Source organism: Rhodococcus sp. IEGM 1241 (genome assembly GCF_033142365.1).
In the GTDB taxonomy this organism is placed as follows: Bacteria; Actinomycetota; Actinomycetes; order Mycobacteriales; family Mycobacteriaceae; genus Rhodococcus_F; species Rhodococcus_F erythropolis.
Map to the genome: position 1 here is coordinate 282,569 of NZ_JAWLSE010000005.1, position 56,697 is coordinate 339,265.

The following is a 56,697-nucleotide window of genomic DNA, read 5'->3' on the forward strand; positions in this document are numbered from 1 at the left end:
CGAAGCGTTCTCGATCTGGCGCGACGAGGTCGGTGTGCCCGAAGAGCGCATCCAGCGCCGCGGCATGAAGGACAACTACTGGTCCATGGGCATTCCCGGACCGTGCGGCCCCTGCTCCGAGATCTTCTACGACCGCGGCGCCGAGTACGGCGTCGAGGGTGGTCCGGAAGCCGACGAGGATCGCTACATCGAGATCTGGAACCTCGTGTTCATGCAGAACGAGCGCGGCGAGGGCACCAACAAGGGCGACTACCCGATCCTCGGACCGCTGCCGAAGAAGAACATCGACACGGGCATGGGCGTCGAGCGCGTTGCGTTCCTCCTGCAGGGCGTCGAAAACGTCTACGAGACAGACCTTCTCCGCCCCGTCATCGACAAGGCCGCCGAACTGACCGGCAGCGTGTACGGGACCGATCACACTTCTGACGTCCGTTTCCGCGTCATCGCCGACCACGCACGCACCGCCGCGATGTTGATCGCCGACGGTGTGAACCCCGGCAACTACGGCCGCGGATACGTCCTGCGCCGGTTGCTGCGTCGTATCGTGCGCTCGGCCAAACTGCTCGGCAGCGAGCAGCCCACCATGCGCGAGTTCATGATCGTCGTCCGCGACACGATGGCGCCGTCGTACCCGGTTCTGGAAACCGACTTCACGCGCATCGAGAACGTTGCCGTCGGTGAGGAGACCGCGTTCCTCAAGACGCTGGCGTCGGGTTCGGCCCTGTTCGAGAATGCTGCCGAGACGGTCAAGTCGTCCGGAAAGTCGGTCATCGCCGGCGATCAGGCGTTTGCACTGCACGACACCTACGGCTTCCCGATCGACCTCACGCTCGAAATGGCATCCGAGGCCGGTCTCACCGTCGACGAAGACGGCTTCCGCACGCTCATGGCCGAGCAGCGCAAGCGCGCCAAGGACGACGCTCAAGCGCGCAAGCACGCGCATGCGGACCTCACGGTCTACAAGGAACTGCTCGATCGAGGTGCCACCGAGTTCACCGGTTTCGACGAGCTCGTCTCCGAGGCTCACGTCCTCGCACTGATCGTCGACGGTGTCCGCGTGCCGGTCGCGAAGGCCGGTCAGGACGTCGAGGTCATCCTCGACCGCAGCCCGCTCTACGCAGAGTCCGGTGGACAGATCGCCGACATCGGTTCGCTCACCGCGCCGGGCCTCGAAGCCAAGGTCAACGACGTGCAGAAGATCGCCAAGAAGGTCTGGACGCACAAGGTGACGGTGCAGAAGGGCGAGATCACCGAGGGCGACGTCGTGCTCGCGCACGTCGACGCCGAGTGGCGCAAGGGTGCAACCCAGGGGCACTCCGGTACCCACATGGTGCACGCGGCGCTGCGTCAGGTGCTCGGCCCCAACGCCGTTCAGGCGGGTTCGCTCAACAAGCCGGGTTACCTCCGCTTCGACTTCTCCTGGCAGGGCGCGCTGTCCGACTCCCAGAAGCAGGACATCGAGGCACTCACCAACGAAGCCGTGGCGTCCAACTACGCGGTCAACACATTTGTCACGGATCTCGACAAGGCCAAGGCGATGGGTGCGATGGCACTCTTCGGTGAGAACTACGGCGACGAGGTTCGTGTCGTCGAAATCGGCGGTCCGTTCTCGATGGAACTGTGCGGCGGTACTCACGTCGGAAGCTCCGCCCAGATCGGTCAGGTGACGCTGCTCGGTGAGCAGTCGGTCGGCTCCGGAATCCGACGCGTCGAGGCGTACGTCGGTTTGGACTCGTACCGCTACCTCGCCAAGGAACGCGCTCTCCTCGCCGGACTCTCCTCCTCACTGAAGGTTCCTTCGGAAGAGGTACCCGCCCGCGTCGAGGCGCTCGTCGAGCGACTCAAGGTGGCCGAGAAGGAACTCGAGCAGACCAAGGCCAAGGCTGTGCTGGCGTCGGCAGGCGAGTACGTCGCCAAGGCCAAGCGCATCGGTAGCGTCCTGGTCATCGCCGAGCCTGCTCCCGCGGGAGTCGGCGGCAATGATCTGCGCAGCCTCGTCACGGACATCAAGGGCCGACTCGGCTCCGAACCCGCCGTCGTAGCTCTCCTCGGTGACGTCGACGGCAAGGTCCCGTTCGTGGTCGCCTCCAGCAAGGCAGCCCAGGGTCTCGGTGTGAAGGCCGGCGAGCTTGTCGCGTCCTTCGGTCCCAAGATCGGTGGCCGCGGCGGCGGAAAGCCCGACATGGCCCAGGGCTCGGGTTCGGACTCCGCCGGAATCCCGGCAGCGCTCGATGCGATCCGGGACAGAGTCGGAGAGCTGGCGGGCGGCAGCTGACGGTGGTGGCTACGCAGCAGGGTCCCGATCGCCCCGGCATCGACGACCCTGGTCGCGGGCGGCGCATCGCCATCGACGTCGGCAGTGTTCGCATCGGCGTCGCGTCAAGCGACCCCGACGGCATCCTCGCGACACCGGTGGAAACGGTTCCACGCTCGAAGGAGCGTGGGCCCGACGCGCCGGATATCCGGCGCATTATCGCCATCGTGTCCGAATACGAGGCCGTTGAGGTTATCGTCGGACTGCCACAGACGCTGCGCGGTGAGCAAGGTAAAGCCGCCGGTATCGCGACTGCATTCGCCAAACGACTGCAGCGGGCCGTCGAACCGATCCCGGTGAGATTGTCCGACGAACGACTGACGACCGTCACGGCTGCGCGCAACCTCCGCGAAAGTGGAGTCAAGGCTCGCGGCCAGCGGCCGATGATCGATCAGGCTGCGGCGGTGGAAATCCTGCAAGGCTGGCTGGACGAGCGGAGTAGAGCTGTGAAACCAGGGGAGTCGTCGAAGGACGCTGCACTGGAGGGCGATCTGTGAACGCGCGGTGGGATGAGGGCGGCGGAAGCCGGCCCACCAGTTCGTTCGACTTCGACAACGACGAGACCATGGTCATGCGTGCGTTGCCGCAAAACATCGATCCGCCACACATGTCGCGAGCGGAGGCACGCAAGCAACGCGAAGCGCGCAACAAGCGCGCCAAGCGAGGTAAGAAGGTTGGTGTTCTCGCTCTCCTGGTGTTGGTGATCGCGGTTCTCGGTGTCGGTGCCTACGGTGCCCTCTGGTACATGGATCGCAACAAGGCCGCGGAGGACTTCGCCGGCCCGGGCGGCGCACCCGTGGTCATCCAGATCAACAGTGGAGAAACCGCATCGGAGATCGGTGCGACGCTGGAGGCGAAGAACGTCGTCGCGAGTTCGGCTGCTTTCTACAACGCTGCGATCGCCAATCCGTCGGAGATCCAGAAGGTACAACCCGGCTTCTACCAGGTGCCGGTGCAGAGTAGTGCCGCGAGCGCACTCGACAGTTTGGTTGCCCCGGACTCCCGAGTCGGCAGTGTTGTCATCGCCGAAGGGCGTCAGCTGCACGACAGTTCGGACGCGCAGACGGGCTCGCTCAAGAAGGGCATATACAACCTCATTTCCGAGGCGAGTTGTGTCGGCCCGGTTTCTGCTCAGAAGTGCGTCTCGACGGACGAATTGAACACTGCGGGAGCGTCTTCCGATCTGGCTTCGCTCGGCGTGCCGGACTGGGCGATGTCGTCGGTCAAGAGCGTGCCGGACAAGGACCGTCAGCTCGAAGGCCTGATCGCCGCCAGCAGTTGGGATTTCGACCCCACTGCGACGCCGACCGAGATCCTGCGTTCGTTGGTCGAGGGCAGCGCCGCTAAGTACGAGGCCACCGGGATCCTGACAGCAGGCAGCGGAGTCGGAATGTCGCCGTACCAGTTGTTGGTGGCAGCGTCGCTGGTCGAGCGTGAGGCATTGCCTGGCGACATGGCCAAGGTCGCGCGGGTGATCGTCAACCGACTCGCAGTCGATCAGCCTTTGCAGTTCGACTCCACGGTCAACTACTCACTCGACACCACCGAGGTCGCCACGACCGATGCGGACCGTGAGCGCGTCACGCCCTGGAACACGTACGCAATGCCCGGTCTGCCTGCGACGCCTATTGCTTCACCGAGCATCGACGCGCTGAAGGCCGTGGAATCTCCGGCGGCCGGTGACTGGTTGTACTTCGTCACGATCAACAAGGAAGGCCAGACGCTCTTCACCAAGAGTTACGAGGAGCATCTGGCCAACATCGAACTGGCACAGCAAAGTGGGATTCTCGACAGTGGACGGTAGTACCGCGACTTCGCTCGCGACGCCGCGTAAGGCGGCAGTTCTCGGAAGCCCGATCGCTCACTCGAAGTCGCCGTTGCTGCACCTTGCTGCGTACGAGGCTTTGGGTCTGAGCGATTGGACTTACGAGCGGATCGAATGCACCGGCGAGCAGTTGCCTGCCCTCGTTGACTCACTCGGCCCCGAATGGGTCGGCCTCTCCGTGACGATGCCGGGCAAGATCGCAGCACTCGACTATGCCACCGAACGCACACCGCGAGCGGTGACCATAGGCTCGGCCAACACCTTGGTCCGCATCGAGGGCGGTTGGCGTGCCGACTGCACGGACGTCGACGGAGTCAGCGGTGCGTTGATCGCCGGCGGCGTCGGCGATCTCAGCGGCACTTCGGCGGTAGTCGTCGGCGCGGGCGGCACCGCGCGGCCGGCATTGGTCGCGTTGGCCGACATGGGAGTTCGGACAGTCACCGTGGTCGCGCGTGATCCGGGGCGAGCATCCGGTGCCATCGAATGCGGTAGTGCTGTCGGGTTGGGCATTGATCTGGTCTCTTTCGACGACGCACGACTCGGTGGGATCTGTGCCGAATCCTCGGTCTTGGTCAGCACCGTTCCCGCAGAAGCGGCCGCGCCTTTCGCCCAGCAACTGGGGAGGGCACGATTTGTCCTCGACGCGATCTACAACCCTTGGCCGACGCCACTCGCTTCGGTTGTCGAGGCGGCTGGTGGCACGGTGATCGGTGGCCTCGAGATGTTGCTCAATCAGGCCTTCGGGCAGGTAGAGCAGTTCACGGGCAAGCCCGCTCCGCGAGAGGCGATGGCAGCCGCTATCGCTTAGCTCTGTTCACAGTGTCGAGGTAGTCCACAAGACGATTCGTAGAGTGCCGCTGGTGAACGCCAGACACCAAGCTCGAACCATGTGGACGTTGGTGGTCTTGGCAGGCGCTGGGGTAGTCGGTGGTGTCGGTGCTCGGGCGATCGTCGACAGTTGGTTGCGACGACACGGTTATCGACCAGTCGTGGCTCTCTGTTGTGTGCCCCAGTGCGGTGTCGCCACAGGTTGGGTTGCCGTCGGCGCACTGAATACCTCGGTGGTGCAACTGATCTCAGGTCTTGCCGTGGTGTGGTGGTGCGTCGCAATCTCGACTGTCGACCTGGCCGTGCGCCGGCTGCCCAACAGTTTCACGCTGCCGGGTTACGTCGTCGTGATGGTCTACGCGGCGGCGTCGGGAACGGTGTGGGTTGCTGCAGTGGGATCGGCACTGCTCGCCGGAATCCACCTCCTGGCGCACGTGATGTCGCCTGGTTCCATGGGTCTCGGCGATGTGAAGCTCTCTCTTCCGTTGGGCGCTCTGACCGGATTGGTGGGCGCTGACGCCTGGCTGTGGTCGTTGGTGTCTGCATCGGTGCTCACCGCAACCCTGGGTGTCGTGATCGAACTGCGAAAACTGGGCCGGCGACAGTCGGGGCCGGTAGCCCACAATTCGCCCATCGCGCACGGTCCCTCGATGTGCCTGGCAGCCTGCGGTTCGATGGCGTTTGCCTGGTTGACGTGACGAGTGCAACATCCGCGGAAAACCTTGCGTTATTGACTATTCAACGACGGACCGTGATCTGCAGGAAAGACGTAACCGTCGGTTTCATAAAGGCGGGTATCGCAGGCGCGCAGTCCCAGCATGCGGCGAGTCGGACTTGCCGAATGTCCACTCCCTGACGTTGACTGAGGCTTCGGAAATGGGACAAAACGAATCTCGTTTCGCACTCGATTATCGGGGGAACCTATGCGCACAAGGCTTTTCGTCGCTGCGGCAGCCTGTTTGGCGGCTGTGGCTGCAGGGGCGGGCGTCGCCGGCGCCGCGCCTGCACCTTCGTCGGTGGCACTGGGCGGGGGCTCAGGAATCCTGCTGCCGGACGTGGATCATTCCGATCCGGAGCAAGTTGCGGCGTGCACGTTGACCGCGGTCGGATACGACAACGCCGGCTCGCTCGTGGCACTCACCGCCGGACACTGCGGAGTTGTCGGGGACCGGGTGTTCGCCGAATACCTGCCCGAAGCCGGCCCCATCGGTCGGTTCTCCTACTCGAGTCCGGTCTCGGATATCGCGGTGATCGATCTCGACGACGCGAAGGTAGCCCCGCTACGTACCGTCGGCGGCACGACGATCAACGGAATCGGCGCTCCGCCGGCACCGGGCACGATCGTGTGCAAGGAAGGCCGTTCGACCGGCAACACGTGCGGTATCACCTGGGGCTACGACTCCGTCTACGGTGAAATTGTCGAGCACACGTGCTCGATTCCCGGAGACTCCGGTGGACCACTCGTCGTCGGCGATCGCCTGGTGGGCTTGATCAGCAACGGCTTCGAACCGTACTGCTTCGAGCCGCTCCCGCCGCCGTTCCATGCTCCCGACAACTCGGCAGACATCAACATCGGTTTGGCTGACATCAATGCCAACGGTGGAGGATTCCGCCTGTTCTAGGCCCGCAGGAACCTCTGAGATGGCCCACACGCATCGTGCGTGTGGGCCATCTGCGTTCACCCGGAGGGCCACTGTGACAACTGAGGTCTGCGACGTGGAAAGATGGTCGGCGTGCTGCGTTGGATAACTGCCGGAGAATCCCATGGTCCCGCCCTCGTCGCGATGCTCGAGGGCATGGTCGCGGGGGTCGAAGTGACCTCTGAGGCCATCTCGTCCGAACTTGCCCGTCGTCGACTCGGTTACGGCCGTGGCGCGCGGATGAAGTTCGAGGCCGACAAGGTCACCATCATCGGTGGTGTCCGCCACGGATTTACGCTCGGTGGCCCCGTGGCCATCGAAATCGGCAACACCGAGTGGCCCAAGTGGGAAACCATCATGTCCGCCGACCCGGTCGACCCGGACCTGCTCGCCGATCAGGCTCGCAATGCCCCGCTGACGCGCCCGCGTCCCGGTCACGCCGATTACAGCGGCATGCTCAAGTACGGCTTCAACGACGCGCGTCCCGTCCTCGAGCGCGCCAGCGCTCGCGAGACCGCAGCCCGTGTAGCCGCCGGAACAGTCGCACGGTCGTTCCTGCGTCAGGTATTCGGTGCCGAGGTCGTTTCACACGTCATTTCCATCGGTGCTTCCGAGCCTTACGTCGGGCCCGTGCCGGAGGGCAAGGACCTGGACGCGATCGACGCGAGCCCGGTCCGCGCATTCGACAAGGCTGCAGAAGAGTCGATGATCGCCGAGATCGAATCGGCCAAGAAGGACGGCGACACCCTCGGTGGCGTCGTCGAGGTCGTCATCCACGGCCTGCCGGTCGGACTCGGCACTTTCGTCAGTGGCGCCGAGCGTCTCGATTCACGACTTGCCGCAGCTCTCATGGGAATTCAGGCCATCAAGGGTGTCGAGGTTGGTGACGGCTTCGAGACCGCGCGTCGTCGTGGCAGCGAGGCTCACGACGAAATCCGCCCGGGCCCGGACGGCATCGTGCGTTCCACGAACCGCGCAGGCGGTATCGAAGGTGGCATGACCAATGGTGAGGCCCTTCGAGTTCGCGCCGCGATGAAGCCGATCTCGACGGTTCCGCGCGCTCTGGCGACGGTCGACATGGAGAGCGGCGAGGAAGCGGTTGCCATCCACCAACGCAGCGATGTGTGCGCGGTTCCGGCCGCCGGCGTCGTCGCCGAGTCGATGGTTGCGCTTGTCGTGGCTCAGGCCGCACTCGAAAAGTTCGGTGGTGATTCCATTGCTGAAACCACTGCCAACTACCGTCGTTACGCCGAGGGCATCGCAGCCCGACCGCCTCGATAGGACTCACGTATCGATGAAGCCGAAGGCTGTACTCATCGGTCCGCCCGGTGCCGGCAAATCGACCATCGGTCGACGTCTCGCGCAGGCACTCGAACTCGAATTGGTCGATACCGACGCCGAGATCGAACGGACCACGGGTAGAACGATCCCGGAGATCTTCACCCATGACGGAGAGCCTCGGTTTCGTGAGATCGAGGAATCGGTGGTTCGCGACGCGTTGCAGGCCACCGACGGAATCGTCTCGCTCGGCGGTGGTGCGATCCTGTCCGATCGCACGCGCGAACTGCTCCAGGGTCACACGGTCATCTACCTGGAGATCAGTGTCGCCGAAGGGCTTCGCCGCACGGGGGCGAACAATCATCGTCCGCTGCTGGCCGGCGGAGATCCCAAGGTCAAATACCAGGAGCTGATGAGGCGTCGTCGTCCGCTGTACCGGCGTTCGGCCACGATTCGGATTCGGACCGACGGCCGAAGCCCGGCGCGTGTCGTCGGGCAATTGGTGTCGAAACTTCAAGACAAATGAACAACCGGAGCGGAGTAGTGGAGCAGTGACCGAACCCGTACGTGTAGAGGTGAAGACCGCAAGTCCCTACCCGGTCGTGATCGGCCGCGGCCTGCTCGGTGACCTTGTTGCCGAGTTCGACGGCGCGCGCACTGTCGCGATCTTCCATCAGCCGCCGCTGGCAGAGACCGCGGAGGCTGTACGGGCTGCGTTGGCAGAGAAGGGAATCGACGCTCACCGCATCGAAATCCCCGACGCCGAGGACGGTAAGGATCTTGCCGTCGCGGGCTTCTGCTGGGACGTGCTCGGCCGGATCGGCCTGACTCGCAGCGACGCGATCATGAGCTTGGGCGGGGGAGCGGCGACCGACCTCACCGGCTTCGTCGCTGCTACGTGGATGCGTGGTGTCAAGGTTGTTCACGTCCCCACCACTTTGCTCGCGATGGTCGACGCAGCAGTGGGCGGCAAGACCGGTATCAACACCGAAGCGGGCAAGAACCTCGTCGGTTCGTTCCACGAGCCGGGAGCGGTGTTCATCGATCTCGCGACGCTCGAGACTGTGCCGCACAACGAGATCGTTGCAGGCATGGCCGAGGTCATCAAGACCGGATTCATCGCCGACCCAATGATCCTGGACCTCATCGAAGCCGATCCCAAGGCTGCTCTCGATCCGTCGGGAACTGTTCTGCCCGAGCTGATTCGGCGCTCCGTCGAGGTCAAGGCCAAGGTCGTGGCCGCGGATCTGCGCGAGTCGGATCTGCGCGAAATCCTCAACTACGGCCACACCCTCGGCCACGCGATCGAACGTCGTGAGCGCTACAAGTGGCGCCACGGTGCCGCTGTCTCCGTCGGCCTGGTCTTCGCTGCCGAACTCGGACGGCTCGCGGGCCGACTCGACGACGCCACCGCCGATCGTCACAAGTCGATCCTCGATCTCGTCGGGCTGCCGACGTCGTACGACGGTGATGCGTTCGGCGATCTGATGAAGGGAATGCAGACCGACAAGAAGAACCGTGCCGGGTTACTCCGTTTCGTGGTCCTCGACGGCCTCGCCAAGCCGGGCCGCCTCGAAGGGCCGGATCCGAGCCTGCTGGTCGCGGCGTACTCCGCGATCGCCCGTGATCCCAGGCCGGCCGGCGGAACGGTCCTGCTGTGAGGATCAACGTCGTCAACGGACCCAATCTGGGGCGTCTGGGTAAGCGTCAGCCCGAGGTCTACGGCGCGACCACACACGACGATCTGATCGAATTGTGCGTCGCGGCAGGTAAGGACCTCGGCGTCGAGGTGATCGTCCGTCAGAGCGATCACGAAGGCGATCTGCTCGGTTGGATCCACGACGCGGCGGACGCGGGGGAACCGGTGATCCTCAATGCCGGTGGCTTGACGCACACGTCGGTGGTCCTGCGAGATGCATGCGCCGAACTGACCGCAGGTCTCGTCGAGGTGCACATCTCGAACGTTCATGCGCGAGAAGAGTTTCGGCACCATTCCTACCTGAGTCCGATTGCGACCGGCGTGATCGTCGGACTCGGCGTCGCCGCGTATCCGCTGGCGATCAGGTTCCTCGCCGAGCGAGGCTGAACGAGGGAAGTCGAAAGGCCGACCACACGAATGCGGCCCCGAGGAAAATTTCCTCGGGGCCGCATTCGGTTGTGTGGACGGCGGGCGTTACTGCTCGCGCTTGCCCAGATCGATCGCTGGGAAGACCGCGGTATCGGCGTCGGATTCCTCGACGGACATGGCGGCTCCGCTGTATGCGTGCTGCTCGGTGGGGGAGTCGTAGCCCTCGCTGACGGGCACCGGTTCGTGGTGACGCTCGTGGGACGGGGTCTGCGGAGCGGTTCCGTTCTTGCGCTGCTCACGACTGACGAAGAAACGTCCGACGGTGATGGCGATCATGGCAGGGACGAAGATGAGAAGGATCGTGAACGCCGCACCGGAGGTCACCTCGAAGAACAAGCCCTGCTGAGTGAGTTCGAGGGAGGGGACCAGGCTGAGTGCCCAGCTGGCAGCGCCGGCGACGAATCCGCCGACCAAAGCAGCTTTGAGCCACAGCATGGTCAGATCGGCGCCGTCCTCGGGTTCGGGGAAGTTTCGGCGGTCGCGAATGCCGTCGATACCACCCCAGATCGCGGCGAAGACGATGACGATCAACAGGGACAGCCAGCGCAGGGTGGACCCCTGAAGTGGCCACTGTGCGATTGCTGCACCGAGCAACGCACGAAACACAACATGTATCAGGGCCATGCCGAGGCCACGTACCAACCACGCATTCATGGGTACAGCCTAACTAGAACCCATTACACCTTGTGGCCTAACCCACACTTATTGCTGTAACCGTGAGTTTCGAGTTGATCGGCAGGTCTGCCAGGGCGGTAGGTTCGAGGGATGCCGGTCGACTTCAGAACACGCCGTGAATCCCTCAGACGCCTCCTCGCGGAGCGCGAACTCGACGCGATTCTCGTCACAGATCTCCTCAACATCAGGTACCTCACCGGTTTCACCGGTTCCAATGCGGCGCTCGTCGTCAGTGCGTCCGATTCGGCGTCCGACGAACGCGCGACGGTGATCTGCACCGACGGTCGTTACGTGACGCAGGTGGCGGAGCAGGTTCCGGACCTGCGCGCTGAAATCGCCCGTTCGAGTGCTGCGCACTTGATCGAGAAGTCGACGATGCCCGTTCTCGCGTTCGAGTCACACGTCGCGACGTTCGCCGAACATCGCGCATGGACCGAGGCAGCACCGAAGATCCGGTTCGAACCGGCGAGTGGACTCGTCGAACAGTTGCGCATGGTCAAGGACGAGCACGAGGTGGAGTTGTTGCGCGCCGCATGCACTTCAGCTGATGTCGCGTTGGCGCAGTTGATCGCTCGCGGCGGTCTGCGACCTGGCCGAACCGAACGAGAGGTCGGTCGTGAACTGGAAAACCTGATGCTCGACAACGGCGCAGACGGTATTTCCTTCGAGACGATCGTGGCGGCAGGCGTCAACTCGGCGATTCCGCATCACCGACCGACCGACGCGATCCTGGCGTCGGGTGACTTCGTGAAACTCGACTTCGGCGCACAGGTCGGTGGGTACCACTCGGACATGACCCGGACGTACGTGCTCGAGTCCGTTTCCGATTGGCAACGGGAGATTTACGAACTCGTCGCGCGGTCACAAGCTGCCGGTTGCGATGCCCTCGCTCCGGGTGTCGAATGTGCGGCCGTGGACGCCGCCGCCCGTTCGGTGATCGACGATGCAGGCTACGGCGAGTTGTTCCTGCACGGCCTCGGCCACGGTGTCGGCCTCGAAATCCACGAAGCACCGGGAATCGGCAAGCTCGGCACCGGTACACTTCTTTCCGGCGCGGCGGTGACCGTCGAGCCGGGCGTGTACTTCTCCGGGCGCGGAGGTGTACGGATCGAGGACACGCTCGTTGTTCGTGAGCAGGGGCCAGAGCTGCTCACACTGACCGCAAAAGACCTTACCGTCGTCTGAGACGGTTTCCCGACCCCTAGGAGACGCGAAGCAAGTGGCTTCCACCAGTGATTTCAAGAATGGTCTGGTTCTGCAGATCGAAGGCCAGCTGTGGACGATCATCGAGTTCCAGCATGTCAAGCCCGGCAAGGGCCCTGCCTTCGTGCGCACCAAGCTCAAGAACGTGCTCTCGGGCAAGGTAGTGGACAAGACGTTCAACGCCGGTGTGAAGGTCGAGACCGCCACGGTCGACCGTCGTGACATGACCTACCTGTACCACGACGGCAGCGACTACATCTTCATGGACGGCGACACCTACGACCAGGTGTCGATCAGTGAATCCACCGTCGGCGACCAGTCGCGTTTCCTGCTCGAGAACATGGCCGTCCAGGTCGCGACCCACGAAGACGTTCCCCTCTTCGTCGAGCTTCCGGTCACGGTCGAGCTCGTCGTCAAGCACACCGATCCGGGCCTGCAGGGCGACCGCTCCACCGGCGGCACCAAGCCTGCCACCCTCGAGACCGGTGCCGAGATCAACGTGCCGCTCTTCATCAACACCGGTGACAAGCTCAAGGTCGATTCCCGTGACGGCAACTACCTCGGGCGTGTGAATTCCTGAGTGTCCGGCACACATAAGAAACTCGGTGCACGCCACAAGGCGCGCAAGCGTGCCGTCGACTTCCTCTTCGAAGCCGAGGCACGTGACCTCGATCCGGTCGCGCTCGCATCGGAGCGTTCCGATCTGTCCGTCAAGGACGACGCGGTAGCACCCGTCGCGGCCTACACCGTCACGTTGGTGTCCGGCGTTGCGGAGAATCTGGACCGGATCGATCAGGTCATCTCCTCGCATCTGCAGGATTGGACGCTCGAGCGTCTGCCCGCCGTCGACCGTGCGATTCTGCGTATCGCCGTGTGGGAGCTCTTCCATGCGACGGACGTTCCGCCGGTTGTCGCCGTGGACGAGGCCGTCGAACTCGCGAAGCAGCTCTCGACGGACGACTCTCCGGGATTCGTCAACGGAATCCTCGGTCAGGTCGTTCTCGTTGCGCCGCAGGTTCGATCGGCTGCAGCTGCGACCTCGCAGCGCGCGCAGGAATCGGATTCGGGTACCGAGTAGCAAGTTCTGTTCCACCACCGCCGTGCGAGTGTCACCGTGCGCGTTGTGTGTCTGCACACAACCGGTCGAAGTCGCTGCTCGCACGGCGGGATCAGGTCTGTCGGCTGATAGGGTGGGGACCGTCAGACATCCTTTAACGATCCGTCCAGTGAGGCGGAGAAGGAGGTCGCTGTATGAGCGTGCCCGAAGGGTCTCGCCCATCCGATCTTGCAGGTCCAGGCAGCGCCAAGGCATCCGCTGGTGCCGAGGCAAGTAGTGAGACCCGTGAATTGTTGTCCGCCCAGGATGTGGGCCGGACCATCGCGCGGATCGCTCACGAGATCATCGAGAAAACCGCACTCGACGGACCCGAGGGAACAGCCCCTCGTGTGGTCCTGATCGGCATCCCGACGCGCGGAACCACCCTCGCCACGCGACTGCGCGCCAAGATCGAAGAATTCTCCGGTGTGCGTCTTCCCATCGGATCTCTCGACATCACGCTCTACCGTGATGATCTCCGCACCAAGCCGCATCGCCCGCTCGAGCGCACGTCCGTCCCCGAAGGTGGCGTCGACAATGCTCTGGTCGTCCTGGTGGACGATGTCCTCTTCTCCGGTCGCACCGTGCGCTCCGCCCTCGATGCGTTGCGCGATCTCGGTCGCCCCCGGGCCGTCCAACTCGCAGTGCTGGTCGATCGCGGTCATCGCGAACTGCCGCTGCGCGCCGACTACGTCGGCAAGAACGTCCCGACCGCGAGGTCAGAAGACGTCAAGGTTCTCCTCCAGGAACACGACGGCAGGGAAGCGGTAGTCATCTCCGGAGGTAAGAGCGCGTGAAGCACCTTCTTTCCATCGCGGACCTCGATCGTGAGTCCGCGGTAGAACTTCTCGACGAGGCAGAACGCTTCGAGCAGGCGCTGCTGGGCCGCGAAGTACGCAAACTCCCGACGCTGCGCGGACGCACGGTCATGACGGTGTTCTTCGAGAACTCGACGCGCACCCGGGTGTCCTTCGAGGTGGCCGGTAAGTGGATGAGCGCGGACGTCATCAACGTCAGCGCATCGAGTTCCTCGGTGTCCAAGGGCGAATCTCTGCGCGATACCGCGATGACCCTGCGCGCGGCCGGTGCTGACGCCCTCATCGTGCGGCATCCGGCTTCGGGTGCCGCCCATCAGATCGCCAAGTGGACCGGAGCGGCCGACGACGGTGGCCCGGCAGTCATCAACGCAGGTGACGGCACGCATGAGCATCCAACTCAGGCGCTTCTCGACGCTTTGACCCTTCGCCAGCGCCTCGGCGACATCGAGGGCAAGCGGATCGCGATCGTCGGCGACATTCTGCACAGCCGTGTGGCCCGGTCCAACGCGCTGCTGCTCTCGATGCTCGGCGCGGAGGTCGTCTTGGTGGCGCCTCCGACACTGCTGCCGGTCGGCGCGCACACGTGGCCGGTCACGGTCTCGCATTCGCTCGACGCCGAACTGCCCGGACTCGACGCGGTGCTGATGCTGCGGGTTCAGGCCGAACGCATGAACGGCGGCTTCTTCCCTTCGCAGCGCGAGTACTCGATCAACTACGGCCTGTCCGAGAAGCGACTGGCGATGCTGGCCGACCACGCGGTGGTCTTGCACCCCGGTCCGATGCTGCGCGGCATGGAGATCGCATCCGCCGTCGCCGATTCCTCGAAAACTGCTGTACTGCAACAGGTTACCAACGGCGTACACATGCGCATGGCTGTCTTGTTCCGACTGCTGGTCGGGTCGGAGGACGGTGCGCTGTGACCAGAAACGAGAACGGAGAATCACCCGTGAGTGTCCTGCTCCGCGGAGTCCTGATCTACGGAGAAGGTGAGCCCACCGACGTACTCGTCGGCGACGGCACGATCCTCGAGATCGGCGTGGACCTCGATCCGGCCACGGCATCCGAGGTGATCGATGCCGGCGGGCAGATCCTGCTTCCCGGCTTCGTGGACCTGCACACCCATCTACGTGAGCCTGGTCGCGAAGACACCGAGACCATCGAAACCGGAAGCTCCGCGGCCGCTCTGGGTGGATACACCGCGGTCTTCGCGATGGCGAACACGAGCCCCGTCGCCGATTCGGTGGTCATCACCGATCACGTCTGGCGACGCGGACAGGAAGTCGGCCTCGTCGACGTCCACCCCGTCGGCGCAGTCACCGCAGGCCTGGAAGGCAAGCAGCTCGCCGAGATGGCGACCATGGCCGCAGGCGTCGGCAAGGTCAAGATGTTCTCCGACGACGGTCACTGCGTCTACGACCCACTGATCATGCGTCGCGCGCTCGAATACTCCAGCTCACTGGGCGTCCTGATCGCGCAGCACGCGGAAGAACCGCGTTTGACGGTCGGTGCGGTCGCCCACGAGGGCCCCACGGCCGCGCGTCTCGGCCTGGCCGGATGGCCGCGAGCAGCCGAAGAATCGATCGTGGCCCGTGACGCACTGCTCGCGCGTGACGCCGGCGCCCGCGTTCACATCTGCCACGCATCCACCGCCGGAACCGTCGAACTCGTGAAGTGGGCTCGCAGCCAAGGGATTTCGATCACCGCCGAGGTCACCCCGCATCACCTGCTCCTCGATGATTCACGTCTCGAGACGTACGACGCCATCAACAAGGTCAACCCGCCACTTCGTGAGGCCAGCGATGTTGCTGCCCTGCGCAAGGGTCTGGCCGAGGGCATCATCGACTGCGTGGCCACCGATCACGCTCCGCACGCCGAGCAGGACAAGTGCTGCGAATTCGCGGCCGCCCGCCCCGGAATGCTCGGCCTCGAGACCGCGCTCTCGATCATCGTGCAGACGATGGTCCAGCCCGGCCTGTTGGACTGGCGCGGTGTTGCGCGGGTCATGAGCGAGCGCCCGGCGGCGATCGTCGGACTCGACGATCAAGGCCGTCCCATCGAGGTGGGGGAGCCCGCCAACCTGACATTGGTCGATCCGTCGGCCGAGTGGACGGTCCACGGCCCAGACCTGGCGAGTGTCGCGCATAACACTCCGTACGAGTCGATGACATTGCCCGCACGGGTCACGACCACACTGTTACGTGGCCGCATCACCGCACACGACGGGAATGTGCGGCTGCGGAGTAGCGAGGAGTAGCGCGTCATGGACAGAGCACTGTGGATCATCGGTCTGGCGATCTTCTGGGTCGCGATGATCGGCCTGATGTACGTCGGTTGGCGTGGACGCGCTCGACGGCAGAAAGACAAGATCGGCGAACTGCCGACGGTACCGGCAACCCTGGGTGAACTGCTCGTCCTGCCGACCACCGGCCTGTACGTCGGTAGCACCATCGCACCCAGTTGGCAGGACCGCATCGCCGTCGGCGACCTCGGTTTCCGCGCCACCTGCGAGATCAGCCGCTACAGCGGCGGAATTCTGGTCGAGCGTGACGGTGCGTCGGCCATCTGGATTCCGGAGAAGTCGATCCGTGCGATCCGCACGGAGAACGGTCTTGCCGGCAAGGTCATGAGCAAGGACGGCGTCCTGGTGATTCGCTGGGAATTGCCGAGCGGAACCGAGATCGACACGGGCGTGCGCGGTGACGACAAGACGGTTTATCCGGACTGGGTCAAGCCGGTAACTGCTTCGAACAAGACTGCCTCGAACAAGACGAATGACAACGAAGACGCAAGCTCTGGCGACATCGAGCAGAACGGAAAGAACGCATGAGCGGCTTTGGCAACAGCCCCGCAGTACTGGTCCTCGAAGACGGACGGGTGTTCCGCGGAACCACCTTCGGTGCGGTTGGACAGACCCTGGGCGAAGCGGTGTTCAGCACCGGCATGACCGGCTACCAGGAAACGCTCACCGATCCCAGCTACCACCGCCAGATCGTGGTCTCCACCGCGCCGCAGATCGGCAACACCGGCTGGAACGACGAAGACGACGAGTCGGTCGGACCGACCGGCGAGAGTGCCGGCGCCAAGATCTGGGTTGCCGGGTACGTCGTTCGTGACCCCTCGCGCGTCACCTCGAGCTGGCGTGCAACCGGTTCGCTGCAGGCCAAGCTCGAAGAGCAGGGCATCGTCGGAATCGCCGGGATCGACACTCGTGCCCTGGTTCGCCACCTGCGTACTCGCGGTTCGATGAAGGCAGGCGTCTTCTCCGGTGAAGCCATCGCCGCCGATGACGAACTGGTCCGACGGGTTCAGGATCAGCCGACCATGCTCGGCGCCGATCTTGCCGGTGAAGTCAGCACCACCAGCGGCTACGTCGTCGAGCCGAAGGGCGGGGAGGCGCTGTACACGGTTGCCGCGATCGACCTCGGTATCAAGACCAACACCCCGCGCATGTTCGCCGAGCGCGGTATCCGCGTCCACGTGTTGCCGTCCAATGCGAGTCTCGAACAGATCCTCGACCTGAAGGCCGACGGAGTGTTCCTCTCCAACGGTCCCGGTGACCCGGCCACCGCCGACGGCGCAGTGCACCTGACAAAAGAGGTCATCGGACAGGGCTTGCCGCTGTTCGGTATCTGCTTCGGCAACCAGATCCTGGGCCGCGCACTCGGCCTGAGCACGTACAAGATGAAGTTCGGCCACCGCGGCATCAACATCCCGGTGATCGAGCATCAGACGGGTCGCATCGCGATCACCGCGCAGAACCACGGCTTCGCACTCGAAGGTGAAGCCGGCCAGGAATTCGACACCCCGTTCGGTCGCGCCGTGGTAAGCCACACCTGCGCCAATGACGGAGCCGTCGAAGGTGTTCGCCTGCTGGACGATTCGGCCTTCTCGGTGCAGTACCACCCGGAGGCGGCAGCCGGCCCGCACGACGCTGCGTACCTCTTCGACCGCTTCACCAGCCTGCTCTCCGCACGGAAAGAAACCGGAGTCAAGAACTAATGCCACGCCGTACAGATCTCAAGCACATCCTGGTAATCGGCTCCGGTCCGATCGTCATCGGTCAGGCCTGTGAGTTCGACTACTCGGGCACCCAGGCTTGCCGCGTCCTCCAGGAGGAGGGCCTGCGCGTCAGCCTGGTCAACTCCAACCCGGCCACCATCATGACGGACCCCGAGTTCGCCGACGCCACGTACGTCGAGCCGATCACGGCCGAGTTCCTCGAGAAGGTCATCGCCAAGGAAGCGTTGCAGGGCAACAAGATCGACGCCGTCCTCGCGACGCTCGGCGGTCAGACCGCTCTCAACGCCGCAGTGGCGCTGCACGAGCAGGGCATCCTCGAGAAGTACGACGTCGAGCTGATCGGCGCCGACTTCGACGCCATCCAGCGCGGCGAGGATCGCCAGAAGTTCAAGGACATCGTCGCCAAGGTCGGTGGCGAATCCGCGAAGTCCGCAGTTTGCTACACGATGGACGAAGTACACGCCACGGTCGCCGAACTCGGTTACCCGGTTGTCGTGCGTCCGTCCTTCACCATGGGCGGCCTCGGTTCCGGCATGGCGTACGACGTCGACGATCTCAACCGCATCGCCGGTGGCGGTCTGGCCGCGTCGCCGACGGCGAACGTCCTGATCGAGGAATCCATCCTCGGCTGGAAGGAATACGAACTCGAGTTGATGCGCGACAGTCGCGACAACGTCGTGATCGTCTGCTCCATCGAGAACGTCGACCCGGTCGGTGTCCACACCGGAGACTCGGTCACCGTCGCTCCCGCGATGACGCTGACCGACCGCGAGTACCAGGCGATGCGCGACCTCTCCATCGATATTCTGCGTGAGGTGGGCGTCGACACCGGTGGCTGCAACATCCAGTTCGCGATGGACCCGAAGGACGGCCGCCTGGTTGTCATCGAGATGAACCCGCGCGTTTCCCGCTCGTCGGCGCTGGCGTCGAAGGCGACCGGTTACCCGATCGCCAAGATGGCCGCCAAGCTTGCCATCGGCTACACGCTCGACGAGATCGTCAACGACATCACCAAGGAAACCCCGGCTTGCTTCGAGCCGACACTCGACTACGTCGTCGTCAAGGCTCCGCGGTTCGCTTTCGAGAAGTTCCCCGGTGCCGACGGAACCTTGACCACCACGATGAAGTCGGTAGGCGAGGCCATGAGCATCGGCCGCAACTTCACCGAGGCTTTCGGCAAGGTCATGCGTTCACTCGAGACCAAGCGTGCGGGTTACTGGACCGGCGCCGACATCGAGACGGAGAGCCTGGACGCCCTGCTCGCCGATCTGAGCGTTCCGCAGGACGGCCGCATGTACGGCATCGAGAAGGCATTCGCCCTCGGCGCAACTGTCGAGCAGCTCTTCGACGCCACCAAGATCGATCCGTGGTTCCTCGACCAGTTCCAGCAGATTCACGAGCTCGGTGAAAAGCTTCGCGCTGCAGAGTCTTTCGACGAGGCTGCCCTGCGTCAGGCCAAGTACCACGGCATCTCGGACCGCCAGATCGCGGCTCTGCGCCCCGAACTCGGTGGTGACACGCACGCAGGTGAGGACGCCGTTCGCGCTCTGCGTGATCAGCTGGGCGTGCGCCCCGTCTACAAGACCGTCGACACCTGCGCCGCAGAGTTCGAGGCCAAGACGCCGTACCACTACTCGACCTACGAGCTTGATCCCGAGGCCGAGTCCGAAGTTGCTCCGCAGACCGAGCGACCCAAGGTTCTGATCCTCGGATCCGGCCCCAACCGCATCGGCCAGGGCATCGAGTTCGACTACTCGTGTGTCCACGCTGCCCAGACGCTGTCCGAGGCCGGGTACGAGACCGTCATGGTCAACTGCAACCCCGAGACCGTCTCCACGGACTACGACACCGCTGATCGCCTGTACTTCGAGCCGCTGACATTCGAGGACGTCTTCGAGGTCTACCGCGCGGAGGCGCAGTCGGGCACCGTTGCCGGCGTCATCGTCCAGCTCGGCGGCCAGACCCCGCTCGGATTGGCGAAGCGCCTCGAAGCTGCCGGCGTTCCCATCGTGGGAACCAGCCCCGCAGCCATCGACCTGGCGGAGGACCGCGGCGAATTCGGTCGCGTGCTCACCGAAGCCGGTCTGCCTGCACCGAAGTTCGGTACCGCCACCACGTTCGACGGCGCCCGCGAGATCGCAGCAGGCATCGGCTACCCGGTGCTGGTGCGTCCGTCGTACGTGCTCGGTGGGCGCGGCATGGAGATCGTCTACGACGAGGCTTCACTCGCCGACTACATCTCGCGTGCCACGGAGATCTCCGACGATCGTCCGGTCCTGGTCGACCGCTTCCTCGAAGACGCGGTCGAGATCGACGTCGACGCTCTGTGCGACGGCACCGAGGTGTATCTCGGCGGCGTCATGGAGCACATCGAGGAAGCCGGCATTCACTCCGGTGACTCGGCGTGCGCACTCCCGCCCATCACTCTGGGCCGTGCGGACCTCGAGAACGTCCGCCGCTCCACCGAGGCTCTCGCAAAGGGCATCGGCGTCAAGGGCCTGCTCAACGTCCAGTACGCCCTCAAGGACGACATCCTCTACGTGCTGGAAGCAAATCCCCGCGCCAGCCGTACGGTTCCGTTCGTCTCCAAGGCGACGGCCGTCCAGCTGGCCAAGGCATGCGCCCGCGTCATGCTCGGCGAATCCATCGCCGACCTGCGCGCAAGCGGCATCCTGCCGGCGACCGGCGACGGTGGAAACACCCCGGCCGGTGCACCGATCGCGGTCAAGGAAGCTGTGTTGCCGTTCAACCGCTTCCGCCGCGCCGACGGTACCGGCGTGGATACCTTGCTCAGCCCGGAAATGAAGTCCACCGGTGAAGTCATGGGTATCGACTTCGACTTCGGTACGGCTTTTGCCAAGTCGCAGACGGCCGCCTACGGGTCGTTGCCCACCACAGGCGCGGTGTTCGTCTCGGTCGCCAACAAGGACAAGCGTTCGCTGATCTTCCCGGTCAAGCGCCTGGCAGATCTCGGATTCACCATCCTTGCCACCGAAGGAACCGCAGATGTGTTGCGGCGCAACGGTATCGAGTGCAAGCAGGTGTACAAGCAGTCGGGTGAGAATGTTCCGGCCGGTGCCGAGACCATCGTCGACCAGATCCGCAGCGGTGAGGTCGCCATGGTCATCAACACCCCGTACGGCAACAACGGTCCGCGTGTCGACGGCTACGAGATCCGAAGCGCAGCAGTCGCGTCGAACATCCCGTGCATCACGACGGTCCAGGGCGCCTCGGCCGCCGTGCAGGGCATCGAAGCGGCCATCCGCGGCGACATCGGAGTTCACTCCCTGCAGGAACTGCACGCAGGTCTTCGTCAGCCGGCACAGCAGTCGTGAGTCACAGTTGGGGGCATCGTCTCCGGTCCGCGATCGCGGACCGGGGGCGGCTGTGCGTCGGTATCGACCCGCATCCCGCGCTTCTCGACGCGTGGGGACTGCCACGTACCGCCGAAGGTCTCGAGACTTTCGCCGAGATCTGCGTCGAGGCCTTCACCGGTGAGGTTGGACTCGTCAAACCTCAGGTTGCGTTCTTCGAGGCGTACGGAAGCGCCGGCTTCGCCGTGTTGGAGCGGACCATCTCGGTTCTTCGCGATGCTGGAACGCTTGTCGTCGCGGACGCCAAGCGCGGTGACATCGGTTCGACGATGGACGCGTACGCGCAAGCCTGGTTGGGTGATTCGCCGTTGGCCTCCGACTCGGTCACCGTTTCGCCGTACCTGGGATTCGGGGCGTTGGCTCCGACACTCGAACTGGCAAGGCAGAACGCACGCGGGATCTTCGTGCTGGCACGAACCTCCAATCCGGAAGGCGGCGTACTTCAACAGTCGTCGGCCCACGGTGTGAGCGTGGCTCAGTCGATCGTCAACGCTGCGGTCGACGCGAACGCCGACGGACGCGACACCGTCGGACTGGTGGTCGGTGCAACTCGGGACCACGGTCTGGACCTGTCGCAGTTCAACGGCCCGATTCTCGCTCCGGGGCTCGGCGCGCAGGGTGCGACGGCAGCGGATCTCGCAGACATCTTCGCGGGATCGACCGAGCTCCTGCTGCCGAACACTTCCCGTGGGGTGCTCAAGCATGGTCCTTCGGTATCGGCACTTCGGGAGGCAGCAATGCGTGACCGAGACGAGATCGAAGCCGCATTGGCGCACTGATCCGTGAGTGACCTCGAGGCTCGTTCGAGCGGTGGAACCCGGTGGTACCGTCCGTCGGTGAATCGTTGGTGGCAGATCGGACTTCTCGTCGCGGCGTGCGCGCTGCTCGCCACCGGGTTCCAATCCGTCACCGGCGTACACGGCGACGATCTCGCCGTGTACCGGACGGCGGGTCAAGCCGTCCTCGACGGCTCGAACCTGTACGACGAGTCGTTCAACGCGAGACTGCCGTTCACTTATCCGCCCTTCGCTGCGCTCGTCGCCGTTCCGGTCGCCTTGGGTTCCTGGGGTGCGGTCCAGTGGGGATGGAGTTTTGTCAGCCTCCTGATGCTGGCCGCGATCATCGTGCTCAGCTATCGCGAAGTCCCGTTCACACGTAGGCGGCCCGTCGTCGTCTACGTAGGTTTCCTGGTCCTGTGGACGGCGGCATCGCCGATCTCCGATCACCTCGGGTACGGGCAGGTCGGGTTGTTCCTGACACTCCTGTGCCTGATCGACGTGCTGGCTCGACCACGGTGGATTCCCGAGGGTGTGCTGGTGGGGATCGCCGGGGCCGTCAAACTGGTGCCTCTCGTCTACATCGGTTACTACGTGATCACCGGGCGCTGGAAAGCAGTTGCGGGCGGCCTCGCCGGCTTCCTCGGCGCCACGGCACTCGGCTTTGCCGTTCTCCCGCGACAGACGATCGACTACTTCGGTGACATCGCCTCACTCTCGGGGCGCGTCGCGGTCGGTGACCCGTCCGTGTTCGGTAACCAGTCCGTGCGTGGAATGGCCTTACGGCTACTCCCCGAGGGCCTGGTGGGTCCGGCATGGCTCGTCGCCTGTGCAGTGTTGGGTGTCCTCGGAATTGTCGCGACGCGGCGCGCTCAGCGCCTGCGAGGTGATCTTGCCGGTTTCACGGTGGTGGCTCTGCTGGCGGCAATCGTGACTCCCATTGCCTGGACCCACCACTTCGTGTGGTTGGTGCCGGCGGTGGGTGTGCTCCTCGTTCCGATCAAGTCGGGCGTGGGGGAGGACACCCGATCGGTACCCGCGTGGTCCTGGATCGCGATCGGCCTCACCGCTGCGGTCGTGCTGTTTCGGCTTCCTCGGGTCGGCGCGGACATGGATATCCCGGTCGTCGGATTCGTCCTGGAGAATTCATTGCTCTGGGCGAGCCTCGCGGTAGTACTCGCTCTGGCCGCCCCCGGCGTGAGCCGCACCGAACCGGACACGGTCGATGCCGACGATCCGAAATCGTCGCTGCCGACCTGAAAACAGGCCGCGACACGCGCATGGGCGTCGAAAATGCTCGAAATTTTTGGATGTGTCGGCGACCACGTTCATTCCCGCAGGTAACGATTTCGCACACACGCATGGGGACGTCGCATCTGATGTATCGAAATGCTTTGTGTTACAGTCTATTTCGGTACTGTACGCACGTTCGTGTTGCGTCGAATCCGTCTCGATCCAGCCGAAAACGGCGATGATGTGTGACATCGATTCGACGCGCATAACCCACCGCGATCTGCATCGGACCGCGGGGGGTGGGTTAGCAATTCGCGCCAGGCGTGAGTACGGTCGCTATCGCTGCTGGTTATCAGCGGAATAGACAAAATTTGCACACGACGAGACGGAGGAACCGTGGCCCTTCCCCAGTTGACTGATGAGCAGCGCGCTGCTGCTTTGGAGAAGGCAGCTGCTGCCCGCAAGGCCAGGGCTGAGCTCAAGGAGCGCCTGAAGCGTGGCGGCACCGACCTCAAGCAGGTCCTCAAGGACGCCGAAGACAACGAAATCTTGGGCAAGATGAAGGTTTCGGCACTGCTCGAGGCGCTGCCCAAGGTGGGCAAGGTCAAGGCTCAGGAGATCATGACCGAGCTGGAGATTGCACCGACCCGTCGCCTTCGTGGCCTCGGTGATCGGCAGCGCAAGGCTCTGCTCACCAAGTTTGACTTCGAGGCCTGAGCCGACAAGTGATGATTGCTGACGCGGCAGTGTCTGATGATTGCTGACGCAACAGTGTCAGAGAGCAAGACCGCAGTGCGGAGGGGTCGGCTGGTTGTACTGGCCGGCCCTTCGGCTGTCGGTAAGTCCAGCGTCGTTCGCGAGCTGAGAACTCGGTTGCCTGAACTCGTTTTCAGCGTTTCGGCGACCACTCGCGATCCCCGTCCCGGTGAAGTGGACGGCAAGGACTACCGATTCACCTCCCGTGAAGAATTTCAACGGATGATCGACTCCGGTGAACTTCTCGAATGGGCGGAAATCCACGGCGGTCTACAGCGCTCCGGCACCCCCGCAGCTCCGATCGAAGAAGCGCTCGAAGCTGGAAAGCCCGTACTCGTCGAGGTCGATCTCGCCGGAGCACGAGCTGTCCGCCGGGCGATGCCCGAAGCTCTGTTGGTGTTCATGGCTCCACCGAGCTGGGACGTTCTGGTGCAACGGCTGACCGGACGGGGAACCGAAACGGAAGACGTCGTGGCACGCCGACTCGAGACGGCCCGAGTGGAATTGGCCGCACAGGACGAGTTCGACACGGTCATCGTGAACGAGGATGTAAGCCGTGCTTGCGATGAGTTGGTATCCTTGTTGGTTGGGAACTGATTCCGCACCCTTCGGGAACCGATTTCCGCCCCGTTTCTCAGATATCCGGATCGATAAAACTAGTTCTTCAATGAAGATCTAATTCAGGAGACACAAGAGTGAGCAGCACTTCAGCCGCGTCCGCAGCAGGTCAGGGCGCTCTGCCTGCCTACGACACCCCGCTCGGCATCACCAACCCGCCGATCGACGAGTTGCTCGAACGCACCTCTTCCAAGTACGCCCTGGTCATCTACTCGGCCAAGCGTGCGCGCCAGATCAACGACTACTACAACCAGCTCGGTGACGGCATCCTCGAATACGTCGGACCTCTGGTCGAGCCCGGTCTGCAGGAAAAGCCGCTGTCCATCGCGTTGCGTGAAATCCACGCTGATCTCCTCGAGCACACCGAAGGCGAGTGAGCACCACGTCTGCCGCACCCGAACCTCGTTCGGGTGTCGGGGGAGTGTCCGACGCGCCCACATCGATACGTAAGCGCATTGTCGTCGGTGTCGGTGGGGGTATCGCCGCGTACAAAGCGTGCTCGATCATCCGCAGCTTCACCGAGAGCGGTCATCACGTCCGCGTGATTCCGACCGAATCCGCTCTGGAGTTCGTCGGCCGCGCCACGTTCGAAGCACTCTCCGGCAACCCGGTTCACACCGGCGTCTTCAACGACGTCCCGCAGGTTCCGCATGTCCGCCTCGGACAGGAAGCCGATCTCGTTGTCATCGCGCCGGCAACCGCTGATCTGATGGCGCGAGCTGTCATGGGCCGCGCAGACGACCTGTTGACAGCCACCTTGTTGACCGCACGCTGTCCGGTCGTCTTCGCCCCCGCAATGCACACCGAGATGTGGGAGCACCCCGCAACGGTGTCCAACGTGGCGACACTGCGCTCGCGCGGCGTCCACGTGATCGAACCTGCCTCCGGGCGTTTGACCGGAAAAGACACCGGGGCCGGTCGACTTCCCGAACCCGACGAGATCGTCGGGTTGGCATCGTTGCTCCTCGAGCGCTCGGACGCGTTGCCGCGCGACCTGGAAGGTCGCCGCATTCTGGTCACCGCCGGCGGTACTCGCGAGCCGCTCGATCCGGTGCGCTTTCTCGGTAATCGCAGCTCCGGCAAACAGGGCTACGCGCTCGCCCGTCTGGCCGCACAACGCGGCGCTCACGTCACGCTGATCGCCGGTTACACGGCCGATCTTGCCGACCCCGCCGCTGTCGACGTCGTGCACATCAAGACGGCCGAAGATCTCCGGTTGGCAGTGGAGAAGCACGCACCGGGACACGACGGAGTCGTCATGGCTGCAGCTGTCGCGGACTTCCGCCCCACCACCGTCGAAGGCAGCAAGATCAAGAAGGGCGCAAACGAACCCGACTCGATCAGCCTCACCAGAAACGCCGACATCCTCGCCGGTCTCGTCGAAGCGCGTCGTGACGGCGATCTGGACGCTCGAACGGTGATCGTCGGATTCGCCGCAGAGACCGGTGACGCCCATGGTGACGTTCTCAGTTACGCCCGCTCCAAGCTTGCCCGCAAAGGTTGCGACCTCCTCGTGGTCAATGCGGTCGGCGAGGGCAAGGCGTTCGAGGTCGATCACAACGACGGTTGGCTGCTCGGTTCCGACGGCTCGGAGTCCGCGCTCGAGCACGGATCCAAGGCTTTGATGGCCAGTCGAGTACTCGATGCCCTGGTCAAGCTCTTCCCCGAGTAGCGACACGCGCCCGGTGGTGAGAGTTACCCCACGATAATCGGGTGAGCACAAGGGTGTTGCGCAGGCGGTCCAACCGTTATCGTCGGCTCAGCCCCCAGCTAACAAAGCATGACAAAACGGTCACCGAACGGTGATTCGGATACTTCAATAAGCTGTAGTCAAGAACTCAGTCGTCGAGAGGGAGATCTGTGAGCAAGTCCGGCAGTCGGCTATTCACCAGCGAGTCCGTCACCGAGGGGCACCCGGACAAGATCTGTGACGCGATCAGCGACTCGATCCTCGACGCGCTGCTCACCCAGGACCCGCGCGCCCGCGTGGCCGTCGAAACTCTGGTCACCACCGGCCAGGTTCACGTAGCCGGCGAGGTCACGACCACTGCGTACGCAGACATTCCGAAGATCGTGCGCGACACGGTCCTCGAGATCGGCTACGACAGCTCGGCAAAGGGCTTCGACGGTAACTCCTGTGGCGTCAACGTCGCGATCGGCGCGCAGTCGCCCGAGATCGCGCAGGGTGTCGATCACTCGCACGAGGCTCGCGTCGACGGAATCAGCGACGACCAGATCGACCGTCAGGGTGCGGGCGACCAGGGCCTGATGTTCGGCTACGCCACCACCGACACGCCGGAACTGATGCCGCTGCCCATCGCGTTGGCTCATCGTCTCTCTCGCCGGTTGACCGAGGTCCGTAAGTCCGGCGTGCTGCCGTACCTGCGCCCGGACGGCAAGACCCAGGTCACCATCGAGTACGACGGTGACAAGGCTGTCCGTCTCGACACCGTGGTCATCTCCACCCAGCATGCCGCTGACATCGACCTCGACAACCTGTTGACGCCCGATCTTCGCGAGAAGGTGCTTCACTCGGTGCTGACCGACGTGAACCTCACCGATCTCGACACCTCCGATGTTCGTCTGCTGGTGAACCCGACGGGCAAGTTCGTCCTCGGTGGCCCGATGGGTGACGCCGGTTTGACCGGCCGCAAGATCATCGTCGACACCTACGGCGGAATGGCTCGCCACGGCGGCGGCGCGTTCTCCGGCAAGGACCCGTCAAAGGTCGACCGAAGCGCTGCCTACGCCATGCGTTGGGTGGCCAAGAACGCTGTTGCCGCAGGTCTGGCCGACCGCATCGAGGTTCAGGTCGCCTACGCCATCGGCAAGGCAGCTCCGGTCGGACTCTTCGTCGAAACCTTCGGCACCGAGAAGACCGATCCGGCACGGATCCAGAAGGCGATCACCGAGATCTTCGACCTGCGTCCGGGAGCGATCATCCGCGACCTCGACCTGCTGCGTCCGATCTACGCGCAGACGGCGGCATACGGTCACTTCGGTCGCACCGACATCGACCTCCCGTGGGAGAGCACCGATCGTGCCGACAAGCTGCGTAGCGCAGCTGGTCTCTGATCACTGACGTACAGACGGGGCGCGGGTGGGCGCGGAAAGAGTAGCGGCAGAAGTCGATCCGGTCGCCCGGGTACTGCCGATGCTCCCGCTCGCTCACCTCGACCGTGAATTCGACTACCTCGTTCCTCGTGAACTCGAAGCGGATGCGCAGCCCGGAGTCCGGGTGCGCATCCGCTTCGCTGGTCGTCTGGTGGACGGTTTCATCGTCTCGCGCGAGGCGACCAGTGACCATCAGGGGAAGTTCGGCTGGCTCGAACGCGTCATCTCGTCCGAGCGGGTCCTGACGGCCGAAATCGCGCAAGTCGTCGATCGTGTGGCGGAGCGTTATGCCGGAACCCGTGCTGACGTTCTCCGTTTGGCGGTACCGCCGCGCCACGCGAAGGTCGAGGCGGAACCGTGGGAGCCCGCCGAGCCGCCGTCCGCTCCTGAACCGATCGAAAATGGTTGGCATCTCTACAGATTCGGTGACGCCTTCCTGTCCGCGATTCGCGAGTCGAAAAGCCCGCGTGCGGTCTGGCAGGCGTTGCCTGGTGAAAACTGGCCACTGCGCCTGGCCGAATTGGCCGGGGCTGTAGCGGCAAGTGGTAAATCCGCGATTCTGGTTGTGCCCGATCAACGCGACCTGGACCGCGTCGTCGCCGCATGTACCGAACTCTCCGGAGCGGATGCAGTGGTGGGTCTGTCCGCAGGCCTGGGGCCGGCCATGCGATACCGAAGGTGGCTCGCTGCACTGCGCGGGACCGCCCGGATCGTCGTCGGCACGCGCAGTGCAGTTTTTGCGCCGACGCCCGAGACCGGTCTTGTCGTCGTCTGGGACGACGGCGACGACAACTTGTCCGAGCCGCGGTCGCCCTATCCACATGCCCGCGAAGTTGCCGTCCTGCGTGGCTACGTCGCCGGGTGCGCCGTCGTGATCGGTGGGTTCTCCCGTACGGCAGAAGCGCAGGTACTCGTCGACTCGGGATGGGCGCACGATCTGGTCGCTACGCGGGACGTCGTTCGTGCTCACGCACCCAAGATCACCGCGCTCGCCGACAGCGATCAAGCCTTGGCCCGCGATCCGGGAGCCAGAGCGGCTCGTTTGCCCGCTATTGCATTCGCGGCCGCCCGGCGCGCTCTGGGTGAGGGCAACGGAGTCCTGGTGCAGGTGCCTCGGCGGGGGTACGTACCGACCCTGGCCTGCGGAAAGTGCCGTGCCCCGGCACGGTGCCGTCGGTGCAACGGCCCACTGGCTCTTCCCGCTGCGGCAGGTCCCGACGGCGCCGGGAAACCGGCGTGCCGCTGGTGCGGGGTTGCCGATGCCGCCTACCGATGTCACGCGTGCGGGGCGAAAGCGTTGCGCGCGGTGGTGGTCGGTGCCGGCCGGACCGCCGAAGAACTCGGGCGGGCGTTTCCCGGTGTGAAAGTTGTTCTGTCCGGGGGCGGTGATGTGGTCAAGGAACTGCCACACGGGCCCGCGTTGGTGGTCTCGACAGTGGGTGCCGAGCCGGTGATGACCGGCGGCTACGGCGCCGCGCTCTTGCTCGACGGTTGGGCACTGCTCGGTCGGCCCGATCTTCGCGCCGCCGAGGAAACACTCAGACGCTGGATGTCGGCTGCTGCCATGGTGATTCCGCTGTCCGAAGGCGGTGAAGTTGTGGTTGTCGCAGACTCGGGTATCCCGACGGTGCAGGCGTTGGTCCGATGGGATCCAGTGGGGCACGCACAATCTCAATTCGAGGAACGGGACGAGGTCGGCTTTCCTCCGGCCGTTCACATGGCTGCGATCGACGGTGGATCCGCAGCAATTGCGGAGTTGGTGGACTCAGCTGATCTGCCGGCAAGTGCTGTACTACTCGGACCAGTGGAATTGCCTGCGGGGGAGAGGCTTCCGTATTCCGGTGAGGACGAGAGCGGTGTCGCGCCGGAGCGAATGCTGGTCCGCGTTCCACGCAAGGACGGTCGCGGCCTTGCGGACGCTCTGGCACATGCGAGGGCCGCGCGCAGTGCGCGGAAGTCATCGGGTCCGGTCCGCATTCAGATCGACCCACGCCGCATCGGCTGATTTTCGAGTTCTCCAAGGCATGCTTGTGTGCAGCAAAAATGTTGCGCAACCCGATATGGCGATATATCGTCGAACTATCAACGATAGTGATGGAGGTTCGACGATGGATGCAAGTTTCCCGAACGAGGGGATGTTCGGCCGACGCGGTTTCTTCGGCGGTTTCGGCCGTGAGCAACGGCCACCATTTGTGATGTGGGTGCCGACGGACGACGGCGCGCCGGGCGATGGTCCCGGCGATCGAGACGGTGGACGACGCGGTCGACCGCACGAGCGGCCGGGCTTCGGTGACATGCCACGCAGAGGCCATCGGCGGGGGCGTTTCGGTCCAGACGGCGGACCCGGCCCCGGCTTCGGTCCGGGCGCTCAGTTCGGTCGCGGGCGAGGACGTGGCGGACGCGGTCGTCGTGGAGATGTGCGCGCTGCGATTCTGTTGTTGATCGCGGAAGAGCCGATGCACGGCTACGAATTGATTCAGCAGATCGTCGAGCGCAGCGGCGGCGTCTGGAAACCGAGTCCGGGTTCCATTTATCCCGCGCTGTCCCAACTCGAGGACGAGGGACTCGTCATCATCGAAAAGGTCGCCGGCCGCAAGACCGCCAAGCTGACCGAGGAAGGCGTCGCGTACGTCGAGGAGCATCGCGCCGATCTCGGGGCACCGTGGGATGACGTTCGTCTCAGCGTAGGGGAGCCGGAGCAGGACCTTCGTGAACTGATCGGCCAGCTGATGGGCGCGGCCGGTCAAGTGGCTGCTGTAGGCACACCAGCGCAGGTCAAGGCCGCAGCCGACGTGCTTGTCGAGGCGCGCAAGTCGCTCTACCGAGTGCTTGCCGGTGATGACGCCGATGAAGGCGGCAATTGAGACGTCGGATACCTACTGTTCGGTAGGGTATGCGCCCCGAAGTTTCTGGTGTTACGGTCAGCTCCCTCGTAGGATCAGAGCAGGAGCAGGAACAATGGCTGGCGTCAAACGGTCTGTGGGACTGACATTTTCGGTAGCAGTGGCGCTGCTGATCGGAGCACCGCCGGCGATATCGGCTGCCGCACCGACACTCCCGTCTGCGAGTGCCGACGCGATGGACGTTCCTCTCGACATCGGTCCGGGTCAGGCGACTCGTTCCGTTGCCACGGCATATGCGCATGCTCATCCAGGATCCGCACCTGCCGGGTCGAACGATTTCGCCTGTGATCCTTCCGCCACGCATCCCCGACCAGTTGTACTCGCCCACGGAACCGACACCGAGGCGTACGCGGATTGGGCGGCCCTGTCGCCGGCACTGGCAGCTGACGGCTATTGCGTCTTCGCCCTCAATTACGGCGGTGCGATCGAAGAAGAAGACGGGGACGTCGCACACGAGACTTACGGCGTCGGCGACATAGTCGGTAGTGCCACAGCGTTCGGTTCTTTCGTCGATCAGGTGCTGACCGCGACCGGAGCGGACAAGGTCGACGTGATCGGCTACTCCCAAGGCGCGACGGTGACGCGGTACTACGTCAACAAAATGGGCGGCGACGCCTACGTCGATCATTGGGTCGGTTTGGCTTCGCCGACCTACGGCGGGGTGATGTTCGGGTTGGTTCCCATCGTCCGTGCGATCCCCGGCGGCGAAGACTTTGTCGAAGATGTCTTTTCGCGAGCTGTCCGCGAGCAGATGCAGGGGTCGGATACGTTGAACGCCCTCAACGACGGCGGTGACACCGTACCCGGAGTGCGCTACACGACTATCGGGTCCACTGTCGACGAGATGATCCAGCCGTCCTCGAACATCGCGCTCCGCGACGCCGGTGCAGAAAACATCGTCCTCCAGGATCTGTGCCCGTCGAACCTGACCGGCCACTTCCGCATGCCGTACGACCCCTACGTGATCGACGTCATCCGGACGGTCCTCGACCCCGATGCCGAGCGGCACGCTTCGTGCAGCGCGGTGCCGCTCGGCACGGATATTCCGCAAGTGGTCATCGACGCAAATTCGTGAGCTGCAAATTCGTGAGCTGCTAACTCGTGAGCACCGAGACCACGTGGGTCGGGATGTTTACTCGGCGAGCTTGGCAGTGGCCTGCGCCCACAGGAAGAACTTGTTCGTTCCGAGGTCGCGGACGGTCTTGATGTTGAACGCTGCCTTCAAATGTTCTGCGTCCGAATCGCTTACGCCGTTGAGTGCCGCGACCGGGGCGTCCGCCAATTCTTCGACGGACTTTCCTGCGTAGGCCTTGTCGAACTTACTGTCGATGCCTGCCATCTAAGTTCCTCCGTGTGATCCGTGTATCCCGTATCAGCCTCCGCCGAGTGGCGACGACAGAGACAGTCAATACCGAGGACCGGTGAATCTGCAGGGTTCTGATCAAAGAAATTGCTGAGAAAGTGGTTCGGTGTGGCGCGAGGTAGGTCGTAGCTCCCGCAGTCCTTAGACTGACAGTTCCACCCACCGACACATCCGGGAGCATTTTCGTGAGTTGCAGTCCACCGCGTTCGACAGGCCGATCGGCTGATCAGAGTCCGAAGAGCCCAACGAAACGGGAGAGCTGACATGCGCGTCGTGTTCGCCGGAACGCCCGAACCCGCGGTTCCTTCGCTGCGGCGTCTCATCGAGTCCGCCAACCACGAAGTGGTAGCCGTCGTCACGCGTCCGGACGCTGTGGCGGGCCGCGGTCGCAAAGTCACCCGCTCGCCGATCGGTCTGCTTGCCGACGAGCACGGCATCCCGGTCCTGACCCCGGTCAAGGCGTCCGATCCCGACTTCGCAGCCGAACTCGCCCGCCTCGAACCGGACTGCGCACCCGTCGTCGCCTACGGAAACCTGTTGCCGCAGAACGTCCTCGACATTCCGAAATACGGTTGGGTCAATCTGCATTTCTCGCTGCTTCCGGCGTGGCGCGGCGCCGCGCCGGTGCAGGCTGCGATCAGTGCCGGTGACGAGGTGACGGGCGCCAGTGCGTTCCGTTTGGAAGCCGGCATGGATACCGGCCCCGTGTACGGAGTGATGACCGAGCGGATTCGCGACACCGATACGGCAGGCGACCTGCTCGGGCGTCTGGCGGAAAACGGCGCTGCCCTGCTCGAATCGGTACTCGACGGCCTGGAGGCCGGAGAGATCAACGCGGTTCCGCAGTCTGCCGACGGCGTCTCGTACGCCCCCAAGGTGACTGTGGACGCGGCCCGCGTGCGGTGGGAATTGCCCGCTCGCACGGTGGACCGGCACATCCGAGCAGTCACACCCGCGCCTGGGGCATGGACGATGATCGGTGATCTTCGAGTCAAGGTCGGCCCGGTCACCGTTACGGACGAGACCCTGGCAGTCGGTGAGATCTCGGTACGCAAGGATGGTCTGTACATCGGTACCGCGACCACCGCGGTACGACTCGGGCAGATTCAGCCCCCGGGCAAGAAATTGATGTCGGCAGGGGACTGGGCACGCGGTGCCCGACTCGACGCGGAGGTACGAGCACAGTGACCGAATCACGACGACCGGCACGGCGGACACAGGGTCCCGGAGCCAAGAATGCAACCGGCGGCAAGAACACCAAGCCGAAGCAGGCCAAGCGGCCGGATCCGGCAACCGCCGGGCTCGATCAGCCGCGACTGGCTGCGCGCGACGTCCTGCGCGCGGTCCGTGAACGTGACGCATACGCGAACCTGGTTCTGCCAGGGCTCCTGCGCGACCGCAAACTCGACGCACGCGATGCGGCGCTGGCAACCGAACTCGCGTACGGCGCGGCACGTGCTCAGGGCCTCCTGGATGCGGTGATCGCGCATGCGGCGGGTCGGCCGATCGAAGAGATCGACGGAACCCTGCTCGATGTTCTTCGACTCGGCTCGTACCAACTGCTGCGTACTCGTGTCGCACCGCACGCTGCTGTTGCCACCTCGGTCGACCTCGTCCGCGCCGAAAACGGCCAGGGCCGAGCAGGATTCGTCAACGCGGTCCTGCGCCGTGTCTCCGAACGCACCCAGGACGAGTGGGTCGAGCTGCTAGCCCCGAAGGACCCGGTCGGCCGACTCGCCTTCGAGCACGCGCATCCCCTGTGGATCGCGCAGGTATTTGCCGACTCGCTCGGCGCCGCAGCCGGAGAGCTCGAAGACGTTCTGATCGCCGACGACGCCCGCCCCGCCGTGCACCTCGTCGCCCGCCCCGGTGAGATCTCCGCCGAGGAGCTCGCACTGGTGACCGGCGGCGAGATCGGGCCGTACTCGCCGTACGCCGTGCATCTCGACGGCGGTGACCCAGGACAACTCGAGGCGGTCCGCCAAGGCTTGGCAGGAGTGCAGGACGAGGGCAGTCAGCTGGTTGCCCGCGCCCTCAGCATTGCTCCTCTCGAAGGTGAAGACTCCGGACGCTGGCTCGACCTCTGTGCAGGTCCAGGAGGAAAAGCGGCACTTCTCGGTGCTCTTGCCGGCATCGAAGGTGGTCGACTCGACGCCGTCGAGCCGGTCGAACACCGTGCCGAGTTGATTCGCAAGACCACTCGCGAGCTTCCCGTGGACGTACACGTGGCGGACGGCCGCGAATCCGGGCTCGAACCCGGATACGACCGCATCCTCGTCGACGCTCCCTGCACTGGGTTGGGTGCGCTGCGTCGGCGCCCGGAGGCACGTTGGCGTCGCCAGCCGTCCGATGTGGCTCCGCTCGTGAAGTTGCAGCGTGAATTGCTTGCTGCCGCAATCGAACTGGTTCGCCCCGGCGGAGTGGTGCTGTACTCCACGTGCTCGCCACACTTGTCGGAAACGCTGGCAGTGGTCGCCGATGCGGTGCGGCGTCATGGCGTCGTGGAACTCGACACCAAGGAATTGGTGCCAGGTGTCCCGGACGTCGGCGACGGATCGTCGGTTCAGTTGTGGCCGCATCGACACGGCACGGACGCTATGTTCATGGCCGCTTTGCGCAAGCCGCTGGCCTGATCGGATGACTTCTGGGCATCGGTAGTCGTATGGTGCCTACATGGTTACGTGGGAACAGGTTGTAGTACTGGGTTCGGCTCTTCCCTCCGTGGAAGAGTCGACCTCGTACAACACCCCGGCACTCAAGGTGGCAGGTAAAACTTTTGCGCGGCTCCGCACCGAAGCGGAGGGCGCTTTGGTCGTGATGTGCGGTCTGGACGAGAAGGAGGCGCTACTCGCCAGTGGCGAGGCGGCTTTCTTCACCACAGATCACTATCACGGGCACGGATCGATCCTCGTGCACCTCGAACTGATCGACGAGGTGCAGTTGGGCGAGATGCTCGAAGATGCGTGGCGGATCAAGGCGCCCGCCAAGGTGCGAAAGCTCCGCACCGTCGTCAAGAACTGATCGGATTTCACCGGCTCCGATGTGCATGCACGGTCGGCGATGAAGCACAGCCGATGTGCATGCACGGTCGGCGATGAGTCACAGCCGATGTGCATGCACGGTCGGCGATGAGTCACAGCTAAACTCGGCGGCGTGGCTTCCCCGATGATTGCACCGTCCATTTTGTCCGCAGATTTTGCTCGACTCGCCGATGAAGCGACTGCCGTGTCCGGCTCCGACTGGCTTCACGTCGACGTGATGGACGCGCATTTTGTTCCCAATCTCACGCTGGGTCTGCCGGTGGTCGAGAGTCTGCTGAAGGCGACGGACATTCCTCTCGACTGCCATCTCATGATCGAGAATCCGGAGCGCTGGGCGCCGCCGTACGCCGAGGCCGGTGCGTACAACGTCACGTTCCACGCCGAGGCCACCGACGACCCGCGTTCGGTTGCCCGCGATATTCGTGCAGCTGGTGCCAAGGCGGGGCTGAGCATCAAGCCTGGAACCCCGATCGACGACTACCTGGAAATCCTCAAGGACTTCGACACCCTCTTGATCATGAGCGTCGAACCCGGATTCGGTGGTCAGTCCTTCATGCCTCAGGTGCTCGACAAGGCACGCGCAGTTCGCAAGCTCGTCGACTCGGGTGAGCTGACGCTCCTCGTCGAAATCGACGGCGGCATCAACGCTTCCACGATCGAGCAGGCCGCTGAAGCAGGGATCGACTGCTTCGTCGCCGGTTCGGCGGTGTACGGAGCGAGTGATCCCGGTGAGGCGGTGCGCAAGCTCCGCGCGCAGGCCGCCTCGGCGTCGCCGCACCTGACGCTGTCGGTCTGAGCCGCTCGATGGCAAAGGGTGGACAGGCGTCGACGGCTGATCTTGACGCCGCGATGCAGATTGCGCTGGCCGCAGCCGATTCTGCGCGCGGATTCACCAGCCCCAACCCGCCGGTCGGCGCTGTCATCCTCGCCGCCGACGGCACCATCGCTGGCGTCGGTATGACGCAACCGCCCGGTGGACCGCACGCGGAGGTCGTGGCTCTCGACGAGGCTGGCGATGCGGCACGTGGCGGTACGGCCGTGGTGACACTGGAACCGTGCAATCACCAGGGGCGAACCGGGCCCTGCTCGCAGGCATTGATCGACGCCGGAGTCTCGGCGGTTGTCTACGCAGTCGGTGATCCCAATCCCGAGGCTTCCGGCGGCGCAGCGACGCTCATGCGAGCTGGAATCAGCGTCACGGCCGGACTGAGAGCACCCGAGGTGGAAGCTGGTCCACTGCGAGCCTGGCTGCACAAACAGCGCACCGGTCGCCCGCACATCACGTGGAAGTACGCGGCCAGTCTGGACGGACGCAGCGCTGCCGAGGACGGAACGAGTCAGTGGATCACCGGTCCGCAGGCGAGGGCGCGCGTGCATGCTCAGCGGGCGCAGATCGATGCGATCGTGGTCGGCACCGGCACCGTGTTCGCCGATGATCCGTGGCTGACGGCGCGTCAGCCCACCGGTGAACTCGCGGCGCATCAGCCCGTACGCGTCGTCGTCGGAAAGCGTGAAATACCTTCGACGGCAAGCGTTCTGGATGACACCGCACCGACTCTGGTGCTCAACACCGACAACATCGACGAAGTAGTCGAGGCGTTGGGGGAGTACACAGACGTACTTCTCGAGGGTGGGCCCCGTCTGGCCGGAGCATTCCTCGCCGCCGGATATGTCGACGTCATCGAGGCGTACATCGCTCCGATACTGCTCGGCGCGGGCGCTTCCGCGCTCGTCGATGCCGGAGTGCACACCATCACCGACGCCCACCGATTCCGTTTGGAGTCCGCGGTAACGATCGGCCCCGATATTTTGTTGAGTCTGGTTCCGGAGAGTTCTGCTCCGGGGAACGAGGAGTAGGGCGCGTGTTCACAGGAATTGTGGAAGAACTCGGCGAAATTGTCGCCAAGGAAGAACTGGTCGATGCTGCACGCTTCACGGTGCGCGGGCCACTGGTCACCTCCGACGCCGGTCACGGCGATTCGATCGCGGTCAACGGCGTGTGCCTGACGGTCGTCGATGTGCTTGCCGACGGTTCGTTCACCGCAGACGTCATGCAGGAAACGCTGAACCGCTCGAGCCTGGCGAAGTTGGATGTCGGCTCTCGCGTCAACCTCGAGCGTGCCGCGGCGCTGAACAGTCGACTCGGCGGCCACCTGGTCCAAGGGCACGTCGACGGAACTGGCCACGTCATTTCCCGCTCGCCTTCCGAGAACTGGGAGGTAGTGCGGATCGCACTGCCGGACTCCATTTCCCGATACGTGGTGGAGAAGGGTTCGATCACTGTCGACGGAGTCTCGCTGACGGTCTCCGCGCTGGGAGGCGAGCGCGGGTTCGAGTACTTCGAGATCTCGCTGATCCCGACAACGCTCGAGTTGACGACGCTCGGAACCGCTGTGGTCGGTACGCCGGTCAACCTCGAGGTGGACGTGATCGCCAAGTACGTCGAGCGGCTTCACTCTGCCGGTCGGTAGGACCAGGCTGATCGGACCCGTCCGATTGGTCGTAGGGTTGTCAGTGCATCCGTCGGATGCACTTGTTGTATTCGATGATGTTAAAAGTCAAGACTTTGGAGTGCGAGCACGTGACCAGGTTCGACAGTATCGAGCGCGCAGTAGCAGATATCGCTGCAGGTAAAGCTGTTGTCGTCGTGGACGACGAGGATCGCGAGAACGAGGGCGACCTCATCTTCGCCGCCGAGAAAGCCACCCCGGAACTGGTGGCGTTCATGGTCAGGTACACCTCCGGCTACCTGTGCGTGCCGCTCGACGGTGACGATTGCGATCGGCTGGGCCTGCCCCCGATGTACGCCACCAACCAGGACAAGCACGGCACCGCCTACACCGTGACCGTCGACGCCCGTGAGGGAATCGGTACCGGCATCTCGGCATCGGACCGCGCTGCGACGATGCGTCTGCTCGCAAACCCCGAATCCGGTGCCAACGATTTCACTCGTCCCGGCCACGTCGTTCCGCTCCGCGCGAAGGAAGGCGGAGTGCTGCGTCGTCCGGGCCACACGGAAGCTGCAGTCGACCTCGCCCGCATGGCGGACCTGCGTCCCGCCGGCGTCATCTGCGAAATCGTCAGCCAGAAGGACGAAGGCGCGATGGCTCAGACCGACGAGTTGCGAGTCTTCGCCGACGAACACAACCTTGCTCTGATCTCGATCGCGGACCTCATCGCATGGCGTCGCAAGCACGAGAAGCACGTACTGCGCATCGCCGAGGCCCGCATCCCCACCCGCCACGGTGAGTTCACCGCTGTCGGCTACACCAGCATCTACGACGAGGTCGAGCACGTTGCGCTGGTGCGCGGCGACATCGCAGGCCCCGACGGAGACGGTAGCGACGTACTCGTCCGCGTTCACTCCGAGTGCCTCACCGGCGACGTCTTCGGTTCGCTGCGGTGCGATTGCGGCCCACAGCTCGACGCCGCACTGGACATGGTCGCCCAGGAAGGCCGCGGCGTTGTCCTGTACATGCGCGGACACGAGGGTCGTGGCATCGGCCTCATGCACAAGCTGCAGGCCTACCAGCTCCAGGACGCCGGTTCCGACACAGTCGACGCCAATCTCGAACTCGGGCTACCGGCGGACGCCCGCGACTACGGCATCGGTGCGCAGATCCTCGTCGATCTGGGGATCTCGTCGATGCGTCTGCTGACCAACAACCCGGCCAAGCGTGTGGGTCTGGACGGCTACGGCCTGCAGATCACCGATCGCGTTCCGATGCCGCTGCGCGCGAATGCGGAGAACCTCACCTACCTGCGCACCAAGCGAGATCGGATGGGTCACGATCTGATCGGACTGGACGAGTACGAGGCGAACCAGAACACCGCACAGCCGGGAACCGCACTGTGAGCGGCGAAGGTCAGCCGCAGCTCGCGATCGCCGAGGCCAAGGATCTGAAGCTGGCGATCGTTGCCGGGCAGTGGCACGCGACGATCTCCGAGGCTCTGATCGCCGGCGCGCAGCGCGTCGCGCAGGAGGCACAGATCAAGGACGTGACACTGGTCCGTGTCGCCGGTGCGATCGAACTGCCGGTCGTTGCGCAGGCATTGGCGCGCACGCACGACGCCGTCGTCGCACTCGGTGTTGTCATCCGCGGCGGCACGCCGCACTTCGAGTACGTGTGCGACGCGGTCACCGCGGGCCTTACACGCGTCTCACTCGACGAAAGCACTCCCGTGGGGAACGGTGTCCTGACCACCGACACCGAGCAGCAGGCTCTTGACCGTTCGGGGCTGCCGGGTAGCGTCGAGGACAAGGGCGCACAGGCCTGCGCCGCCGCACTGGACACCGCAGTGACCCTGCGCCATCTCCGAGCACCATGGACCGAGGATTCGTTTCGATGAGTACACCCGGCGACAACGAGAACTGGGAACTGATTGCGTCACCGCGTAAGTCGACGCGATACGCTATCGGAGTTGCTGTCCTCCTGGTGATCGTTCACGTCACACTTGCACTCCTGCTCCGCCAGGGGTCCACCGGCGTGTACTTCCGAGCCGCGGACCAACTTGCGATGGCAGGCATCGGCACCATTCTGGCTCTCGGTGTACTGATGTTGACGCGGCCCCGGGTCAAGGTGGGCAAGCAGGGAATCGCCGTACGAAACATCTTGGGCGAGAAGATCGTCGACTGGGATCTGTTCGAGGGACTCTCGTTCCCCGACGGCGCCGCCTGGGCACGCATCGAATTGCCCGACGACGAGTACATGGCAGTGATGGCGATCCAGTCCAACGACCGTGAGTACGCCGTCGACACGGTCGGCAAGTTCCGCGAACTGGCCGACCGCTACGCACCGGTCGCGCACAAGAGCAACTGACGTCTTCCGACCGGTTCGGTGCCCGCATCCTGCGCGTTTCCGAGTCGGTCGGTGGCGGCGACTAACCTGAAACCGTGCCGGATCCCTCGACTTACCGCCCCGCTACCGGAACCATTCCGGCTGCGCCGGGCGTCTACAAATTTCGCGATCCGCATGGTCGGGTCATTTACGTCGGAAAGGCGAAAAGCCTCCGTTCACGTTTGAACTCGTACTTCGCGGACGTCACGACACTTCATCCCCGTACTCGGCAGATGGTGACCACCGCCGGCAGCGTCGAGTGGACCGTCGTCAGTACCGAAGTCGAAGCGCTTCAGCTCGAGTACAACTGGATCAAGGAATTCGATCCGCGGTTCAACGTGCGGTACCGCGACGACAAGACGTATCCGGTTCTCGCCGTGACGCTCAACGAAGAGTTCCCGCGGCTGTTCGTCTACCGCGGTCCGCGGCGCAAGGGCGTCCGCTACTTCGGTCCCTACTCGCATGCCTGGGCGATTCGCGAAACACTCGATCTGCTGCTGCGAGTGTTTCCCGCACGAACGTGCTCGTCCGGAGTCTTCAAACGACACAACCAGATCGGCCGGCCGTGTCTGCTCGGTTACATCGACAAGTGCTCGGCGCCCTGCGTCGGACGAGTCAGCGCCGAGGAGCATCGTCAGATCGTCGAAGATTTCTGCGACTTCCTCGCCGGCCGCACGGACAAGCTGGTCAAAGATCTCGAAAAGCGCATGCAGCAGGCTTCCGAGGACCTCAATTTCGAGACTGCAGCCCGTCTGCGTGACGATATCGGGGCTTTGCGCAAGGCGCTCGAGAAGCAGGCCGTCGTACTCGGTGACGGCACCGACGCCGATCTCGTAGCCTTTGCCACCGATGATCTCGAAGCCGCCGTTCAGGTGTTCCACGTGCGCGGCGGACGCGTGCGGGGTCAGCGTGGATGGGTCGTGGAGAAGGCAGGCGATGCCATCGACTGGGCCGCACTCGACGCCGAGTCCGACCTGCCGATCCTGGTCGAGCAGTTCCTCACCCAGTTCTACGGTGAGCAGGCGGCACTCGACCCGGGAGCGGGCTCCGAGGCCGGGATCAGCGCCGTTCCCAAGGAAGTTCTCGTGCCGGTCCTGCCTGCCAACGCGACCGAGATCCAGGCGTGGCTGAGCAAGCTTCGGGGATCGCAAGTGCAACTGCGGGTTCCGCAACGCGGCGACAAGAAAGACCTCGCCGAAACGGTCCAGCGAAACGCGAAAGAGGCTCTGGCGCAGCACAAGCTCAAGCGCGCCGGCGATTTCACCTCGCGTTCTGCGGCGCTTCAGGGCATCCAGGAAGCACTGGACCTGGACTCGGCTCCGCTACGAATCGAATGCATCGACATCAGTCACGTCCAGGGAACCGACGTCGTGGCGTCACTGGTCGTGTTCGAAGACGGGCTCCCGCGTAAGTCGGACTACCGCCATTACGCGATCAAGGAAGCTGCCGGCGACGGTCATTCCGACGACGTGGCGAGTATCGCCGAGATCACTCGCAGGCGGTTCCTGCGACACAACCGCGACCTGGGCATTCTCGCTGCGTCGGCGTCGACCATGGACGCGGACGGTGGGGATCTGGCTCCCGAAGCGGCGATCGACCCGGCGACGGGCCGGCCTCGGCGGTTCGCCTATCCACCCAATCTGTTCGTCGTGGACGGCGGCGCCCCTCAGGTCACGGCCGCAGCGGCGGTCCTCGACGAGCTGGGGGTCACCGACGTCGCGGTAGTCGGCTTGGCCAAGCGACTCGAAGAGGTGTGGGTACCGGGGGAAGAAGATCCGGTCATCCTTCCCCGAACGAGCGAGTCGTTGTACCTCCTGCAACGCATCCGAGACGAAGCCCACCGCTTCGCGATCACGTTCCATCGCAGCAAGCGCTCGAGGCGGATGACGGCTTCGGCTCTGGACTCGGTCAAGGGGCTCGGTGAAACTCGCCGTACTGCTCTGGTGGCTCACTTCGGTTCCGTGGCGAAGCTGAAAACGGCAACGGTCGAGGAGATCATGCAGGTCCCCGGTATCGGTGAGACCACAGCCACAGCAGTTCTGGCCGCACTCGGCATGGATTCGGCTGCAACCGATGCGGGTGCTGAAGCTCGAGCGCTGCCAGCCGCGGTAGGGGATGATGAGCTGGACAAGGAATCCGAATCGTCTGTTACGTCTGCTGACGCGCCCAGCGCCGAATCCGGTAGCGGTGACGAGGGCTCCGAGTCGCGAGAATTGTCCATGCCGACGACGGGGCCGAGTGCACAGTGACTACCGACAGCGCCAAAGACAGTCGAACGATGGATTTCCTGCTGGTGACGGGATTGTCCGGAGCCGGTTTGAGTACCGCTGCCAAGGTGCTCGAAGACCTCGGCTGGTATGTCGCGGACAATTTGCCACCTGAGCTCATTTCCCGGATGGTCGGTCTGAGCTTGACCTCCGATCCGCCGGTCGATCGTCTCGCCGTCGTGATCGACGTGCGGAGTCGACTCTTCACCGGCGATCTCGGGTGGGTGCTCACCGAACTCGAGGCGGAGCCGATCCACACTCGGGTGCTGTACCTCGAAGCGTCCGACGACGTCTTGATCCGACGGTTCGAACAGGTGCGCCGCAGTCATCCGTTGCAGAACGACGGCATCGACGGCACGTTGTCCGAAGGGATCGCAGCCGAGCGTCGGCAGTTGGCCGTGGTGAAGGCGGCCGCCGATCTGGTCATCGACACGTCGGCGCTGAAGGCACATCAGTTGCGTCAGAAGATCGAAACGGCGTTCGGGAACGACGCCAACCGCACGATGAAGGTGACGGTCCAGTCGTTCGGATTCAAGTACGGCCTGCCGATGGACGCCGATCTCGTCTGTGACGTTCGATTCCTGCCCAATCCCCACTGGATCCCGGAACTTCGCCCGCACACCGGTCAGGATGCCGACGTCCGCGACTACGTGTTGTCCCGCGAGGGCGCGGAAGACTATCTAGACACCTACCGACATCTGGTGGATTTGACGATCGCCGGATATCGACGAGAAGGAAAGCGCTACATGACAATTGCGGTCGGGTGCACCGGTGGTAAGCACCGAAGCGTGGCCATGTCCGAAGCTCTCGCGAGGCGTTTGGGTTCCGAGGACGACATCTCGGTCAGCATCGTGCACCGGGATCTGGGGCGCGAATGAGTGAACCGACACATAGCTCGCGGGAGAAGCCAGATGGGCCGGCCATCGTCGCGCTCGGCGGCGGGCACGGATTGTTCGCCACGCTCCAGGCCGTCAGACGCCTGACGGTCGACGTCACCGCAGTGGTCACGGTCGCCGACGACGGTGGTTCGTCGGGCCGGCTGCGCGCCGAACTCGGCGTCATCCCGCCCGGTGACCTCCGGATGGCGCTCGCGGCTCTCGCGTCGGACGAACCCGAGATAGTCGACTGGACTCGGACCATTCAGCATCGCTTCGGCGGTGTCGGCGCACTTGCCGGGCACTCGGTGGGCAATCTCATCCTGGCCGGACTCACCGAGGTGCTCGGCGATCCGGTCGTCGCGCTCGACGAGATGGCGCGACTGCTGCGAATCCGTGGCCGCGTGCTGCCGATGTCGCCGATCGCGCTCGAGATCGAAGCCGACGTTCAAGGACTCGAAGAGGACCCACGCGTCAGCCGCTGCATTCGTGGACAGGTCGCCGTCGCGACCACGCCGGGCAAGGTTCGGCGTGTGAGACTGCTCCCGTCCAATCCGCCCGCGTGTCCCGAGGCTGTGACTGCGATCGATCGTGCCGATCTCGTGGTTCTCGGCCCGGGATCGTGGTTCTCGAGCGTGATCCCGCACGTACTGGTACCCGAACTTGTCGAATCACTGTCGTCGACGAATGCTCGAAAGGTGCTGGTGCTCAATCTCGCACCCGAGCCGGGGGAGACCGCCGGATTCTCCGCAGAGCGTCACCTGCACGTACTCTCCCAACACGTGCCCGATTTTCGGGTCGACTACGTGGTGGTCGACTCGGCGTCGGTACCGGCCGGGCGTGAACGTGAACATCTGCAGCGTGCGGCGGATCAATTTTCAGCCGAAGTCAGGTACGCGGATGTCGCGGACACCTCACCGGGCGCAGCGCATGTACACGATCCGGCAAAACTGGCCGATGTACTGGCTGAACTGTCGAGCAGTGCGGCAGTAGGGGATTCGACACAGTCTTCCCTGCAAGAACAGCAATCCGAAGAACAGAGGGAGAACGCTTCGTGGCAATGACAGCGGAGGTCAAGGACGAACTGAGCCGGTTAGTGGTGACTCAGGTCAGCTGCCGCAAGGCAGAGGTCTCCGCGTTGCTGCGCTTTGCCGGTGGGCTCCACATCGTCGGCGGCCGGGTGGTCGTCGAAGCAGAGGTGGATCTGGGCTCCACGGCGCGACGTCTGCGCCGGGAGATTTTCGACCTGTTCACCTACAGTGCCGATGTTCACATACTCAGTGCGGGCGGGCTTCGAAAATCCGCTCGCTACATCGTGCGTGTGGCGAAGGAGGGTGAGGCCCTCGCGCGCCAGACGGGACTGCTCGATCTTCGCGGGCGCCCGGTTCGCGGCTTGCCTGCGCAGGTCGTCGGCGGAAGTGTCGGCGACGCCGAAGCAGCTTGGCGCGGTGCGTTCCTCGCGCACGGTTCCCTGACCGAACCCGGCCGTTCGTCGGCGCTCGAAGTGAGCTGCCCCGGCCCGGAAGCTGCACTTGCTCTGGTCGGAGCTGCGCGGCGTCTGGGGATCTCGGCGAAGGCACGTGAGGTTCGCGGAACGGATCGTGTGGTGATCCGCGACGGTGAGGCCATCGGCGATCTCCTGACCCGAATGGGAGCCCAGGACACACGCCTGGTGTGGGAGGAGCGACGGATGCGACGCGAGGTCCGCGCCACCGCCAATCGTCTCGCCAATTTCGACGACGCAAACCTGCGACGCTCTGCTCGCGCTGCCGTTGCGGCTGCTGCGCGCGTCGAGCGTGCGTTGGAGATCCTCGGCGAGGACGTGCCCGATCACCTCGCGGCGGCGGGCGCACTGCGCGTCGAGCATCGGCAGGCGTCCCTCGAAGAACTCGGCCAGTTGGCCGACCCGCCGATGACCAAGGACGCCGTTGCCGGACGTATCCGTCGCCTGCTGTCCATGGCTGATCGCAAGGCGAAGGAAACGGGCATACCCGACACCGAATCCGCAGTGAATGTGGAGCTACTCGAAGAGGGGTGACCTGCCCTCCGTCAGGGTGGGCTGCGCACGTTCGGGCCACGCGCATTAGGGTATGAGTCACATCGACCGATGAACCCCACGTCCGCGTCGTGCACACACGGATTCGGAGTATGCGTGGGTCAAGTTGCACACCAGAATCATGGTCAAAGGAGCGAATTGTGACTGTCCGGGTTGGCGTAAACGGTTTCGGCCGTATCGGACGTAACTTCTTCAGGGCGGTGGATGCGCAGAAGGCGCTCGGAACCACCGATATCGAGATCGTGGCAGTCAACGACCTGACTGACAACGCGACGCTCGCTCACCTGCTGAAGTACGACTCCATCCTCGGCCGTTTGCCGTACGACGTGTCGCTCGACGGTGACGACACGATCGTCGTCGGCGATCAGCGCATCAAGGCCCTCGCACACCGCGGCCCGTTGAACGAGCTTCCCTGGGGAGAGCTGGGCGTCGACGTCGTCGTCGAGTCCACCGGCATCTTCACCGACGCCGCAAAGGCCAAGGGACACCTCGAAGCCGGCGCCAAGAAGGTCATCATCTCGGCTCCGGCCAAGGGTGAAGACATCACCATCGTGATGGGCGTCAACGACGACAAGTACGACGGCAGCCAGAACATCATCTCCAACGCGTCGTGCACCACCAACTGCCTCGGCCCCATCGCCAAGGTTCTCGACGACGAGTTCGGCATCGTCAAGGGTCTGATGACCACGATCCACGCGTACACCCAGGATCAGAACCTGCAGGACGCTCCGCACGCAGACCTCCGTCGCGCCCGCGCAGCTGCCCTCAACATCGTTCCCACCGGCACCGGTGCAGCCAAGGCAATCGGCCTGGTTCTCCCGCAGCTGCTCGGCAAGCTCGACGGCTACGCACTGCGCGTGCCGATCCCCACGGGCTCGGTCACCGACCTCACCGCGAACCTGAAGAAGTCGGCCACCGCCGACGAGATCAACGCCGCGATGAAGGCTGCTGCCGAAGGACCCCTCAAGGGCATCCTGAAGTACACCGACGCACCGATCGTCTCCTCGGACATCGTCACCGACCCGCACTCGTCGATCTTCGACTCGGGTCTGACGAAGGTCATCGACGACCAGGTCAAGATCGTTTCCTGGTACGACAACGAGTGGGGCTACTCCAACCGCCTCGCCGACCTCATCGGCCTCGTCGCCAAGTCTCTCTGAGCGGAGTTTCGATAACAGTGGCAGTTCAGACGCTGAAGGATCTGCTGGACGCTGGGGTCGAGGGGCGCACCGTACTGGTGCGTTCCGACCTCAACGTCCCGTTGGATGGCGGAGAAATCACGGACCCGGGCCGCATCGTCGCGTCCGCTCCCACCCTGCGGGCACTTGCCGAGGGTGGAGCGAAGGTCATCGTGACCGCGCACCTCGGGCGCCCCGACGGTCAGCCCGATCCCAAGTTCTCCCTCGCACCGGTTGCTGCGAAGTTGGCCGAAATCCTCGGTCGCAACGTGCAACTCGCCGGTGACGTCGTGGGACAGGACGCGCTGGCTCGTTCCGAAGGACTCACCGATGGTGACGTCCTGATGCTCGAGAACATCCGTTTCGACCCTCGCGAGACCAGCAAGGACGAAGCCGAGCGGGTCAAGCTCGCCAAGGCTCTCGTCGAGCTGGTCGGTGACGACGGCGCATTCGTCTCCGACGGATTCGGTGTTGTTCACCGTAAGCAAGCGTCGGTCTTCGACGTCGCGAAGCTGCTCCCGCATTACGCCGGTTACCTGGTCGGCGCCGAGGTCGAGGTGCTCGCCAAGCTCACGCAGGACGCTGCGCGTCCGTACGCGGTGGTGCTCGGTGGCTCGAAGGTCTCGGACAAGCTGGCCGTCATCGAGGCACTGGCACCGAAGGTCGACACTCTGGTGATCGGCGGCGGAATGTTCTACACGTTCCTCGCGGCTCAGGGTGTCTCCGTGGGCAATTCGCTGTGCGAAGAGTCCATGATCGAGACCTGCAAGGGTCTCCTCGACCGGTACGCCGACGTCATCCACATCCCTCAGGATGTTGTCGTCGCGGACTCCTTCTCGGCCGATGCCGAGTCGAAGATCGTTCCGTTCGACAAGATTCCCGACGGCTGGATGGGTCTGGACATCGGACCGGAGTCGGTCAAGCGCTTTGCCGCGATCCTGACCGGCGCCAAGACGGTGTTCTGGAACGGCCCGATGGGCGTGTTCGAGTTCCCGAAGTTCGAGGCAGGCACCCGCGGTGTCGCCGAGGCAATCGTGGAGGCAACCGAGAAGGGCGCCTTCAGCGTCGTCGGCGGCGGCGACTCCGCAGCAGCCGTTCGTCAGCTCGGTATCCCGGACGAGGGCTTCTCGCACATTTCCACCGGTGGTGGCGCTTCCCTCGAGTACCTCGAGGGCAAAGAGCTGCCTGGCATCGCAGTACTGGAAGGCTGATCCGACATGGCACGTAAGCCGTTGATCGCCGGCAACTGGAAGATGAATCTGAACCACCTCGAGGCTATCGCCCTGGTGCAGAAGATCGCTTTCTCCTTGCCTGCGAAGTACTTCGACAAAGTGGACGTCACGGTCATCCCGCCGTTCACCGACATCCGTAGCGTCCAGACGCTGATCGAGGGCGACAAGCTCCTCCTCACGTACGGCGCGCAGGATGTCTCGGCTCAGGACTCGGGTGCGTTCACGGGCGAGATCAGCGGCTCCATGCTGGCCAAGCTCGGATGCACCTTCGTCGTGGTCGGCCACTCGGAGCGTCGCACCCTTCACGGTGAGACCAACGAGACCGTCCTCGCCAAGACCAAGGCCGCTCTCAAGAACGGCCTCACGCCGATCGTGTGCATCGGTGAAGGCCTCGAGATCCGCGAAGCGGGCGATCACGTTGCCTACAACGTCGACCAGCTCAAGGGTTCGTTGGCGGGCCTGAGCGCGGAGGAGATCTCCAAGATCGTCATCGCGTACGAACCTGTCTGGGCCATCGGCACCGGCCGGGTCGCTTCTGCCGCCGATGCACAGGAAGTGTGCGCTGCGGTACGAGCAACAGTTGCCGAACTTGCCGACGCCGAGGTCGCAGCCGGCGTTCGCGTTCTGTACGGCGGCAGCGTCAGCTCCAAGAACGTCGGAGAGATCGTCGGCCAGACCGACGTCGACGGCGCTCTGGTCGGCGGCGCGTCGCTCAAGGCTGACGAGTTCGCGACACTGTCTGCGATCGCTGCAGGCGGTCCACTCCCGTGACGTGATCGGGTCGTGAGCTGGAAACTGCAGGACACTGTTACTGCATGACACTGAACTGCGGGCGTGTGACCGAGTAGGTCACACGCCCGCAGTTTTTTGATTCGCCGGATTCAGCGCACGAGTTTGGTTTCCAAAGCGCCGACGAGTTCGGGAGCAAGGTCCAACCCGGTGGTCAGATAGTTCTCGACGGTCCCGTAGTGGTGTTCCACCTGCTCGAAGGCAGCGCCCAGGTAACTTGCGTCGACGGACAGCAGCAACCGGATCACCTCGCCCTTGTCTGCATCTGTGGCGGCGGCGATCGTTGCGACCGTCGCATCGATGTACTCGGCCGAGTACGTATTCGTGAGCAGGTAGTCCGCCATGATCGTTTCGCGCGGTACACCGGCGAGTGTTTGCAGTAGTGCTGCTGCCCAGCCTGTTCGGTCCTTGCCTGCCGTGCAGTGGAAGAGTTGCGGCCCGGCGGTAGTGGCCAGGGCGGCGAACAACTGCGAGAATCCGCTGCGAGTGACCGGGTCTGCGACAAAGCTGCGATTGATGTTCTGCATGAAAGCTGTTGCAGCGTCCGCTGTTCGGAGAGCCATCGCTTCGGCGTGGATGTTGCCGGACAGGATGGGAATGTGGGCGTACATAGCCGGCGTAGGCACGGTGTCGGGAGTTTCGTTCGCTTCGGTTTCGGAGCGCACGTCGTAGACGGCAGTCAGCCCCAGCGATTCCACGATCGCAAGATCCTCAGGCGAGGGCGTCAGCACGTTTGCGCGGTAGAAAACTCCGCGGCTCATCGCCTGTCCGCTGGTCGTGACGTACCCGGGGCCGGCCACGTCGCGGAAGTTGTGAATCGAAGCCAGACGTGGTGTGTCGGGCAAGGGTATGTCGGGCAGGGCAGTGTCGGGCAGGGCAGTGTCGGAAAGCATGGAGCCGGCCTTTCGGAGGTAGAGTCGCGTCAACTGAAAAACTACTGAATCGGTATCTCGACAGTGTGATCGATGCCACTGACCAAGAGTCGTGCCTGGCCGGGTGCAAAGTCATGTGCGAGGCGGGTATGTGGTCAGGCTATCTGTGCGCGCCTGTATGGTGTTATCGGTTGTAGTTGTCCCTATTGGATTGGTGGACGTAGACAGACATGAAACTGTTCCTGGATATCCTGCTGGTCATCACCAGCTTGCTCCTCATCGCCTTGGTGCTCCTGCACCGCGGTAAGGGCGGCGGTTTGTCGAGTCTGTTCGGTGGCGGTGTCCAGTCCAGCCTGTCCGGATCGACTGTTGTCGAGAAGAACCTCGACCGGTTGACGGTCTTCACCGCGTTGATCTGGCTCATTTCGATCGTCGGCATCGGCCTGGAGATCAAGTTCGCCTGATTCTCGGCTCATGACTTGCAGCCGGTAGTTTTTCACACACGAATTTCAGACACGGAACCCCGCCTATCGAGCGGGGTTCTTTGTTTCGGTCGATAATTGAGTGATGACTGAAACCGCGTCGCATCGAGAAACACCGCGAGAGGCCACCGAGCCGCTGCGCGAAGACATCCGGCTTCTCGGCGGAATACTCGGACAAATAGTGCGAGAGCAAGCCGGCGACAATGTTTTCGATCTGGTCGAGCGAGCCCGTGTCGAGTCGTTCCGAGTCCGTCGGTCGGAGATCGACCGCGCCGAACTGGTGTCGCTGTTCGCCGAAATCAGTACGGACGACGCCATTCCCGTCATTCGTGCGTTCAGTCACTTCGCGCTGCTCGCCAACCTGGCCGAGGACATCCACCGCGAGCGTCGACGGGCCATCCACGTCAACGCGGGTGAACCGCCCCGCGACAGCACTCTCGCCGCCACGTACACCAAACTCGATGCAGCCGATATCGATTCGGCTACCGTCGAAGAAGCGCTGCGGGGCGCCCTGGTCTCACCCGTCATCACCGCTCACCCGACGGAGACCCGACGCCGCACGGTGTTCGAGACGCAGAGTCGGATCACCGAGTTGATGCGATACCGCGAGCGCACGGCGCTGAGCGTCGCAGAAACCGCTGATGTCGATCTGCAATTGCGCCGTCAGATTCTGACCCTGTGGCAGACGGCTCTGATCCGGCTCAGCCGCCTCCGTATCCAGGATGAAATCGAGGTAGGCCTGCGCTACTACGACGCGGCGTTGTTCGAGGTGATTCCGAAGATCAATGCCGAGGTCCGCAAAGCTCTGCGCACGCGTTGGCCGGACGCCGGGCTCCTGCCGGAACCGATCCTGAGGCCGGGTTCGTGGATTGGCGGTGACCGGGACGGCAATCCGTACGTGACCGGCGAAATCGTCCAGCGCGCCACGTCGCGCGCTGCGGCGACTGCTCTCGAGCATCATCTCGAGGAACTCGAACATCTAGAGCGTGAACTGTCGATGTCGGCGCGGCTGGTGTCCGTCACGCCCGAACTCGATCTGCTGGCGTCTACCTCTGGCGACGATTCTGCATTCCGGGCCGACGAGCCGTACCGTCGTGCGATTCGCGGTATCCGCGGGCGATTGAGCGCAACCGCACTGACGGTACTGGGGGAGTTGCCCGCACACGGTGCTGATGAAGGTCTCGAGGCGTACACCGACCCGGCACAACTGCAGCGGGATCTCGGAATCATCGACACCTCGTTGCGTCGTTTCGGCGACGAGACCATCGCCGACGATCGACTCGATCGGCTCCGAGAAGCGGTGGAGGTGTTCGGCTTTCACCTGTCCGGTCTGGACATGCGGCAGAACTCCGAGGTACACGAAAGCGTCGTCGCAGAACTTCTGGCGTGGGCCGGAGTTCACTCGGACTACACGTCCTTGCCGGAAGCCGATCGAGTCGAATTGCTGTCGGCCGAGTTGACGACGCGGCGACCGCTGACTTCGCCGGACGCCGAGTTCAGCGAATTGACCACCAAGGAACTGGCCATCATGGCGGCCGGCGCCAAGGCGGTGCGGGTTCTCGGAGCGGGCGCGGTACCCAACTACATCATCAGCATGTGTACCTCGGTCAGCGACATGCTCGAAGCTGCGGTGCTGCTCAAAGAGGTTGGGGTGCTCGATCCGGGCGTCGGTAGCGAGCCCTCCTGCCCGATCGGAATCGTCCCGTTGTTCGAGACGATCGAGGATCTGCAGGGCGGCGCCGACACATTGCTGGCGACGCTCGACATCCCGATCTATCGTGCGATCGTCCGTTCTCGCGGTGACAGTCAGGAAGTGATGCTCGGGTACTCCGACTCGAACAAAGACGGCGGGTACCTGGCCGCCAACTGGGCGCTGTACCGTGCCGAACTCGACCTCGTCGATGCCGCGCGTAAGAGCGGAATCAGGTTGAGGCTCTTCCACGGCCGCGGCGGAACCGTCGGACGTGGCGGCGGACCGAGCTACGAAGCGATTCTCGCGCAGCCCCCCGGCGCAGTCGCTGGTTCTCTGCGAATCACCGAGCAGGGTGAGGTGATTGCGGCCAAGTACGCCGAACCGCGTCTGGCGCACCGCAACCTCGAAACACTCATCGCCGCGACTATCGAGTCGACGTTGCTCGACGTCGAAGGTCTTGGCAGCGACGCAGATGCGGCCTACGCGGTGTTGGACGAGTTGGCGGCACTCGCCCGCACCGCGTACAGCGAATTGGTGCACGACACACCAGGATTCGTGCAGTACTTCGAAGCGTCGACACCGGTCGCCGAGATCGGAGCACTCAATATCGGCTCTCGTCCGGCCTCTCGCAAGCAGACCAAGGCGATTTCCGATCTGCGTGCCATTCCTTGGGTGCTCTCGTGGAGTCAGTCTCGCGTGATGCTTCCGGGTTGGTACGGAACCGGCGCCGCGTTCGAAAGATGGATAGACGGAGACGACACTCGGCTTGCCACGTTGACGGGCCTGTACGAGAAGTGGCCGTTCTTCCGAACCGTGCTCTCGAACATGGCCATGGTGATGTCGAAGTCTGATCTCGGTTTGGCGGCCCGCTACGCGGACCTCGTGCCCGACGCCGAACTGCGCGATCGAGTCTTCGGAATGATCACCGACGAGCACGAACGCACAATTCGCATGTACAAGGCAATCACAGGCAACGAGAACCTCTTTGCCGACAACTCGGGACTCGAGCGTTCGGTTCACAACCGGTTCCCGTACCTCGAACCTCTCAACCATCTACAGGTCGAGCTGATCCGTCGGTACCGTTCCGGCGACGAGAGCGATCAGGTGCGTCGGGGTATCCAGCTGACGATGAACGGCCTGGCCACTGCGCTTCGTAACAGTGGCTAGGTAACAGCGGCTGGTTCTGCAGGTTTACCAGGGTGTGCGTGCGGCGACTCTAGAGCTGTCGCACGCACACCCAACGCTGCGCACCGGACCGAACGGGGACCGCAGTGGATCTGCAATTGAACGGACGAACTGCCGTGGTTACCGGCGCGGGAAAAGGTATCGGGTTGGCGATCACTCGGGCCTTGGTGGCCGAGGGAGTCCACGTCGTCGCGGGCTCGCGGACGCTCTCGGCGGAACTCGAATCGCTGCAGTCCGGCGGCGCCGTCACCTTTGTCGGCGTCGACCTCGCGAGTGTCGAAGGATCTACCCGACTGCTCGAGGTTGCAGCAGCGAGGGGCGGCGTCGACATCTTGGTCAACAACGTCGGCGCCGTCACTCCGAGAACGAGCGGCTTCGCGGCTATCACGGACGAAGAGTGGGCGTCGTCGTTCAGTCTGACGTTCTTGTCGGCTGTACGCACTGTTCGCGCTGCGCTGCCGGAGTTGATCCGCCGAGGTGGCGGGAGCATCGTGACGATCAGTTCGGTCAACGCATTCTTGCCTGACCCCACGGTGATCGACTACAGCGCCGCCAAAGCGGCGTTGACCAACTTCTCGAAGTCGTTGTCGAAAGAACTGGGCGGGAAGGGGATCCGCGTCAATACCGTCAGCCCTGGTCCGGTGCAGACCGAGTTGTGGCTCGGCAAGCACGGAGTGGCCTCGACGCTGGCGAAGGCGAATGGTTCAGCGGCCGACGATATCGTCGAAAGTGCGGCCGCCGGCGCCGAGACGGGCCGCTTCACCTTTCCCGAAGAGGTAGTGGACCTGGTGTTGTTCCTCGCCAGCGATCGCGCGGGGAACGTGACGGGCGCGGATTTCGTGATCGACGGCGGTCTGATCAAGACCTTGTGATCATTGCTGCCTGAAACCTGATCATGTGCGCGACGGTCGACGACGTGATGCACAGGATCACTGCGGACGCGATGACCACCCACAATCCCCACCCGATGGACGGTCCGGCGGTGTGCCCTGCGACCTCCGTACTACGTCGCACAATGGACGCGGCGTTTCCGACGGCAACGATCAAGACGGCGATTCCCACCAGCGGTCCCGTGCAGTGATTCTTCATCTCGGGCGTGACGTCTCGAACCATGAGGGTGATAAGCGCGGTTACCGCGCCCAGAGCGAGGACGAGTGTGATCACTCCGCATTCGTCGATACCACTGTGGTCGAGGGCGGAGGACGACGTCCACGGGCCGAGGCTTCCGGCGACGATCCCGGCGCACGCCCACAGCGATCCGATGAGGCTAGGTCCGTAACGGTCGGGCATGAGGGAGGGAATCGTGCGGGTTGACGGCGACTGAAACCCGAAGGCGCGTTGGTGATCCGGCTGATTGGGTGTGAACGTCACGCGACGGACCACCTTTCCTCCGCGCCGTCGTGGCGCCCAATCCAATGCTTTTTCGGAGTCTAGGGCCGCCCACTTCACTTTTTGCCGAATCGAGCGAAATTGATCGAACCGGCAGTACCAGTCAGTGCACGAAGTCCAGAGCTTCCTTGATCCACGCATTGAACTCGACGTTCGAACTCGTCCCGGTTCGGTCGACGACGATCCATCCCTTGCTCATCGGCTTACCCCGCATCTCGGGCCAACTTGCACCCTTGTGCGTCAGGAGTTCGTCAACTCGATCGGGGTCACACCGAACCATGATGTTGCCGTGTGAGTTCGCACTGGCGGCCAGCTTCCCGTTCACCATGAAGCTCAGCCCACCGAACATCTTTACTTCTTCGACGTCGCTCTCGCCCGAGAGCGCATCGCGGATACGCTCAGCCAGCGCCTTGTCGTATGCCATGGAGGCCTCCTGGGGTGGAGTTCCAGGTTAGATCAGGTGGCGCAGGTACGTCTGCGGGTCGTGAAGGAACCGCTGCCAGTTCGAGACCAGATCGAGGTCCTCCCAGCTCGCGGCTCGGATTCCCCATTCGCCGATCTCGAGCAGATTGGCGTTCGGCAGTGCCGCGATGATCGGCGAGTGCGTCGCGATCACTGCCTGCGCGCCGGATTCCACCAGCTCACCGAGCAGCGCGACCAGCGTCAAGGTCCCTTGGAAGGAGAGTGCGGCATCGGGTTCGTCGATGAGATAGAAGCCGCCGTCGGAGGTCCTCGACGACAAGATCTCGAGCAGCGCCTCACCGTGGGAGAGGTGATGGTAAAGCGGTTCAGGTCGCGTGGGATTGGGGTTGTCCTCCAAATACGTGTACAACCCGTGCAAGGTTTCGTCTCGGAGGTAGTACGCCCACTTCGACGCGCCGGGGCTCCGCTCGACCACAAGGTCGAGGCCGCTCGGTTCACTCGATCTGGTCTGATGTCGCGTATTGGTAGACCCGCCTTCGGCATTGAGACCGAGAACGGCGGCAAGAATTTCGATGACGGTCGACTTCCCCGCTCCGTTTTCGCCGACCAGAATGGTGACACCCGGTGGAAGTTCAAGACCGTCCTGAATGATCTGCGCAACCGCGGGCACCGTCATCGGCCAGCTGCCTACGTCAGCGCCCGACGATGTCCCGGCCTTGATGCGTCGGATGGGTTGTCTCTGCACGGCCATACGCTCTCACAAGGCTCCGACGGGAACTGAGGTTAGTGGCGCTGCGCGAGCAATTCGACGATTCGAGCCACGAGATCGAGGGGGATCGGTTTGTTCAGCGGGAACTTCACGGTTGATTTCGCAGCCCGGTACGGGTCGACGGACTTCTCGAACTCTGCGTCACCTGCCGGGAGTGGGTACATCGAGATGTGGTGTTTCCAGCCTGCGAAGTGAACCAGGTTCTTCCCATTCACCGTCATGGTCGGCATCTGATAGCTGATGGTTTCATCGAGGCCGGGAACAGTGCTGTGGATCGTCTCGCGGATGCTCCCGAGGGATCGCTGCACGTCGGTGGGAAACGACGCGATGTAATCGTCGATCGTCGCGAATTCGGCCATGAAACGGATCTTAATCACTGTCGGATTCAGTTGGCTCGCCAAAAATCGGGGCGGCTGCCGTCGGTGTCGGTGAACCCGTATGCCGTTCCGAGTTCGCCTGAACTGACCGATCGCTGATTCCATCGCTTCCGATTCGAATCGGCGGCGAGGGCGGCGATCGCACGTCCTGTGAATCTTGGTGACTCGGAGCGGGCAAAATCCGGAGGTGCAGTCGGCCCATCCCGCTCCGGCGACAAAGCGTCACGCCAATTCGATTCACCGACACCAAAATTGTCGAGCATCATCTCCGATCGCAGGAACCCCGGAGTGATGGCGACGGCAGTACAGCCGAACGGGGCAAGTTCGTGGCCTTGTGAAAATGCAAGCCTGTTCACGGACACCTTCGCCAGGTCGTAGAACACCGAGATGCGATAGTTCGATGCGTTGTATTCGGTAGTGCCGTCGGTTATTTCGGCGACCAGTCCGCCTGGCCGATCGATCATCAGCGGCAGGAGGTGGTGCGACGTGGTGATGTGGGTGTCGATCGCCAGGCGCAGAATGTGAAAGCCCTTGTCCAGATCGTGTTCCCATACCGGCGTGTTCCACTCTGCCGGCCCGCCCTTGAGCAGTTCCGCGCCCCAGATGTCATTGACCAAGATGTCGATATGTTGATAGTCGGCGCGCAAGCGTTCGGCGAGATCAGCCACTTGCGTGCTCTTGAGATGATCGACGGCAATCGGCACGCCGACGCCGCCCAGTTCGGTGACAAGCTCTGCCGTCTCCTCGATGGTTTCGCCGCGCGGATAGTCCGACTGAAGTATTCCGGCAGATGTGCTCCGGCCAGTGCAGATGACGGTTGCACCGGCCTCACCCAGGGCTGCGGCGATTCCGCGTCCGGCGCCCCTCGTCGCCCCGGCAACAACAGCCACTCGCCCGCGAAGTGCATCCGGATTCGGTGTCCACGACATTGTTCGATTGTTCTCGCCTGGATTGATTCGTTCAAGAGTGAAAGCGATCTACGGAACCGAACCCTACTTCGCGGCGTCCAAGGTAGTAATCGCTCGAAAGAACGAGACAGGGGGAGAGATGAATCGTTGTGCAGGGCAGAGTGCCCGTTGGAGACAAGGGATCTCGGGATTGAGTTCCGTTCCGTCAAAAGGAAATTCGCATCGGCTCCGGACTCAGCGGGTAGTCATGACTCGCCACTGTGAAAATGTCCTCGATGTACCACCGGGCCGGGGGGCGCCCCCAGGCGCGAACCCCCCCCCCCGGGGCACAAAACACCGGAAAAAACAAAAAAAAGACCGG

The 56,697-nt window shown here is 63.8% G+C and carries 56 protein-coding genes (1 of these 56 running past the window's edge); 48 read left to right on the plus strand and 8 right to left on the minus strand.

Going from position 1 to position 56,697, the window contains the following annotated elements:
* From alaS to aroQ, 10 genes are all read left to right on the plus strand, one after another.
* Positions 1-2,275 carry the 3' portion of an alanine--tRNA ligase gene (alaS, locus tag R4P70_RS22700; protein WP_019748361.1) on the plus strand. It extends 398 nt beyond the left edge of the window, so only the last 2,275 of its 2,673 coding nucleotides appear in the window; the start codon falls outside the window, past its left edge; the stop codon is at positions 2,273-2,275.
* A gap of 2 nt (positions 2,276-2,277) precedes the next feature.
* Positions 2,278-2,811, plus strand: a complete 534-nt coding sequence (gene ruvX, locus R4P70_RS22705; RefSeq protein WP_003944838.1) for a Holliday junction resolvase RuvX — start codon at positions 2,278-2,280, stop codon at positions 2,809-2,811.
* Entirely contained in the window at positions 2,808-4,118 is a 1,311-nt protein-coding gene (gene mltG, locus R4P70_RS22710) for an endolytic transglycosylase MltG (RefSeq protein WP_019748362.1), read from the plus strand. The genes ruvX and mltG overlap by 4 nt, the downstream gene beginning before the upstream one ends.
* Positions 4,108-4,947 (plus strand): shikimate dehydrogenase, encoded by an 840-nt coding sequence (locus tag R4P70_RS22715; RefSeq protein ID WP_317558582.1) that lies wholly within the window; start codon positions 4,108-4,110, stop codon positions 4,945-4,947. Before mltG ends, R4P70_RS22715 begins: the two co-directional genes overlap by 11 nt.
* Positions 4,948-4,999: 52 nt before the next feature.
* Entirely contained in the window at positions 5,000-5,665 is a 666-nt protein-coding gene (locus R4P70_RS22720; RefSeq protein WP_317831912.1) for an A24 family peptidase, read from the plus strand.
* Positions 5,666-5,890: 225 nt separating this feature from the next.
* A complete protein-coding gene (locus tag R4P70_RS22725; RefSeq protein ID WP_020907692.1) occupies positions 5,891-6,589 on the plus strand; it encodes a S1 family peptidase in 699 nt (232 codons plus the stop codon).
* A gap of 111 nt (positions 6,590-6,700) precedes the next feature.
* Complete coding sequence (aroC, locus tag R4P70_RS22730; RefSeq protein ID WP_003944974.1) at positions 6,701-7,888, plus strand: chorismate synthase; 1,188 nt, start codon at positions 6,701-6,703, stop codon at positions 7,886-7,888.
* A 13-nt stretch (positions 7,889-7,901) separates the two neighbouring features.
* Positions 7,902-8,411, plus strand: coding sequence for a shikimate kinase (locus R4P70_RS22735; RefSeq protein ID WP_020907693.1), 510 nt, complete (start codon positions 7,902-7,904; stop codon positions 8,409-8,411).
* 25 nt (positions 8,412-8,436) lie between these two features.
* A complete protein-coding gene (gene aroB / locus R4P70_RS22740; RefSeq protein ID WP_317831916.1) occupies positions 8,437-9,546 on the plus strand; it encodes a 3-dehydroquinate synthase in 1,110 nt (369 codons plus the stop codon).
* Complete coding sequence (gene aroQ / locus R4P70_RS22745) at positions 9,543-9,971, plus strand: type II 3-dehydroquinate dehydratase (protein WP_020907695.1); 429 nt, start codon at positions 9,543-9,545, stop codon at positions 9,969-9,971. The genes aroB and aroQ overlap by 4 nt, the downstream gene beginning before the upstream one ends.
* Positions 9,972-10,058: 87 nt before the next feature.
* Here the strand turns inward: aroQ and R4P70_RS22750 are convergent, their stop codons facing one another.
* Positions 10,059-10,667, minus strand: a complete 609-nt coding sequence (locus R4P70_RS22750) for a B-4DMT family transporter (protein WP_019748369.1) — start codon at positions 10,665-10,667, stop codon at positions 10,059-10,061.
* Positions 10,668-10,778: 111 nt separating this feature from the next.
* Between R4P70_RS22750 and R4P70_RS22755 the strand changes: the two genes are divergently transcribed.
* The 19 genes from R4P70_RS22755 to R4P70_RS22845 all read left to right on the plus strand — a co-directional run bounded on the left by R4P70_RS22755 (position 10,779) and on the right by R4P70_RS22845 (position 31,674).
* On the plus strand, positions 10,779-11,873 hold the full coding sequence (locus R4P70_RS22755; RefSeq protein WP_259120946.1) for a M24 family metallopeptidase: 1,095 nt from the start codon (positions 10,779-10,781) through the stop codon (positions 11,871-11,873).
* Between the two features lie 34 nt (positions 11,874-11,907).
* On the plus strand, positions 11,908-12,471 hold the full coding sequence (efp, locus tag R4P70_RS22760) for an elongation factor P (RefSeq protein WP_003944958.1): 564 nt from the start codon (positions 11,908-11,910) through the stop codon (positions 12,469-12,471).
* Positions 12,472-12,969 (plus strand): transcription antitermination factor NusB, encoded by a 498-nt coding sequence (nusB, locus tag R4P70_RS22765; protein WP_007728014.1) that lies wholly within the window; start codon positions 12,472-12,474, stop codon positions 12,967-12,969.
* A gap of 173 nt (positions 12,970-13,142) precedes the next feature.
* Positions 13,143-13,784, plus strand: coding sequence for a bifunctional pyr operon transcriptional regulator/uracil phosphoribosyltransferase PyrR (gene pyrR, locus R4P70_RS22770; protein WP_020907698.1), 642 nt, complete (start codon positions 13,143-13,145; stop codon positions 13,782-13,784).
* Positions 13,781-14,725, plus strand: coding sequence for an aspartate carbamoyltransferase catalytic subunit (locus R4P70_RS22775; protein WP_003944883.1), 945 nt, complete (start codon positions 13,781-13,783; stop codon positions 14,723-14,725). Before pyrR ends, R4P70_RS22775 begins: the two co-directional genes overlap by 4 nt.
* A gap of 26 nt (positions 14,726-14,751) precedes the next feature.
* Entirely contained in the window at positions 14,752-16,059 is a 1,308-nt protein-coding gene (locus R4P70_RS22780; RefSeq protein WP_003944990.1) for a dihydroorotase, read from the plus strand.
* Positions 16,060-16,065: 6 nt separating this feature from the next.
* Positions 16,066-16,632 (plus strand): transporter, encoded by a 567-nt coding sequence (locus tag R4P70_RS22785; RefSeq protein ID WP_003944773.1) that lies wholly within the window; start codon positions 16,066-16,068, stop codon positions 16,630-16,632.
* Complete coding sequence (carA, locus tag R4P70_RS22790) at positions 16,629-17,804, plus strand: glutamine-hydrolyzing carbamoyl-phosphate synthase small subunit (RefSeq protein WP_003944927.1); 1,176 nt, start codon at positions 16,629-16,631, stop codon at positions 17,802-17,804. The genes R4P70_RS22785 and carA overlap by 4 nt, the downstream gene beginning before the upstream one ends.
* Positions 17,804-21,160 (plus strand): carbamoyl-phosphate synthase large subunit, encoded by a 3,357-nt coding sequence (gene carB / locus R4P70_RS22795; RefSeq protein WP_020907701.1) that lies wholly within the window; start codon positions 17,804-17,806, stop codon positions 21,158-21,160. The genes carA and carB overlap by 1 nt, the downstream gene beginning before the upstream one ends.
* Positions 21,157-21,978, plus strand: a complete 822-nt coding sequence (gene pyrF / locus R4P70_RS22800; protein WP_099697596.1) for an orotidine-5'-phosphate decarboxylase — start codon at positions 21,157-21,159, stop codon at positions 21,976-21,978. The genes carB and pyrF overlap by 4 nt, the downstream gene beginning before the upstream one ends.
* Before the next feature lie 57 nt (positions 21,979-22,035).
* Positions 22,036-23,235: a glycosyltransferase 87 family protein gene (locus R4P70_RS22805; RefSeq protein ID WP_020907703.1), complete on the plus strand. Its 1,200-nt coding sequence runs from the start codon at positions 22,036-22,038 to the stop codon at positions 23,233-23,235.
* Positions 23,236-23,604: 369 nt separating this feature from the next.
* Positions 23,605-23,925: an integration host factor, actinobacterial type gene (gene mihF / locus R4P70_RS22810; RefSeq protein ID WP_003944825.1), complete on the plus strand. Its 321-nt coding sequence runs from the start codon at positions 23,605-23,607 to the stop codon at positions 23,923-23,925.
* A 36-nt stretch (positions 23,926-23,961) separates the two neighbouring features.
* Complete coding sequence (gmk, locus tag R4P70_RS22815) at positions 23,962-24,561, plus strand: guanylate kinase (RefSeq protein WP_019748375.1); 600 nt, start codon at positions 23,962-23,964, stop codon at positions 24,559-24,561.
* Between the two features lie 98 nt (positions 24,562-24,659).
* Entirely contained in the window at positions 24,660-24,959 is a 300-nt protein-coding gene (rpoZ, locus tag R4P70_RS22820; RefSeq protein ID WP_003944996.1) for a DNA-directed RNA polymerase subunit omega, read from the plus strand.
* On the plus strand, positions 24,956-26,254 hold the full coding sequence (gene coaBC / locus R4P70_RS22825) for a bifunctional phosphopantothenoylcysteine decarboxylase/phosphopantothenate--cysteine ligase CoaBC (RefSeq protein ID WP_020969581.1): 1,299 nt from the start codon (positions 24,956-24,958) through the stop codon (positions 26,252-26,254). The genes rpoZ and coaBC overlap by 4 nt, the downstream gene beginning before the upstream one ends.
* A 188-nt stretch (positions 26,255-26,442) precedes the next feature.
* Positions 26,443-27,657 carry a methionine adenosyltransferase gene (gene metK, locus R4P70_RS22830; protein ID WP_317831927.1) on the plus strand — a complete coding sequence of 405 codons (1,215 nt, stop codon included), beginning with the start codon at positions 26,443-26,445 and terminating at the stop codon, positions 27,655-27,657.
* A 25-nt stretch (positions 27,658-27,682) separates the two neighbouring features.
* On the plus strand, positions 27,683-29,701 hold the full coding sequence (locus R4P70_RS22835) for a primosomal protein N' (RefSeq protein ID WP_317831929.1): 2,019 nt from the start codon (positions 27,683-27,685) through the stop codon (positions 29,699-29,701).
* Between the two features lie 190 nt (positions 29,702-29,891).
* Positions 29,892-30,560: a PadR family transcriptional regulator gene (locus R4P70_RS22840; RefSeq protein ID WP_370627685.1), complete on the plus strand. Its 669-nt coding sequence runs from the start codon at positions 29,892-29,894 to the stop codon at positions 30,558-30,560.
* A gap of 94 nt (positions 30,561-30,654) precedes the next feature.
* Positions 30,655-31,674 carry an esterase/lipase family protein gene (locus R4P70_RS22845; RefSeq protein ID WP_317831932.1) on the plus strand — a complete coding sequence of 340 codons (1,020 nt, stop codon included), beginning with the start codon at positions 30,655-30,657 and terminating at the stop codon, positions 31,672-31,674.
* A gap of 57 nt (positions 31,675-31,731) precedes the next feature.
* Here R4P70_RS22845 and R4P70_RS22850 read toward each other — a convergent pair whose 3' ends face one another.
* Complete coding sequence (locus tag R4P70_RS22850; protein WP_003944900.1) at positions 31,732-31,938, minus strand: hypothetical protein; 207 nt, start codon at positions 31,936-31,938, stop codon at positions 31,732-31,734.
* A 288-nt stretch (positions 31,939-32,226) separates the two neighbouring features.
* On the opposite strand from R4P70_RS22850, the gene fmt reads away from it, so the two are divergent.
* From fmt to tpiA, 16 genes are all read left to right on the plus strand, one after another.
* Complete coding sequence (gene fmt, locus R4P70_RS22855; RefSeq protein WP_020907709.1) at positions 32,227-33,150, plus strand: methionyl-tRNA formyltransferase; 924 nt, start codon at positions 32,227-32,229, stop codon at positions 33,148-33,150.
* Positions 33,147-34,595: an RsmB/NOP family class I SAM-dependent RNA methyltransferase gene (locus tag R4P70_RS22860; protein ID WP_019748382.1), complete on the plus strand. Its 1,449-nt coding sequence runs from the start codon at positions 33,147-33,149 to the stop codon at positions 34,593-34,595. The genes fmt and R4P70_RS22860 overlap by 4 nt, the downstream gene beginning before the upstream one ends.
* Before the next feature lie 40 nt (positions 34,596-34,635).
* Positions 34,636-34,983, plus strand: coding sequence for an MmcQ/YjbR family DNA-binding protein (locus R4P70_RS22865; protein WP_019748383.1), 348 nt, complete (start codon positions 34,636-34,638; stop codon positions 34,981-34,983).
* Between the two features lie 132 nt (positions 34,984-35,115).
* On the plus strand, positions 35,116-35,799 hold the full coding sequence (gene rpe, locus R4P70_RS22870) for a ribulose-phosphate 3-epimerase (protein ID WP_019748384.1): 684 nt from the start codon (positions 35,116-35,118) through the stop codon (positions 35,797-35,799).
* A gap of 8 nt (positions 35,800-35,807) precedes the next feature.
* On the plus strand, positions 35,808-36,860 hold the full coding sequence (gene ribD, locus R4P70_RS22875; RefSeq protein WP_019748385.1) for a bifunctional diaminohydroxyphosphoribosylaminopyrimidine deaminase/5-amino-6-(5-phosphoribosylamino)uracil reductase RibD: 1,053 nt from the start codon (positions 35,808-35,810) through the stop codon (positions 36,858-36,860).
* 5 nt (positions 36,861-36,865) lie between these two features.
* Positions 36,866-37,474, plus strand: a complete 609-nt coding sequence (locus R4P70_RS22880) for a riboflavin synthase (RefSeq protein ID WP_070796972.1) — start codon at positions 36,866-36,868, stop codon at positions 37,472-37,474.
* A gap of 110 nt (positions 37,475-37,584) precedes the next feature.
* The gene (locus R4P70_RS22885; RefSeq protein WP_003944833.1) at positions 37,585-38,859 is read left to right on the plus strand and encodes a bifunctional 3,4-dihydroxy-2-butanone-4-phosphate synthase/GTP cyclohydrolase II; all 1,275 of its coding nucleotides are present in this window, start codon (positions 37,585-37,587) and stop codon (positions 38,857-38,859) included.
* Positions 38,856-39,353, plus strand: a complete 498-nt coding sequence (gene ribH / locus R4P70_RS22890) for a 6,7-dimethyl-8-ribityllumazine synthase (protein ID WP_003944999.1) — start codon at positions 38,856-38,858, stop codon at positions 39,351-39,353. Before R4P70_RS22885 ends, ribH begins: the two co-directional genes overlap by 4 nt.
* On the plus strand, positions 39,350-39,823 hold the full coding sequence (locus R4P70_RS22895) for a PH domain-containing protein (protein ID WP_007727982.1): 474 nt from the start codon (positions 39,350-39,352) through the stop codon (positions 39,821-39,823). Before ribH ends, R4P70_RS22895 begins: the two co-directional genes overlap by 4 nt.
* 74 nt (positions 39,824-39,897) lie before the next feature.
* Positions 39,898-42,090 carry an excinuclease ABC subunit UvrC gene (gene uvrC / locus R4P70_RS22900; protein ID WP_317831938.1) on the plus strand — a complete coding sequence of 731 codons (2,193 nt, stop codon included), beginning with the start codon at positions 39,898-39,900 and terminating at the stop codon, positions 42,088-42,090.
* Positions 42,087-42,986: an RNase adapter RapZ gene (gene rapZ / locus R4P70_RS22905; RefSeq protein ID WP_003944872.1), complete on the plus strand. Its 900-nt coding sequence runs from the start codon at positions 42,087-42,089 to the stop codon at positions 42,984-42,986. Before uvrC ends, rapZ begins: the two co-directional genes overlap by 4 nt.
* A complete protein-coding gene (locus R4P70_RS22910) occupies positions 42,983-44,047 on the plus strand; it encodes a uridine diphosphate-N-acetylglucosamine-binding protein YvcK (protein WP_019748388.1) in 1,065 nt (354 codons plus the stop codon). The genes rapZ and R4P70_RS22910 overlap by 4 nt, the downstream gene beginning before the upstream one ends.
* Positions 44,044-45,021, plus strand: a complete 978-nt coding sequence (whiA, locus tag R4P70_RS22915; RefSeq protein ID WP_317832140.1) for a DNA-binding protein WhiA — start codon at positions 44,044-44,046, stop codon at positions 45,019-45,021. The genes R4P70_RS22910 and whiA overlap by 4 nt, the downstream gene beginning before the upstream one ends.
* A 158-nt stretch (positions 45,022-45,179) precedes the next feature.
* Positions 45,180-46,199, plus strand: coding sequence for a type I glyceraldehyde-3-phosphate dehydrogenase (gap, locus tag R4P70_RS22920; RefSeq protein WP_003944851.1), 1,020 nt, complete (start codon positions 45,180-45,182; stop codon positions 46,197-46,199).
* A gap of 17 nt (positions 46,200-46,216) precedes the next feature.
* On the plus strand, positions 46,217-47,428 hold the full coding sequence (locus R4P70_RS22925; RefSeq protein ID WP_019748389.1) for a phosphoglycerate kinase: 1,212 nt from the start codon (positions 46,217-46,219) through the stop codon (positions 47,426-47,428).
* 6 nt (positions 47,429-47,434) lie between these two features.
* Entirely contained in the window at positions 47,435-48,220 is a 786-nt protein-coding gene (gene tpiA / locus R4P70_RS22930; RefSeq protein ID WP_019748390.1) for a triose-phosphate isomerase, read from the plus strand.
* Between the two features lie 110 nt (positions 48,221-48,330).
* On the opposite strand, the gene R4P70_RS22935 is transcribed toward tpiA, so the two are convergent.
* Positions 48,331-49,131 (minus strand): tyrosine-protein phosphatase, encoded by an 801-nt coding sequence (locus tag R4P70_RS22935; protein WP_317831942.1) that lies wholly within the window; start codon positions 49,129-49,131, stop codon positions 48,331-48,333.
* Positions 49,132-49,340: 209 nt separating this feature from the next.
* Between R4P70_RS22935 and secG the strand changes: the two genes are divergently transcribed.
* The 3 genes from secG to R4P70_RS22950 all read left to right on the plus strand — a co-directional run bounded on the left by secG (position 49,341) and on the right by R4P70_RS22950 (position 53,342).
* The gene (secG, locus tag R4P70_RS22940) at positions 49,341-49,574 is read left to right on the plus strand and encodes a preprotein translocase subunit SecG (RefSeq protein ID WP_003944946.1); all 234 of its coding nucleotides are present in this window, start codon (positions 49,341-49,343) and stop codon (positions 49,572-49,574) included.
* Between the two features lie 103 nt (positions 49,575-49,677).
* Positions 49,678-52,452, plus strand: coding sequence for a phosphoenolpyruvate carboxylase (ppc, locus tag R4P70_RS22945; protein WP_069146556.1), 2,775 nt, complete (start codon positions 49,678-49,680; stop codon positions 52,450-52,452).
* Between the two features lie 104 nt (positions 52,453-52,556).
* Positions 52,557-53,342, plus strand: a complete 786-nt coding sequence (locus R4P70_RS22950) for an oxidoreductase (RefSeq protein WP_317831945.1) — start codon at positions 52,557-52,559, stop codon at positions 53,340-53,342.
* Here R4P70_RS22950 and R4P70_RS22955 read toward each other — a convergent pair.
* The 5 genes from R4P70_RS22955 to R4P70_RS22975 form a co-directional block, all read right to left on the minus strand.
* Positions 53,329-53,841, minus strand: coding sequence for a hypothetical protein (locus R4P70_RS22955; protein ID WP_230091153.1), 513 nt, complete (start codon positions 53,839-53,841; stop codon positions 53,329-53,331). The genes R4P70_RS22950 and R4P70_RS22955 overlap by 14 nt on opposite strands.
* A 121-nt stretch (positions 53,842-53,962) precedes the next feature.
* Positions 53,963-54,283: a TfoX/Sxy family protein gene (locus tag R4P70_RS22960; protein WP_019748395.1), complete on the minus strand. Its 321-nt coding sequence runs from the start codon at positions 54,281-54,283 to the stop codon at positions 53,963-53,965.
* Between the two features lie 27 nt (positions 54,284-54,310).
* Complete coding sequence (locus R4P70_RS22965; RefSeq protein WP_084325928.1) at positions 54,311-55,033, minus strand: AAA family ATPase; 723 nt, start codon at positions 55,031-55,033, stop codon at positions 54,311-54,313.
* Between the two features lie 32 nt (positions 55,034-55,065).
* Positions 55,066-55,410, minus strand: coding sequence for an iron chaperone (locus tag R4P70_RS22970; protein ID WP_041814994.1), 345 nt, complete (start codon positions 55,408-55,410; stop codon positions 55,066-55,068).
* 26 nt (positions 55,411-55,436) lie between these two features.
* Positions 55,437-56,357: an SDR family oxidoreductase gene (locus R4P70_RS22975; protein ID WP_317831953.1), complete on the minus strand. Its 921-nt coding sequence runs from the start codon at positions 56,355-56,357 to the stop codon at positions 55,437-55,439.
* Between the last annotated feature and the right edge of the window lie 340 nt (positions 56,358-56,697).

Excerpts from the sequence above, each read along its gene's own strand:
- R4P70_RS22725 (WP_020907692.1), top strand. The coding sequence starts at position 5,891 with ATGCGCACAAGGCTTTTCGTCGCTGCGGCAGCCTGTTTGGCGGCTGTG.
- R4P70_RS22735 (WP_020907693.1), top strand. The coding sequence starts at position 7,902 with ATGAAGCCGAAGGCTGTACTCATCGGTCCGCCCGGTGCCGGCAAATCG.
- R4P70_RS22750 (WP_019748369.1), bottom strand. The coding sequence starts at position 10,667 with ATGAATGCGTGGTTGGTACGTGGCCTCGGCATGGCCCTGATACATGTT.
- R4P70_RS22755 (WP_259120946.1), top strand. The coding sequence starts at position 10,779 with ATGCCGGTCGACTTCAGAACACGCCGTGAATCCCTCAGACGCCTCCTC.
- pyrR (WP_020907698.1), top strand. The coding sequence starts at position 13,143 with ATGAGCGTGCCCGAAGGGTCTCGCCCATCCGATCTTGCAGGTCCAGGC.
- R4P70_RS22785 (WP_003944773.1), top strand. The coding sequence starts at position 16,066 with ATGGACAGAGCACTGTGGATCATCGGTCTGGCGATCTTCTGGGTCGCG.
- carA (WP_003944927.1), top strand. The coding sequence starts at position 16,629 with ATGAGCGGCTTTGGCAACAGCCCCGCAGTACTGGTCCTCGAAGACGGA.
- carB (WP_020907701.1), top strand. The coding sequence starts at position 17,804 with ATGCCACGCCGTACAGATCTCAAGCACATCCTGGTAATCGGCTCCGGT.
- gmk (WP_019748375.1), top strand. The coding sequence starts at position 23,962 with ATGATTGCTGACGCAACAGTGTCAGAGAGCAAGACCGCAGTGCGGAGG.
- R4P70_RS22840 (WP_370627685.1), top strand. The coding sequence starts at position 29,892 with ATGTGGGTGCCGACGGACGACGGCGCGCCGGGCGATGGTCCCGGCGAT.
- R4P70_RS22845 (WP_317831932.1), top strand. The coding sequence starts at position 30,655 with ATGGCTGGCGTCAAACGGTCTGTGGGACTGACATTTTCGGTAGCAGTG.
- R4P70_RS22850 (WP_003944900.1), bottom strand. The coding sequence starts at position 31,938 with ATGGCAGGCATCGACAGTAAGTTCGACAAGGCCTACGCAGGAAAGTCC.
- fmt (WP_020907709.1), top strand. The coding sequence starts at position 32,227 with ATGCGCGTCGTGTTCGCCGGAACGCCCGAACCCGCGGTTCCTTCGCTG.
- R4P70_RS22865 (WP_019748383.1), top strand. The coding sequence starts at position 34,636 with ATGGTTACGTGGGAACAGGTTGTAGTACTGGGTTCGGCTCTTCCCTCC.
- ribD (WP_019748385.1), top strand. The coding sequence starts at position 35,808 with ATGGCAAAGGGTGGACAGGCGTCGACGGCTGATCTTGACGCCGCGATG.
- R4P70_RS22895 (WP_007727982.1), top strand. The coding sequence starts at position 39,350 with ATGAGTACACCCGGCGACAACGAGAACTGGGAACTGATTGCGTCACCG.
- R4P70_RS22910 (WP_019748388.1), top strand. The coding sequence starts at position 42,983 with ATGAGTGAACCGACACATAGCTCGCGGGAGAAGCCAGATGGGCCGGCC.
- whiA (WP_317832140.1), top strand. The coding sequence starts at position 44,044 with ATGACAGCGGAGGTCAAGGACGAACTGAGCCGGTTAGTGGTGACTCAG.
- tpiA (WP_019748390.1), top strand. The coding sequence starts at position 47,435 with ATGGCACGTAAGCCGTTGATCGCCGGCAACTGGAAGATGAATCTGAAC.
- R4P70_RS22935 (WP_317831942.1), bottom strand. The coding sequence starts at position 49,131 with ATGCTTTCCGACACTGCCCTGCCCGACACTGCCCTGCCCGACATACCC.
- secG (WP_003944946.1), top strand. The coding sequence starts at position 49,341 with ATGAAACTGTTCCTGGATATCCTGCTGGTCATCACCAGCTTGCTCCTC.
- ppc (WP_069146556.1), top strand. The coding sequence starts at position 49,678 with ATGACTGAAACCGCGTCGCATCGAGAAACACCGCGAGAGGCCACCGAG.
- R4P70_RS22960 (WP_019748395.1), bottom strand. The coding sequence starts at position 54,283 with ATGGCATACGACAAGGCGCTGGCTGAGCGTATCCGCGATGCGCTCTCG.
- R4P70_RS22965 (WP_084325928.1), bottom strand. The coding sequence starts at position 55,033 with ATGGCCGTGCAGAGACAACCCATCCGACGCATCAAGGCCGGGACATCG.
- R4P70_RS22970 (WP_041814994.1), bottom strand. The coding sequence starts at position 55,410 with ATGGCCGAATTCGCGACGATCGACGATTACATCGCGTCGTTTCCCACC.
- R4P70_RS22975 (WP_317831953.1), bottom strand. The coding sequence starts at position 56,357 with ATGTCGTGGACACCGAATCCGGATGCACTTCGCGGGCGAGTGGCTGTT.